61 protein-coding genes and 2 tRNA genes (2 of these 63 running past the window's edge) are annotated in these 55478 nt (G+C 53.4%); 30 read left to right on the top strand and 33 right to left on the bottom strand.

Annotated features, from left to right (window positions below):
• The 3 genes in view from TPEN_RS03395 to TPEN_RS03385 are tightly spaced (at most 12 nt apart) and all read left to right on the top strand, a layout consistent with a single transcriptional unit that may run on beyond the window.
• Nucleotides 1-306 carry the 3' portion of a prefoldin subunit gene (locus tag TPEN_RS03395; protein WP_011752323.1) on the top strand. The gene continues 36 nt to the left of window position 1, outside the view, so only the last 306 of its 342 coding nucleotides appear in the window; its start codon lies off the left edge, out of view; the stop codon is at nt 304-306.
• Between the two features lie 5 nt (nt 307-311).
• Nucleotides 312-605, top strand: a complete 294-nt coding sequence (locus TPEN_RS03390; protein ID WP_011752322.1) for a hypothetical protein — start codon at nt 312-314, stop codon at nt 603-605.
• Between the two features lie 12 nt (nt 606-617).
• A complete protein-coding gene (locus tag TPEN_RS03385) occupies nt 618-1610 on the top strand; it encodes a DHH family phosphoesterase (protein ID WP_011752321.1) in 993 nt (330 codons plus the stop codon).
• On the opposite strand, the gene TPEN_RS03380 is transcribed toward TPEN_RS03385, so the two are convergent.
• The 4 genes from TPEN_RS03380 to TPEN_RS03365 all read right to left on the bottom strand — a co-directional run bounded on the left by TPEN_RS03380 (nt 1607) and on the right by TPEN_RS03365 (nt 5393).
• Nucleotides 1607-2230: a 30S ribosomal protein S3ae gene (locus TPEN_RS03380; RefSeq protein WP_011752320.1), complete on the bottom strand. Its 624-nt coding sequence runs from the start codon at nt 2228-2230 to the stop codon at nt 1607-1609. The two genes, TPEN_RS03385 and TPEN_RS03380, sit on opposite strands and share 4 nt — an antisense overlap.
• 74 nt (nt 2231-2304) lie before the next feature.
• Nucleotides 2305-4197 carry a DEAD/DEAH box helicase gene (locus TPEN_RS03375; protein WP_011752319.1) on the bottom strand — a complete coding sequence of 631 codons (1893 nt, stop codon included), beginning with the start codon at nt 4195-4197 and terminating at the stop codon, nt 2305-2307.
• Nucleotides 4198-4321: 124 nt separating this feature from the next.
• On the bottom strand, nt 4322-5029 hold the full coding sequence (locus TPEN_RS03370) for a nucleotidyltransferase domain-containing protein (protein ID WP_011752318.1): 708 nt from the start codon (nt 5027-5029) through the stop codon (nt 4322-4324).
• A complete protein-coding gene (locus TPEN_RS03365) occupies nt 5007-5393 on the bottom strand; it encodes an Sjogren's syndrome/scleroderma autoantigen 1 family protein (RefSeq protein ID WP_052885094.1) in 387 nt (128 codons plus the stop codon). Before TPEN_RS03365 ends, TPEN_RS03370 begins: the two co-directional genes overlap by 23 nt.
• An 81-nt stretch (nt 5394-5474) precedes the next feature.
• Between TPEN_RS03365 and TPEN_RS03360 the strand changes: the two genes are divergently transcribed.
• A complete protein-coding gene (locus TPEN_RS03360; protein ID WP_011752316.1) occupies nt 5475-6077 on the top strand; it encodes a ZPR1-type zinc finger protein in 603 nt (200 codons plus the stop codon).
• Nucleotides 6078-6090: 13 nt separating this feature from the next.
• On the opposite strand, the gene TPEN_RS03355 is transcribed toward TPEN_RS03360, so the two are convergent.
• The 4 genes from TPEN_RS03355 to TPEN_RS03340 form a co-directional block, all read right to left on the bottom strand.
• Nucleotides 6091-6187 (bottom strand) — tRNA-Arg (locus TPEN_RS03355).
• A gap of 214 nt (nt 6188-6401) precedes the next feature.
• On the bottom strand, nt 6402-6710 hold the full coding sequence (gene rpsJ, locus TPEN_RS03350) for a 30S ribosomal protein S10 (protein ID WP_052885384.1): 309 nt from the start codon (nt 6708-6710) through the stop codon (nt 6402-6404).
• A 71-nt stretch (nt 6711-6781) separates the two neighbouring features.
• Nucleotides 6782-8083 carry a translation elongation factor EF-1 subunit alpha gene (gene tuf, locus TPEN_RS03345; RefSeq protein WP_011752314.1) on the bottom strand — a complete coding sequence of 434 codons (1302 nt, stop codon included), beginning with the start codon at nt 8081-8083 and terminating at the stop codon, nt 6782-6784.
• A gap of 231 nt (nt 8084-8314) precedes the next feature.
• Nucleotides 8315-9766, bottom strand: coding sequence for a hypothetical protein (locus tag TPEN_RS03340; protein ID WP_245534183.1), 1452 nt, complete (start codon nt 9764-9766; stop codon nt 8315-8317).
• Between the two features lie 884 nt (nt 9767-10650).
• Between TPEN_RS03340 and TPEN_RS03335 the strand changes: the two genes are divergently transcribed.
• The 5 genes from TPEN_RS03335 to TPEN_RS09775 all read left to right on the top strand — a co-directional run bounded on the left by TPEN_RS03335 (nt 10651) and on the right by TPEN_RS09775 (nt 12695).
• On the top strand, nt 10651-10881 hold the full coding sequence (locus tag TPEN_RS03335; protein ID WP_011752312.1) for a hypothetical protein: 231 nt from the start codon (nt 10651-10653) through the stop codon (nt 10879-10881).
• A gap of 202 nt (nt 10882-11083) precedes the next feature.
• The gene (locus TPEN_RS03330; protein WP_011752311.1) at nt 11084-11371 is read left to right on the top strand and encodes a 50S ribosomal protein L44e; all 288 of its coding nucleotides are present in this window, start codon (nt 11084-11086) and stop codon (nt 11369-11371) included.
• 2 nt (nt 11372-11373) lie between these two features.
• Nucleotides 11374-11571: a 30S ribosomal protein S27e gene (locus TPEN_RS09780; RefSeq protein ID WP_011752310.1), complete on the top strand. Its 198-nt coding sequence runs from the start codon at nt 11374-11376 to the stop codon at nt 11569-11571.
• Between the two features lie 117 nt (nt 11572-11688).
• A complete protein-coding gene (locus TPEN_RS03325; RefSeq protein ID WP_011752309.1) occupies nt 11689-12486 on the top strand; it encodes a translation initiation factor IF-2 subunit alpha in 798 nt (265 codons plus the stop codon).
• A 14-nt stretch (nt 12487-12500) separates the two neighbouring features.
• Nucleotides 12501-12695, top strand: a complete 195-nt coding sequence (locus tag TPEN_RS09775; protein ID WP_011753500.1) for an RNA-protein complex protein Nop10 — start codon at nt 12501-12503, stop codon at nt 12693-12695.
• Here the strand turns inward: TPEN_RS09775 and TPEN_RS03320 are convergent.
• A complete protein-coding gene (locus TPEN_RS03320; RefSeq protein ID WP_011752308.1) occupies nt 12685-14880 on the bottom strand; it encodes an STT3 domain-containing protein in 2196 nt (731 codons plus the stop codon). The genes TPEN_RS09775 and TPEN_RS03320 overlap by 11 nt on opposite strands.
• A gap of 482 nt (nt 14881-15362) precedes the next feature.
• Between TPEN_RS03320 and TPEN_RS03315 the strand changes: the two genes are divergently transcribed.
• The 3 genes from TPEN_RS03315 to TPEN_RS03305 all read left to right on the top strand — a co-directional run bounded on the left by TPEN_RS03315 (nt 15363) and on the right by TPEN_RS03305 (nt 17027).
• Complete coding sequence (locus tag TPEN_RS03315) at nt 15363-15710, top strand: hypothetical protein (protein ID WP_011752307.1); 348 nt, start codon at nt 15363-15365, stop codon at nt 15708-15710.
• A gap of 133 nt (nt 15711-15843) precedes the next feature.
• Nucleotides 15844-16344, top strand: a complete 501-nt coding sequence (locus TPEN_RS03310; RefSeq protein ID WP_052885091.1) for a hypothetical protein — start codon at nt 15844-15846, stop codon at nt 16342-16344.
• A gap of 56 nt (nt 16345-16400) precedes the next feature.
• Nucleotides 16401-17027, top strand: a complete 627-nt coding sequence (locus tag TPEN_RS03305) for a hypothetical protein (RefSeq protein WP_052885090.1) — start codon at nt 16401-16403, stop codon at nt 17025-17027.
• A gap of 13 nt (nt 17028-17040) precedes the next feature.
• Here the strand turns inward: TPEN_RS03305 and TPEN_RS03300 are convergent, their stop codons facing one another.
• Both TPEN_RS03300 and TPEN_RS03295 read right to left on the bottom strand, forming a co-directional pair.
• Nucleotides 17041-17874 carry a UbiA family prenyltransferase gene (locus tag TPEN_RS03300; protein ID WP_011752304.1) on the bottom strand — a complete coding sequence of 278 codons (834 nt, stop codon included), beginning with the start codon at nt 17872-17874 and terminating at the stop codon, nt 17041-17043.
• 124 nt (nt 17875-17998) lie between these two features.
• Complete coding sequence (locus tag TPEN_RS03295) at nt 17999-18208, bottom strand: hypothetical protein (RefSeq protein WP_011752303.1); 210 nt, start codon at nt 18206-18208, stop codon at nt 17999-18001.
• A gap of 264 nt (nt 18209-18472) precedes the next feature.
• On the opposite strand from TPEN_RS03295, the gene TPEN_RS03290 reads away from it, so the two are divergent.
• Nucleotides 18473-18670, top strand: coding sequence for a preprotein translocase subunit Sec61beta (locus tag TPEN_RS03290; RefSeq protein WP_011752302.1), 198 nt, complete (start codon nt 18473-18475; stop codon nt 18668-18670).
• Between the two features lie 62 nt (nt 18671-18732).
• Here the strand turns inward: TPEN_RS03290 and TPEN_RS03285 are convergent, their stop codons facing one another.
• From TPEN_RS03285 to TPEN_RS10175, 7 genes are all read right to left on the bottom strand, one after another.
• Complete coding sequence (locus TPEN_RS03285; protein ID WP_011752301.1) at nt 18733-19500, bottom strand: phosphoglycerol geranylgeranyltransferase; 768 nt, start codon at nt 19498-19500, stop codon at nt 18733-18735.
• A complete protein-coding gene (locus tag TPEN_RS09770; protein WP_011753501.1) occupies nt 19460-19780 on the bottom strand; it encodes a transcription elongation factor Elf1 in 321 nt (106 codons plus the stop codon). The genes TPEN_RS03285 and TPEN_RS09770 overlap by 41 nt, the downstream gene beginning before the upstream one ends.
• A gap of 80 nt (nt 19781-19860) precedes the next feature.
• Nucleotides 19861-20448: a hypothetical protein gene (locus tag TPEN_RS03280; RefSeq protein WP_011752300.1), complete on the bottom strand. Its 588-nt coding sequence runs from the start codon at nt 20446-20448 to the stop codon at nt 19861-19863.
• A 51-nt stretch (nt 20449-20499) separates the two neighbouring features.
• Nucleotides 20500-21918 (bottom strand): hypothetical protein, encoded by a 1419-nt coding sequence (locus tag TPEN_RS03275; RefSeq protein WP_052885087.1) that lies wholly within the window; start codon nt 21916-21918, stop codon nt 20500-20502.
• 87 nt (nt 21919-22005) lie between these two features.
• Nucleotides 22006-22329, bottom strand: a complete 324-nt coding sequence (locus tag TPEN_RS03270; RefSeq protein WP_011752298.1) for an SWIM zinc finger family protein — start codon at nt 22327-22329, stop codon at nt 22006-22008.
• A gap of 1 nt (nt 22330) precedes the next feature.
• A complete protein-coding gene (gene aspS, locus TPEN_RS03265) occupies nt 22331-23596 on the bottom strand; it encodes an aspartate--tRNA(Asn) ligase (protein WP_011752297.1) in 1266 nt (421 codons plus the stop codon).
• A 62-nt stretch (nt 23597-23658) separates the two neighbouring features.
• Nucleotides 23659-23934 (bottom strand): eL34 family ribosomal protein, encoded by a 276-nt coding sequence (locus TPEN_RS10175; RefSeq protein WP_011752296.1) that lies wholly within the window; start codon nt 23932-23934, stop codon nt 23659-23661.
• A gap of 103 nt (nt 23935-24037) precedes the next feature.
• Here TPEN_RS10175 and cmk point away from each other — a divergent pair, with 103 nt between their 5' ends.
• From cmk to TPEN_RS03240, 5 genes are all read left to right on the top strand, one after another.
• Nucleotides 24038-24601 carry a (d)CMP kinase gene (gene cmk / locus TPEN_RS03260; RefSeq protein ID WP_011752295.1) on the top strand — a complete coding sequence of 188 codons (564 nt, stop codon included), beginning with the start codon at nt 24038-24040 and terminating at the stop codon, nt 24599-24601.
• A gap of 80 nt (nt 24602-24681) precedes the next feature.
• Entirely contained in the window at nt 24682-25011 is a 330-nt protein-coding gene (locus tag TPEN_RS03255) for a transcription factor S (protein ID WP_011752294.1), read from the top strand.
• A 111-nt stretch (nt 25012-25122) separates the two neighbouring features.
• The gene (pcn, locus tag TPEN_RS03250) at nt 25123-25866 is read left to right on the top strand and encodes a proliferating cell nuclear antigen (pcna) (RefSeq protein ID WP_011752293.1); all 744 of its coding nucleotides are present in this window, start codon (nt 25123-25125) and stop codon (nt 25864-25866) included.
• 11 nt (nt 25867-25877) lie between these two features.
• On the top strand, nt 25878-26948 hold the full coding sequence (locus TPEN_RS03245) for a DNA primase large subunit (protein WP_011752292.1): 1071 nt from the start codon (nt 25878-25880) through the stop codon (nt 26946-26948).
• Between the two features lie 55 nt (nt 26949-27003).
• Entirely contained in the window at nt 27004-28089 is a 1086-nt protein-coding gene (locus TPEN_RS03240; RefSeq protein ID WP_052885085.1) for a DNA primase small subunit domain-containing protein, read from the top strand.
• Here the strand turns inward: TPEN_RS03240 and TPEN_RS03235 are convergent.
• Nucleotides 28082-29050, bottom strand: a complete 969-nt coding sequence (locus tag TPEN_RS03235; protein ID WP_052885084.1) for an MBL fold metallo-hydrolase — start codon at nt 29048-29050, stop codon at nt 28082-28084. The two genes, TPEN_RS03240 and TPEN_RS03235, sit on opposite strands and share 8 nt — an antisense overlap.
• Nucleotides 29051-29073: 23 nt before the next feature.
• Nucleotides 29074-29844: a phosphoribosyltransferase gene (locus TPEN_RS03230; protein WP_011752289.1), complete on the bottom strand. Its 771-nt coding sequence runs from the start codon at nt 29842-29844 to the stop codon at nt 29074-29076.
• Between the two features lie 63 nt (nt 29845-29907).
• Here TPEN_RS03230 and endA point away from each other — a divergent pair, with 63 nt between their 5' ends.
• Genes endA through TPEN_RS03210 form a run of 4 tightly spaced genes read left to right on the top strand, consistent with a single transcriptional unit; the run spans nt 29908 to nt 34032 of the window.
• Complete coding sequence (gene endA / locus TPEN_RS03225; protein ID WP_245534181.1) at nt 29908-30537, top strand: tRNA-intron lyase; 630 nt, start codon at nt 29908-29910, stop codon at nt 30535-30537.
• 57 nt (nt 30538-30594) lie between these two features.
• A complete protein-coding gene (locus TPEN_RS03220) occupies nt 30595-31383 on the top strand; it encodes an S-methyl-5'-thioadenosine phosphorylase (RefSeq protein WP_011752287.1) in 789 nt (262 codons plus the stop codon).
• Nucleotides 31384-31435: 52 nt separating this feature from the next.
• Complete coding sequence (gene ahcY, locus TPEN_RS03215) at nt 31436-32734, top strand: adenosylhomocysteinase (RefSeq protein WP_011752286.1); 1299 nt, start codon at nt 31436-31438, stop codon at nt 32732-32734.
• 11 nt (nt 32735-32745) lie between these two features.
• The gene (locus TPEN_RS03210) at nt 32746-34032 is read left to right on the top strand and encodes a tRNA (N(6)-L-threonylcarbamoyladenosine(37)-C(2))-methylthiotransferase (protein ID WP_011752285.1); all 1287 of its coding nucleotides are present in this window, start codon (nt 32746-32748) and stop codon (nt 34030-34032) included.
• A 21-nt stretch (nt 34033-34053) separates the two neighbouring features.
• Here the strand turns inward: TPEN_RS03210 and metG are convergent, their stop codons facing one another.
• From metG to TPEN_RS03195, 3 genes are all read right to left on the bottom strand, one after another.
• Complete coding sequence (gene metG, locus TPEN_RS03205) at nt 34054-35751, bottom strand: methionine--tRNA ligase (RefSeq protein WP_011752284.1); 1698 nt, start codon at nt 35749-35751, stop codon at nt 34054-34056.
• Nucleotides 35752-35833: 82 nt separating this feature from the next.
• Entirely contained in the window at nt 35834-37447 is a 1614-nt protein-coding gene (locus TPEN_RS03200) for a hypothetical protein (protein WP_148677915.1), read from the bottom strand.
• A gap of 250 nt (nt 37448-37697) precedes the next feature.
• Complete coding sequence (locus TPEN_RS03195) at nt 37698-39902, bottom strand: elongation factor EF-2 (protein ID WP_011752282.1); 2205 nt, start codon at nt 39900-39902, stop codon at nt 37698-37700.
• Between the two features lie 241 nt (nt 39903-40143).
• On the opposite strand from TPEN_RS03195, the gene TPEN_RS03190 reads away from it, so the two are divergent.
• The 4 genes from TPEN_RS03190 to TPEN_RS03175 all read left to right on the top strand — a co-directional run bounded on the left by TPEN_RS03190 (nt 40144) and on the right by TPEN_RS03175 (nt 43030).
• The gene (locus TPEN_RS03190) at nt 40144-41091 is read left to right on the top strand and encodes a PfkB family carbohydrate kinase (RefSeq protein WP_011752281.1); all 948 of its coding nucleotides are present in this window, start codon (nt 40144-40146) and stop codon (nt 41089-41091) included.
• 186 nt (nt 41092-41277) lie between these two features.
• Nucleotides 41278-42504 carry a threonine ammonia-lyase gene (gene ilvA / locus TPEN_RS03185; protein ID WP_011752280.1) on the top strand — a complete coding sequence of 409 codons (1227 nt, stop codon included), beginning with the start codon at nt 41278-41280 and terminating at the stop codon, nt 42502-42504.
• 1 nt (nt 42505) lies between these two features.
• The gene (locus tag TPEN_RS03180; RefSeq protein ID WP_011752279.1) at nt 42506-42886 is read left to right on the top strand and encodes a RidA family protein; all 381 of its coding nucleotides are present in this window, start codon (nt 42506-42508) and stop codon (nt 42884-42886) included.
• A gap of 40 nt (nt 42887-42926) precedes the next feature.
• Nucleotides 42927-43030 (top strand) — tRNA-Leu (locus TPEN_RS03175).
• A gap of 159 nt (nt 43031-43189) precedes the next feature.
• On the opposite strand, the gene TPEN_RS10155 is transcribed toward TPEN_RS03175, so the two are convergent.
• Nucleotides 43190-43324 carry a hypothetical protein gene (locus TPEN_RS10155; RefSeq protein ID WP_342610100.1) on the bottom strand — a complete coding sequence of 45 codons (135 nt, stop codon included), beginning with the start codon at nt 43322-43324 and terminating at the stop codon, nt 43190-43192.
• A gap of 196 nt (nt 43325-43520) precedes the next feature.
• Here TPEN_RS10155 and TPEN_RS03170 point away from each other — a divergent pair, with 196 nt between their 5' ends.
• Nucleotides 43521-44096 (top strand): 50S ribosomal protein L6, encoded by a 576-nt coding sequence (locus TPEN_RS03170; RefSeq protein ID WP_011752278.1) that lies wholly within the window; start codon nt 43521-43523, stop codon nt 44094-44096.
• Nucleotides 44097-44105: 9 nt separating this feature from the next.
• On the opposite strand, the gene TPEN_RS03165 is transcribed toward TPEN_RS03170, so the two are convergent.
• Both TPEN_RS03165 and TPEN_RS03160 read right to left on the bottom strand, forming a co-directional pair.
• Complete coding sequence (locus TPEN_RS03165; protein WP_011752277.1) at nt 44106-44885, bottom strand: isopentenyl phosphate kinase; 780 nt, start codon at nt 44883-44885, stop codon at nt 44106-44108.
• A gap of 11 nt (nt 44886-44896) precedes the next feature.
• Nucleotides 44897-45910: a polyprenyl synthetase family protein gene (locus TPEN_RS03160; RefSeq protein ID WP_011752276.1), complete on the bottom strand. Its 1014-nt coding sequence runs from the start codon at nt 45908-45910 to the stop codon at nt 44897-44899.
• A 14-nt stretch (nt 45911-45924) separates the two neighbouring features.
• Here TPEN_RS03160 and TPEN_RS09755 point away from each other — a divergent pair, with 14 nt between their 5' ends.
• Nucleotides 45925-46131, top strand: coding sequence for a hypothetical protein (locus TPEN_RS09755; RefSeq protein ID WP_148677913.1), 207 nt, complete (start codon nt 45925-45927; stop codon nt 46129-46131).
• A gap of 249 nt (nt 46132-46380) precedes the next feature.
• Here the strand turns inward: TPEN_RS09755 and TPEN_RS03155 are convergent, their stop codons facing one another.
• A complete protein-coding gene (locus TPEN_RS03155; RefSeq protein WP_011752274.1) occupies nt 46381-47718 on the bottom strand; it encodes a tRNA(Ile)(2)-agmatinylcytidine synthase in 1338 nt (445 codons plus the stop codon).
• 124 nt (nt 47719-47842) lie between these two features.
• Here TPEN_RS03155 and TPEN_RS03150 point away from each other — a divergent pair, with 124 nt between their 5' ends.
• Nucleotides 47843-48274: a secondary thiamine-phosphate synthase enzyme YjbQ gene (locus TPEN_RS03150; RefSeq protein WP_011752273.1), complete on the top strand. Its 432-nt coding sequence runs from the start codon at nt 47843-47845 to the stop codon at nt 48272-48274.
• A gap of 33 nt (nt 48275-48307) precedes the next feature.
• Here TPEN_RS03150 and TPEN_RS03145 read toward each other — a convergent pair whose 3' ends face one another.
• The 5 genes from TPEN_RS03145 to TPEN_RS03125 form a co-directional block, all read right to left on the bottom strand.
• Entirely contained in the window at nt 48308-50422 is a 2115-nt protein-coding gene (locus TPEN_RS03145) for an acetate--CoA ligase family protein (RefSeq protein ID WP_011752272.1), read from the bottom strand.
• Between the two features lie 128 nt (nt 50423-50550).
• The gene (locus tag TPEN_RS03140; protein ID WP_052885079.1) at nt 50551-51621 is read right to left on the bottom strand and encodes a branched-chain amino acid ABC transporter permease; all 1071 of its coding nucleotides are present in this window, start codon (nt 51619-51621) and stop codon (nt 50551-50553) included.
• Nucleotides 51606-52499 carry a branched-chain amino acid ABC transporter permease gene (locus tag TPEN_RS03135; RefSeq protein WP_187146350.1) on the bottom strand — a complete coding sequence of 298 codons (894 nt, stop codon included), beginning with the start codon at nt 52497-52499 and terminating at the stop codon, nt 51606-51608. The genes TPEN_RS03140 and TPEN_RS03135 overlap by 16 nt, the downstream gene beginning before the upstream one ends.
• 5 nt (nt 52500-52504) lie before the next feature.
• Nucleotides 52505-53221: an ABC transporter ATP-binding protein gene (locus TPEN_RS03130; RefSeq protein ID WP_011752269.1), complete on the bottom strand. Its 717-nt coding sequence runs from the start codon at nt 53219-53221 to the stop codon at nt 52505-52507.
• Between the two features lie 4 nt (nt 53222-53225).
• The gene (locus TPEN_RS03125; protein WP_011752268.1) at nt 53226-53987 is read right to left on the bottom strand and encodes an ABC transporter ATP-binding protein; all 762 of its coding nucleotides are present in this window, start codon (nt 53985-53987) and stop codon (nt 53226-53228) included.
• A gap of 189 nt (nt 53988-54176) precedes the next feature.
• Between TPEN_RS03125 and moaA the strand changes: the two genes are divergently transcribed.
• A complete protein-coding gene (moaA, locus tag TPEN_RS03120) occupies nt 54177-55199 on the top strand; it encodes a GTP 3',8-cyclase MoaA (RefSeq protein WP_052885078.1) in 1023 nt (340 codons plus the stop codon).
• On the opposite strand, the gene TPEN_RS03115 is transcribed toward moaA, so the two are convergent.
• On the bottom strand, nt 55159-55478 hold the end of the coding sequence (locus tag TPEN_RS03115; RefSeq protein WP_011752266.1) for a P-loop NTPase. The gene runs 427 nt beyond the window's last position; 320 of the gene's 747 nt are visible here — the last part of the coding sequence; the start codon falls outside the window, past its right edge; it ends in the stop codon at nt 55159-55161. The two genes, moaA and TPEN_RS03115, sit on opposite strands and share 41 nt — an antisense overlap.

The raw sequence follows: 55478 nt of genomic DNA, 5'->3' as shown, positions 1-55478 counted from the left end.
CAAACCCTGGAAGAGCTAAGAGCCGTTACCCTAAGCATACAGCAGTACAGGGGAAGGCTCCTCGAGATCGAGCGCACGCTGAAAGCTCTTGAACAGTCCCAGGGAGGCTTCGTTTACCGATCCATGGGTAATATACTCATACAGACGCCGAGAGAGGAGGTTATGAAAGAACTGAACTCTGAGAAGGAGCTTCTTCAGCTCAGGCTGGAAGAGTTTACTAAGCGGGAAAAGCTCCTGCGAGAGCGCCTTGCGAGCCTGGAAAAGCAACTGAGGTCCGCTTTGCCAACCAGTAGTGGAGCAGGGTAGATGGCTTGAGAGGGCGCAGTAAGCGAGAAGACCTTGAGGAGTTGGAGAGAGTTTCCATGCTTGTACTAGAGGAGATGTACAGGGAACTTCAGGAAGCTTTAAGCGAGGATCCTGAGCTCCAGTTAACAATCAAGGTAGAGGTAGACGAGGACTGGCCGTACGACTTTAGGCTAGACGTAGAGGTTTCCTCAAAGCTGTACGATAAGAAAACGCTTGAGGATACCTTGAACCGCGTTGTGTCTAAATACCTGAAAAAAGCGGAGGAAGAGTTAAGGAAAGCCGGGCTTCAGGGCCTGTGAGGCTGAGCATCTATGAAGCTTCGCGAGTTTCTCAGCACACTCCGAGGCGCTGTAGTCGTTACTTCTCACGTGAACACGGATCCCGACGGCTTGGCATGCGCCTACCTCATGGCTAGGCTCGTCGAAGAGGTAGGGCTAGAGGCCCATCTGTGTTTTCCCGGGGGTATTAGTAGTGTTTCAAAGACTATTCTGGGCAGGCTGGGGATGAGCTGGCAGAGGGAATGCCCCGAGGATACGCGGACATTCATTCTCTGCGACTTCTCTAATCCCTCCCAGCTACGCGAGCTCGCCGAAAAATTCTCCGATCCTAGCGTGACCCTAGTGGTGGTAGACCACCACTTCCCCGAGGGGAAGCTTGTACCCCTCGCAAAGCTGGCAGTAGTAGAGAGAGAGCCCGCGAGCGCCGTGATAGCCGCGAGGATCCTTATGGACGAAGGTGTAAACGTGTGCGCTACACTGGCAACTCTAGGCATAGCTGGCATTCTCTACGACACGAAGAAACTTCTCTTCGCTTCTAGCAACACGTTCAGGGTTCTTTCATGGCTTTTAGACAGCGGTGGAGACTACAGGCTGGCGCACAGCCTTCTAGTAGAGGAGGAGCCTCGCTCCGAAAAGCTGGCGAAGCTGAAGGGTTTACTCAGGGCCTCCGTATTCGAGGTTTGCGGGTACATAGTAGCGTTTACCGAGGTAAGTGCTAACGAGGCGAACGTAGCACGGCTACTTGTAAGCGCCGGCGCCGATTTAGCCGTTGTCGTGGGAGGAAAAAAGGAGTCCAGGCTAAGTATACGCGTGTCCGATGAGCTGCAGAAAGCCGGTATAGACGCAGGAGAAATAGCGCAATCCGTGGCCTCCGCCCTGGGCGCTGAGGGGGGCGGTCACGCGGGGGCCGCCGGAGTAAAGACAACCGATAGGAAAGCCCATGGACGAATGTCCAGAGCGATAGTCAACGAGGTAATCGAAAGGCTCTTCAGGTACCTCTGTACGCAACGTAGCGGTGCGCGTTAGTGCTTCGCCAATACCTGCTCCGGGAGGGCTAGCGGAATCTCGGTGGTAGGTGTTAGCACCTTTATCTTGTAGACCTCGACTTTCTTGATGGGGTATATCTTCTTCGCCTGCATCTGCATTTCGGTGGCCATCGTGCCTATGACTGCTTGCTGGATGAACGTGTCAAAGTCCAGGCTAGCCGCTTTCTCGCTTATTATGTCGAACATTATCCTCCTTATGGCTTTCTTCTGCGAAGTCTTAATCCTGCTAACGGTCACTGCCAGAGCCATTACACGCATCTTCACTCCGTCCTTTGTCTGCACGTCCAGTATAGCGTCCACGCGGCTCGTACCCCTCCTGACAAGGCTCCTTATATAGTCCCTAGTCATCTCCATCAGTTTAAGCTGTGTCAGTGCTATTCCATCGTCCACCTTGACTATCTGGAACTTTAGCTTGATGTGTAGCTGAGAGACATCCTTAGTTATGTCGTAGAAGCTGACCTCTACAGTGCGTCCAAGAGCTTTCTCCGGCTCATCAGCGGGTATCAGCCCTAGGTTTGCGAAGCCAAAGGCCTTAGGAGCGAGTACCTTTATCCACTTCTTCATCGACCACTTGTCCTTCGTCTTTGCCCTTGCACTCATCTACACACCAAGCCATCCATTCAAAAGCGAGTTTTAAAAATCTTTGTGCACGAGTAACACGTAACATGTATCAACTAATCAAAGTAATCTATGCGAAACTGATAGCTGGGCTTATACCCCTCCTCGTCCCCTTCTTTAACTCTCCTCACAATTTCCTCTAGACCCCTGACCCTGTAAAGCTCTCTAACCCACGACCTGCGCCTATAGGCTGATTTCTCTCTGGGGTTCGTTAAGTCGACTATCTCGTACACCTTGGCCGTCTTCCCGGGGTAATAGCCTAGAACTCTCCCTATCCTCTGTATCATCTGTCTTCCTTCGCCTGTCCCCTCGTAGATCACGGCGACGTCGGCGTCCGGCACAGTTATTCCCTCATCGAGGACGGTAGTCGTGACTATTACGTTAGACCTGCCCTCGACAAAGTTCTTGAAGGCGAGCTCTCTTTTGTGCGCCGGTGTATCCCCTGTTACTATCTCCGCGTTAAAGCCGTTCCTCCTCAGCAAGTCATAGACATCTTCCGCAGTCTGGAGGTACTGCGTGTACACGATTACTTTTCCGTCGGCATGTCGGCGCAGAATCTCCAGGAGCTTCTTCTTCTTTTCCTCTGGTCCCTCCACGAAGACGGCATCCAGGACCTCTATGGGAGCTACGACCTTAAGCCTCACGAGATCTTCGTACGTAAGCCGGTACAGCAAACCTCCGCACAGCGTGAAAAGAAGCCCTTCGTTCCTATCCCTCCGCTCGGGAGTGGCGGAAAGGGCCATTCTGTACAGGGCATCGACACCAAGCGCTACCTGCTTGAACGTAGCCGCCGGTACGTGGTGAGCCTCGTCAAATATCGCTAGCTCAAACCTTGACTTAATGAGATCTATGTACTTAACCGCACTGCTGTAGGTTGCGACCGTGATCTCCCTTATTTTCTGCTCTCCCCCGCCAAGAACACCTACAAATGAGCGCGGTAGCCCAAGGTACTTCTCGAAGTAGCTAATCCAAGTTTCAACGAGTTCCTGAGTAGTGACAAAGACTATGGTAGGCTTTCTCAGCGAGTAGATAGCTTCGAGTGCTATGAACGACTTCCCCCCTCTAGTAAATATCGAAATGGTGCCCCTACGTTTCCTCGTCCATTGTTTATACGCTTCTACCTGGTGCGGTAAGAGCTTAAAGTTGTGTTCAAGGGGAACAGTTATGGGCGGCTTCTCCTCTATCGAGACGAGAACCCTAAAGCCGTGCGCTTCGAGAAAGGTTTTAAGGCTATCTAGTAGAGCCACCGGTGTCGAGACTTCCTTCCTCTGCCAGTCGACGTGTGCAGTCCTCATTCTTCTCTCAACGAGTTCCGTGCCTTCGAACTCACCCTCCTCGTTTAGCACTGCCTTCTCTACGAAGAATTTCAACGTCGAGGCCTCTACAAGCTTCTCAGCTAGCACCTTGTCAAGGTACTGGAAACGCCAGACAAGCACGCCATTCTCCCTACGCACCTCCACGCTGGTCATCTTCTCGTCGAAGCTTAAAGAAACGTTGAACTTCTCCTTCAAAGCGCGTGATGCTTCGTGGAGAAAAAGCACGGAACGCAACCTCGGCGTCTGTCCCTCCACTAGGAAGAGCCCGCCTAGAGTCGTGTCATTCCGCAGTGCCTCCACGACGGTGGGAGGCAAACCCTTCACCCTTAGATCGTAGCCTATCCAGCAAACCCTACCCGCGCTCCTCCCACGGGTATATGCGACCACCCTCTGAAGATCCGCGTCACTCAAGGTTGACAGTTTCTTCAGCTTTTCGAGTACTTCTTCCAGCTCGTTGTCTAGCGAGGAAACCTTCTCCACAGAAATCCTCCACTCCTTGCTTTCTGGGTCGTAGTTCGCCACCTTTCTCGCAAGCTCCAAGAACTCTCTGAACTCCGCCTCCGTCAGGGTTCTTCTCTTACGAAAAGATATACTGAGATAGCTGTCGTTCAGCCCCCCATAGTCGGTCATCATTTTACTCAGAGATCACCTCCTTCATCAACACCATGAGAAAATACAATCGAAGATAAAAAGCTAATTTTTCTATCCTAGCCGTAAAGCGCATTGATTTTTCGCCCCCCACGTTATATACATGAAACTAGAACATTACGCCTTCGAGTTTCTTGCGTAACAGCTGGTTCCGAGTAGCTAGTCGCCTCAACAGATCTTCTGGGGAGAGCCTAGGGTCAAGACACTCGTGTACCAGGAAGCCACTCTTCCCCCTCGCCCACCTCTTCATCCTCATAGCTTCTCTCTCGAGAACAGTGCCCAGCGAAATGCCCAGCCTCCTCGCGACTTCCTCCTCGCGCCCCAGTATAGACCACTCTACGTGGCCATCCTCGGTTGGCTCGATGAACCTCAAGAACTTGTTCACCCCGGCTACCCTTCTCCCAGCGTCCACGTCTTCCGAGGTCACGCTTCCCGCGAATCGGGGGAACTCCTTCTCTGCTGGCGAAAGATCGGTGACAGGTAAAGTCACCTTGACGTTATCCTCTACGTGGATCACTAGCTTCACTGCTGTCTGTGGTGAAGCCCATATGACTTCGTATTTTTCGACCAAGAATCCACATTCCTCGAGCAAGCCGGTAACATACGATGGGGCAACACATCGTTCCAGAAAGAGGTCAACATCACTCTTTCTCGTGACGTCGCCCCGAGCGACGCTGCCAACGACGTACACAGGTATCCGCAACACGTCCAAGCACCGCAATGCCACGCGCGCCTTCTCCCGTAACTCCCTGAAGACCCTCCATGTCTCCTCGCTGTATACGACGTGAACCTCATCACTTGCCTTTCTCCTGTACACCTTTCTCCGAACCTCTAATCTGCCTAGAAAGTTGTAGCACCTGTAGGAGCGTGATTATAGCTCTGCTAACCTCGGTTATCTCGTCGAAGGTCTCCGAGGACGCAAGAGAGGCGCTAAGACTACTTATCTTCTGCACCGTAACCTGTTCAAGACCAAGGAGTACGAGATCTACCTTCACTCTGTGCTCTTCCTCTTCGCTCGCTACGATCACGTAGCGTTGCCCACACTTGGGGCATACCACTTCTCCTGACTTTAAGCGGAAGAGCGGAACCCTGCACGTAGGGCAGAGAGTTTCCAGCATCGTGGCACCAGACTTGAGCAAGTTAGCCATTCTAGAGACTACCTCCTTATCCTCTCGCTCCACGAGAGTCAAAAAGCCTGCAAAGAGAAATAAAGCTTTGCTCGTCTTAATAAGTACGCCGCGCGGGGCACGTGGCGGATCCGGATGTCGTCCCAGAGTTCCGGGGAGGGTGGCGTTGAAGGTGTCGAGCAGGTAGCAGGAGACGGAGAGAACGTGACAGAGTACGGGAGGTTGCTCGGCGAGTTTGAAGACGTTTGCCCTGTGTGCGGCGGACCTCTGAAGGTAAGAGAAGTAGAGTACATGCTGCCCAGCCTGGGAAAGACATTGCTTGTCTCGAAGAAGTGCGCGAAGTGCGGTTATAAGAGAACAGACATAGTGCCTCTGTCCTTCCAGAGACACACCCGCGTGTACTTAAGGGTGGAAAAAAAGGAGGATCTCTACATAAAGGTAGTTAGGTCGCCTACCGCTAGAATATTCATACCCGAGCTAGGCCTAGAGCTACGCCCGGGACTTGACGCAGAAATGTTTGTAACGAACGTGGAAGGAGTGCTACAACTCTTCAAGGACGCCTTGCTACGCTTGAAGACCCTGGACGAAGAAGCCCGGGTAGACGACATGGTCAAACTCCTAGACAGTATAGCAGAGGGGGACTTCACCCCTTTCACGCTGATTCTCGACGACGTGTACGGTGTAAGCGCAGTAATCGCCGGGCCTCACTCCCGCGTAGCTATAGAAAACGCGGACTAGAACCCCGCCCGTGTGGCGGGCCCGCCGGGAATCGAACCCGGGACCTGCGGCTTAGGACTGCGGCGCCCTGCAGGCGTGGCCGCCGCGCTTCCTGACTGCGCTACGGGCCCTAATTCTAATCCAGAAGTCGTCTCTGAATCCATGTTTTTATACTTTTCCTCGAGTGGCTTGTCATTCCTTCATACAGCTACCGGGTTTGCGGCTACCGAGTACAACTGGAGACCGTTTATAGAAACGATACGTCTTCGGAAAATCTTCCATTCCGCGCTTGGAGCTTAGTGGAGAATGCAGAGGAACCTTGAAGAAGACGTACAAGGCTTAGCTTCAGATAACCTCGATTTCGACGCGCACAGTGGGAGGTACACGTGTTCGTAGAAGAAGCCTAGTCGCTCTCTCATCTGCGTCCAAGTCTATTAACCTTTTATGAATCCTCAACTCGAACCTATCGAATGTCTCGTAACCCTGCCCCGATGGAGCTCTCCTAGTGACAACCCTCATTCTCTTAACGGGTAACGGTATGGGCCCCCTCATCTTCACGCCTGTCTTCTGGGCTATTTGCCGAATCTCTTCGCAAACAGCGTTTAGATCCTCGATGTTCGTGCTGCTCAGACGTATGCGTACCTTGCTTGGCACGGCGACCCACCTAGAACGCACAAAAATCCGGGGTGTATATTTATTTTTCCATTGAAAAGCGTTAGCACCCGTTAATAGCCTTCGGCTTTCTTCACGTCGATTACTACTCCGGCAGCAATGGTGCGGCCAGAGTCTCTAATGGCGAACCTGCCTAGTGGTGGGAACTCAGAGTACTTCTCCACGACGACCGGCTTCCTCGGTTTGAACCTTACGATGGCGGAGTCACCCTGCTTAATGTACTGCGGCTTCTCCTCTGCAACGCTACCCGTCCTTGGGTCAAGCTTCTGAAGTAGCTCCTCAAACGTTACCGGGACGGTCGCCGTGTGTATGTGCAGCACCGGTGTGTAGCCTGCCGCGATGGCCGTCGGGTGGTACAGGACGAAGATCCTACCTGTGAATTCTTCCGCAACAGTCGGCGGGTTCGTTGTATGTCCTGCCACGTCGCCACGCCGCAACTGAGATTTTTCAACGCCCTTCACGTTGAAACCTATGTTGTCCCCTGGTATAGCCTCCTGGAGCGGCGTGTGGTGGGTCTCTATGGATTTGACTTCTCCCACTGCTTTCGGCGGGTTGATGATTATCTTGTCTCCAACTTTGAGTACGCCTGTCTCGACTCTCCCAACGGGAACTGTGCCTACTCCTTTAATGCTGTAGACGTCCTGTATGGGTATCCTTAGCGGCTTGTCTATGGGCCTCGGAGGCTCCTTGAAGAAGTCGAACGCCTCGTAGAGGCATGGCCCGTCGTACCACGGAGTCTTCTCGGGGGTCCTCTTGGACACGTTCACGCCTTCCCACGCCGAAGTCGGTATGAACGGTATCTCGTCCACCTTGTAGCCGACCATTCGGAGCAACCTTATCAGCTGGTTCTTAATTTCCTCGTACCTCTCCTTGCTGTAGTTAACCGTGTCCATCTTGTTTATAGCCACGACCAGCTGGTCTACGCCCATCGTCTTCGCCAGGAAGACGTGCTCCCTGGTCTGACCAGCAGGGCTTATGCCAGCCTCGAATTCACCCTCCTTAGCAGATACGACGAGCAATGCGACGTCAGCCTGGCTAGCTCCGGTTATCATGTTCTTAACGAAGTCCCTGTGACCCGGCGCGTCAATCAGCGTGAAGAAGTACTTCTTAGTCTCGAACTTGTAGAAGCCGAGGTCGATTGTGATACCCTTCTCTCTCTCCTCCTTGAGCTTGTCTAGAACCCAAGCGTACTTCCACGTCTCCCTACCCATCTTTTTCGCTTCCTCCTCGTACTGCTGAATCAGCCTGGGGTCTACCGCGCCTATCTCGTAGAGGAGTCTTCCCATTAGGGTGCTTTTTCCGTGGTCGATGTGTCCTATCACTACCAGGTTTAAGTGTGGCTTTTTCTCAGACATACTTTACACCTTCGCTTGCAGAAATCACGATAATAACGGTATAGATAAACCTTACTCACCTATAGTAGCACTAGGCACTGCGAGCCTGCGGAGCCGCGCACCAATACATTACCATAGCGGAATTCACGACAAGGTAAGTTACGGCGAGCCGCGCAACGCGCGCTAGATAAACCTTACTCAGGACAAGCTAAGGGGAGGGGGCCGGGCGCCTTTCCCTGCCGGTCTTACTCTTTAGTCTTCTGTCCCCAGTTTTTCGAGGCGTTCTACGAGGCTCTGCGCCTTGGGGTACTGCTCAGCCTTGTGCTTCGCGAAGGCGAGGAGTGTTGCGCGTAGCTCTGTGTCGCTACGCGCGTGTTCAAAGAGAGAACTGTGAGTCACCTGGTAGTACTCCCTGCCTCCCATGTTAACCACCCGGACGTCCCAGCCTTGAGCGCGCGCCTCCTCCACCCAGCCTTGAGGCACAGCTTCGACCGCGATACGGGCGTAGACGTGGTTCTTCGTAGAGATGTAGACTAGGTGTAGCCTAGCTCCCGCTACCTCGGCATAGAACGTGTTATTTCTCTGTCCGTTTTTCCTGCCCCTCTTCTGCAGCATCCCGTAGCCGACGTATAGGAAGTGTTTGACCTTCGGACACTTAGTTACCAGCGAGACAAAGCGCACGTACTCGCTTGCCCTCTCCACGGCCAAGCGAGCATTGACAATGGCGCTCTCCGCCGGCAAGTAGAGAAGCTCGTGTCCAACCTTGAAGTAGAGCCATCTAAGCCTTAGAAAGTATTCGAGCCCGCCGTCCCCCAAGAAGCCAGTGAAAAGAGCCACTGGGTCGCCGTTGAGCGCTTTGCACTCCTCGACCAACCTGCGGAACTCTGCACGTTTAACTTCGCCGATAAGCCTTGAAGCCCAGGAGAGCGCCTCCTCGTAGCCGTAGACACGCGCGTGCCACTGGATGCTCAGCCTGGTACTGCCGAGTATGCCCGCCGTGACGCCGAGCTTGATATCGTCGCTCGGAAAGCTTGCGAGCGTACTGGGGAGTTGCCACGGTTGCGTCGTGGCGAAACTCACGTCGCTGAAGCGTCCACGAGGGGGTGTCACATCCGTTAAGACCCACCCTTTCTGCAGGCTTCTAAGCACGTCTGGTGGTGTCCTCACGAGAACCTCCGGGAACTCTGATTCAACCCAGTAACCCTTCAGCGGTACGTGCACGGACCAGCCGTTAGTGGGCTTGCTCACGACGACATACCAGTTCTCTCTAGGTATGTATACGTGCCAGACTCTGCCATGCTTCTCAGCTCTAAGACCGTCGGCGCCGGCGTCGACTATTGCTTGCAACCTTCCTTTGAGCTCCGTCACAGCGCTTCCTTCGCGTGGCCTCTCGTCGCTGTTCAGCAAGAGGTACTTCCTCGCGTCGATGTCGATGAACCTGTAAAACCTCGGGTAGACGTCGTCCGGCACGACGGTCAGCGCGTGTGCCGCGAACCTGGTAAAGTCCCAGTCGACCTCGGTCACAGCATCGTGCAGGCCGCGGTAGTGTATCTCGCCCTTCTTCTTCTTACCCCTGGACCTCCTCTTATCCTCTGTCCTGGTGGCATACAAGCTTAGAGCCGCACGCCTCCAAACCTCCTCCCTAACAGTCTTCTCGACCCCCTCCCCCACGGCTCCATTTCCCCTCATCAAGGCCTCACTCATATCACCCACCCTCCACGTGGCGGGTGGGGCGCCCCGCGAGGGCGCGCTATCAGGGGTCAGCGTGGCGGGAGGGAGGCGTGAGCGGTGAGTGCTTCGAAGTGATTGCTTTCTCGGGCGGGCCCGCTGGGGCCAAGGCCTCGCCCGCCTTTGCCCGGCCCCCCGGGAAGGCCGGCGTCGTTTACTAGGGGCGACCGTCACCTTTCGGCTCATCGTGTCGGGCTTCACGAATCGGCCCCTAGGCCGGTCTCTCCCCAACCGGGGAGAGACGCCCCAGCCCGGGGCTGGGGCCCCAGAGCCCCGCCTCCCCCGCCGCCCCCGCGTGTCTAGAGCGCCTGGCCCGGGCCTCCCCGCGGCCAAGCGCTCCCCTCGCGCCCGGGAGGGCCTCCCCACCCCGGGGCGCTCACTGGGCCCCGGAGAGGCGTAACCCCGGGGCTCCCCGCGGGCTACGCCTCCCTCGCCCCGCGCCGGGCCTCCCCGCGCGCGGGGCTCATTGAACCCCTCCCTGTCGGGGAGGGCCCCCAATGATGGGAGGGTTGGGTTAGACACGCGGGAAAAAAATTCAATTTTAGCGGCAGGGGATTGCAGGGTTTCTCCCCCAGGCCTAGTCTTTGCTTGCGCCTCGGCCCCCTCCTCCCCCGTCCTCCCGCGGCCGGGCTGTCTGGGGTCATTGCTCATTTTTGGGCCGCGGGGTTCACCTGTTGAGCGCCTCTCCCGGGGGCTTTGCCTGTGTCGCCTCCCGGGGTGTAGACGCGGCTTCACTTTTCGGCCGCGAGCCCGATTGCTATGTTAATAGTGGATTTTGGGATTTATTGCCTGCGTTTGTAAACGTGGGAGCTTTCTCCCGTTTTTTCCGCGTTGAAAGAGGTAATGAGGGTTGACCGAGCATGAGCGACCCGAGAGTTACCGTGCGAACGATAGGCGCGCTTTCGCGGCTTTTGGCGAGCACTCTTAAGGGCGACGGGCTGTACGAGGCGCGCCTAGTAGAGGCGTTGGACGCAATCGAAGAGTTTTTAACCTCCGTGGGAAGCGCGACCCCGCGAGTCGAGGAAGACGAAGAGCTGGAGCGCGAGCTTGAGGAGGGCGTTGAGGAGCTGAGAGAGCTAGGGCTAGCGTAAAAAACTCCTTTTTCTCCTTTTTCCCTGGTTTGTAAACACGCGCTACCGCGCGCGATCAAGATCCTTATTTTAGGCTTCAAAGAGATATAGCGCCCAGGCTAAACAGGTACAAGGCTGCCAAGGTTCTCTCGAAGCTTGTCTCTCGCATGCGTAAGGTTTATAATGTAATTTCATAGAAGAGGGGTGGGCTCGGTGAAGTGAAATGAAAGTTCCAAGCGTTATCCGCACCTACTGTCCGCGGTGCAAAACTTACACAGAGCATGAAGTAACGCTTTACAAGGCTGGGAAGAGAAGAACCCTTGCCGAGGGGCAAAGACGCTATCTTAGGAAGCAGAAAGGTTACGGTTCGAAGCGTAAGCCCGAACAGAAGAGAACTGCTAAAGTGACCAAGAAGCAGGTTCTAAAGCTTAAGTGCAAGGTCTGCGGCTATACGTATCACAAGGAAGGTATCAGACTGAAGAAGCTTGAAATAGTAGAAAAGGTGAAGTAAGCGTGGGGCACGAGCGCAAGGCCCTTATCCCACAACCACGAAGCAAGTTTCTCAAGATCCGATGCCCAGACTGCGGCAATATCCTTGTAACGTATAGCCACGCGTCAACGAAGGTCAAGTGTCCTAAGTGCGGTAAAATACTAGTAGAGCCTACAGGTGGCAAAGCGCTGATAATAGCCGAGATACTCGAGGTCCTATAGAGAGCTGATTTCTCCGTAACGCTATACTTCCAGCACGCGTTAATTCTCCTCTCGCACGCGAGCCATTGTACTCCAACATCTTTTTATAGTATACTTCCTAGAACTCTAGGATGTCTTATGGTGCGCAGAAGGGAGGATGTGCCGAGCCTAAACGAGCTGGTAGTCGGGACGGTAATCGATATTCAGGATCACGGAGCGTTCGTCTCTCTCGATGAGTTTGGAGGGCTAAAGGCATACATACCTCTAGGAGAGGTCAGCCACTCCTGGTTTAAAAATATACGAGATGTTTTGAAGGTAGGGCGGAAATACGTCTTAAAAGTTATCAGGGTAGACAGGAACAAGAAGCTCGTAGACGTATCTCTTAGAAGAGTTTCCGAGAAGGAAAGGAGGGAGAAGATCATAGAGTGGAAGCGCGCACAGAGGGCGGAGAAGATACTGGAAATGGCTGCTTCAAAGCTTAACAAAACGTTGGACGATGCCTACAGGGAAGCAGGATGGAAGCTTGAGGATCACTATGGAGAGATATTCAGGGGGCTAGAGGAGGCAAGTGCGCGCGGAGAAGAGGCATTGCTTGAGGCAGGAGTCAGTAAACAGTGGGCGAAGGTGCTCGCAGAACTAGCAAGACAGGGTATCAAGCCCAAGAAGGTTAAGCTCTCTGCGCTTATAAACCTCCAGTGCCTCTCGAAGGGAATAGAGGGCGTAAAGTCCACCCTCACGGAGTGGGAAAACGTGGTAAGCATCCCCCGAGATGCCAGCGTAAGGGTGTACACGCTCGGGTCCCCTAGGTACAAGCTCGACATTGAGGCACAGAGCTACAAGGAAGGAGAGAAAATCCTGGCCGAAATAATATCAGTAATGGAGCAGGCAGCAAAAAAGAACGGGTGCAGCTTTAGCTATAAACGCCTAGAGACATGAGACAGGTGCCCCGCATGTCTCGAGGAATACTGAGAAGGTGCGAGAAGTGCGGGCTATACACACTCAGACAAGATAAATGCCCGTACTGCGGTGGCCCCGTGAAAACTCCGCACCCGGCGAAGTTTTCTCCTGATGACAAGTACGGCGAGTATAGGCGAAAAATCAAGCTTCAGCTACTACAAGGTAACGCGAAAGCGTCTACCCCTTGACCCTGAAAACTTTTACCCACCCGTTTGGCTCTGACACGTATACGAGCTCGAAGTTCTTGAGGGGGGCGAACGTGTACGTGGGTCCTTTGTATCCCTGGAGCCCGAAGAGCTGGTAGAGGAAGGGGTCAAAGATGAATACTTGCTGCTTATGGTTTCTCGTGTATACCATCCTGTAGAGCGTCGCGTTGAGCGCTTGCGGGGTGTTGGCTGGAAGTATCAGGTAGAGCGTGTAGCCCCCTTGTTGCAGGTAGGCGAAAGATCCGTTGTTATACCCGTATATGTAGTCGTTAGCGCTGAGCCCGATCCACTTGAGCATTTGCGGAGATTTAGCTATGTCTCCGCCGAGCGCGGGGTGCATCATCGAGAACCATACCGTGAGGCCGTTCGAGAGCTGTAGCTGTTGGAGAGGCTCGAACACTACGACGTAGGAGACGTTCAGCTCCTTGAATATCCTTAGCGCGGTGTCTTCGTCGCTCATAAAGGCCTTAGCTATCTTCTGTATCTGCTTCGTGTCTATAGTAGCGTTGTCACACGTAGTCTTCCTTCCCGTGTTCACGCTTATCCAGTACCCGTAATCCCACCAGGTCGCTATCGTCGCATCCCTAGGCACGTTCTCGGATATCCACTGAAGGGCGGACAGCCAGTCCATGTACTCGTAGTCGTACCGCACTAGGGGCACGGAAGACGTGAGTATGAGTGGTGGTTGGTGGGAGTTCAGCGGTATTTTTGAGGCGAGTATAGACGGGGAGAAGAGGAGCAACAGGATTACCGCTATCAGGATCGCTAGGTGGCGCGTTGTCTGGGTGGAGGCTCCTCTGTGTCTCTTGTCGTAGCTTCTCTCCGCAGGTAGTGCCAGCCTATCCAGTATTTCGACGAGACCGAGAGACCCTGCAATCGCGACGGCGGGGGAGAGGAGTAGAAGAAGCCTAACTATGGAGGCGGAGAAGTACACCGCCGTAGCTATGAAGAGCGAGATAAAGGCGCTGTTGAAGTCATCCTTCGACTTAAGGAAGTAGAGGTAGCCTGCGAAAAACGCGAATATAAGCGAGGTCTGGAAGTCGTCGAAGAGCTGGTTCCACGTGGGAACCTGGTGCTCGGCCACCGTGGTAACGCCAGGCTCGCGTACAAGGGGCATGACTACAGCCATTATTCTGCCGGCAAGCCCCCGGAACACTCCGAGGTAAGTCCCCAAGGCGAAAACTACGAGCAAGACGACGAGAAGTACGAGTAAAGTCCTACGTGTCTTCTTGGCCCCAAGGCTACTCGAGGGAACCCTTATGCCGAAGATTACCAGTATCGAAGCTAGGGTGGCCACTAGCGGCAGGAAGCCCAAGAAAGACATGAACGCTACGGAGGGGCCGAACCTGGGCGTCGTAGCCACGAAGAATGTTACCACAAGGTTTGTTGCTACGTACGACCTGGCTATCGCGGTATCGTCCGGGTGGAAGAATAGCCAGAAGAGGACGACGAGCGCCAGTAGGTTCCACGGGTAAACGTAGGCTCCCCACGCGAGAACTACTACTCCGAGGGAGAGCCCGGCCAGTATCGACAGTAGTAGCGACTTTTTCTTGTAGCCTTTAAGGAACAGGTAAAAACCAAGCAACATGAATGGAATGGCTATCGCCTCGTGCTTCGCGCCTAGATTCGTTCTGTACATGTACGCCCAGCTTAGAGCTATGAGTACGGACGCTAGCACGCCCGCTCTGTAGTCCTTTAGCTCGCTCCCCAGCAAGTAGGCCGTGAACACCGCTAGTGACGCTACAAAGGGTACTAGGAAAGCGTGGACGTAGTACAGCGAAACGTCGAAGCCGAGAGTCCTCAAGAGAGTATAGACACCAGCGCTAAAGAACGCTGGTCCAGGTTGGCTTGTCCCTCTAAGGTCTCTCCCTTCCGGAGCCCAGAAAAGCGTGTCTCTAGGTTTGGGGTTTTCGAACCACCAGTGATACCACCACGCAACCCCTGCGAAGTAGTTGCCGTTGCCGTGTGCGAGTAACTGCTCAGAAAGGTAGTACTCGTAGTAAGGGTCGAACTCGTTGAGATACACGCCCCAATGCATGGGTGTGAGCCTTGCAAGCAACGTTACTGTGAACGACATAAGTAGGAGAACAGCGACGACAACCTTCGGGCTGCCTAGAAACTCCAAGGCAGATACCAGCTTTCCAACAACCTTCTCGCCTCTCGCCACGCCCTACACCCGCATATTCGCTGTAAAAACCGCTATACCACGCCAAATATATCTCTTTCTTTCGCGCGCCGCGCGCGTTTGGCGAGTGAACCTGTTAAAGGGGGTCTCTACTTCTCCCATCCGCCCGTGGTTAGCTTCGAGCGCCTCTTCGGGACGCCGAGCGTTTGACTACGTTGATACTTTTAGGAACCCAGCCAATAGCGTTTCCACATCTGGGGCATTTTCCCCCCACCGATGAGTAGACCTTGAACAAGTTCGGCATTTTCTCCCCTCTGTAGAACGCATACCCACACTTCGAGCACCTAACCATGTACACGCACACAACCCCCATTACATGGTCAAAAGACACAAGCATAAGCTTTGCGTGCACCTGCGCGCGGGGGCGAAACAACTAAAGAGTAAGACCGGCAGGGAGTAGGCGCCCCGGCCCTCTCCTCCCAGCATTGCGCAAACAATTTATACTCTCGTGAATGGAGAAACTCGTGGCTCTAAGAGTATCGAAGCGTGGTATAGATTTCAGGGTTCTCGCCGCGGCACTGCTAGCAGTGATACTCTTGATAGCTTCTGGGGTTTTCTACGTCCTCTCGGAGCGCCCGCCCTTCTCGCTCGGAGTGCAACTGATTTACCCGTCCGGCGGCGGCCAGACAGTCTCCGAGATGATCATAGTCCTCTTCCTATACGCGATGGCGATCGTAGGGTTACTGATCATATACGACTCTACTAAGTATAGCCCTCAGCGCTCCGCGTTTTACTTCACGCTCGTGAGCGGTGTAGCTGTAGTGGCGGTATCGCTGCTCCTGTTGCTATTCATCTACACAAACTTCAAGTAGCATGGGGTCTCCGACGCCACGAGGAGAAAAATACGGAAGGTTGCTACGAATACTATCTAGGTCTGGGCTTCACGTAGTATATGGCGAGCCCGGCTCGCTAAAAACAACTTTTGCCTTACTGCTCGCAAAGTCCATGAAGAAAGAGAGGAAGGTCTACGTTGGGCTAGCGAAGCATGCATTCCTGGATTTCCCTAGTAGCTTCTCAAAGGATTTTCTCGTTCTCAGAGCACTAAGTTTCAAAGAGGAGGTCGCCGCTCTACTGCGCTTAGAGCAGGTCAGCGATGAAAATACAGTTATCGTGTACGACGGCTTCGCCTCGCTCACATCCCCCCTGTTGACCCTAGGAAAGTCTCACCCAGTTCTTAGGGCTAATACCTTTGTGGCCGCGAAGCTCTACGAAGTAGCCGAGAAGAGCCGGTGTACAGTGCTCATCGTGACTATGCCGGGGCTTGATTCAAAGCCCAGGTTTTTCTCCGCACTTAGACCTTACGCCTCCGAGTACACTTTTCTTTCGAGAAACGGAGAAAATCTTGTAGTTGAAGTTAGGGATAAAGACCTCAACACTGTTCTTAGGCTTTCAATGGACCCCGGAGAACTACTTTCACAGGTCTACCATAAATCGTTAGACGTCTGAGGAAAGACACCGAGAGAGAAAAGAAATTTATGTGTGTTATGGAACATCTTGGCTCGGTGGGCGCGAAACTTCAAGGCTATAAGCACATATACCATGCAAAGTCAGTACCTGTGACCGTTGAACCCGACTCTTCGTGCTCGGAGAAAAGGAGCTTGCTCGCCAAGCTCGTGTCTATCTACGGATGGGACTTCTCCTTGATCCCTTTGGGATCTGAGAGTGTGAAGATTCCGTGCGAACTAATAGACGAGAAGGTGGCCGGCCTAGCGATACCGGTTTACGTGTATTCACGCCTGACGGGAGCATCGGAGGAAGTGTTGCTCGGCGTGGATCCTGGTGCCTCACACTCCGGTGTGGTATTTGCCGTTAAGTACACGCCAGTCGTATGGACCACGGTTCCCCAGGAAACTCTGATAGATGTAATCTCGAAGCTCGCGAACTACTTCCAGAGAATTATTGTTTTCGCTGGAAGTTACGGTGCCCGGTACTTCCCAGACTTGGGAAATATTCCCTTAGGAAAGCTCGTCGTGAAGATAATTGACGAAGAAAGGGTAAGGCGGCTTACAAGCGGAGTACTCGGCGATGAAGCCATCAAGAGGCTTGACGATCACATGCGGGACGCCCACCGTATATTCGCGCTGGGAGTTGCCGAGACTCTTCGAGAAAGACTCTCACCCTCTCGCTAGAAATTCGCGTGAACTACGGCAACGTGAACGCTACTATTGCTAGGAGCATTGCCGGCAACGTTATTCTTCTCGCAACCTCCGCGTGGTGCCTGTCCGCCTTAAGAGCCATCACAGCTGCCGAATAAGCGAAGATGACGTCCGTTACCAGTATAAGCGCGAGGTAGAGGTGCTTTAAGCTTACAAACGCTAGACCCGAAAAACTGAGGACAACAGCCAGCGACATGAAGGCAGCGGCGATGACGCCGGCAGGCTTTTCTCCTACTTCACATGGCAACGTGCAGATACCCGCCTTCATGTCCCCCTCGAGGTCCCTGATACCCTTTACGATTTCTCTGCCAACGTTTGCCAGAAAAGCTACTGCAAAGAAGAGAAGTGATTTCTCTGTTGGAGAAGCCGTCACCGCTATTGCGCCGAACGGGAATGTAAACGCCGTCAGCCCCGCGACTATAAGGTTTCCCAGGAAGCCGTGCCTCTTCAACATGGCATCGTAAAGTATTCCGAGCCCGAGGGCTAAGGCTATGACCGCTAGGGGGAACGGGCCAATTGCAGACGCGAATACGACCGACATTATTCCTGTGGCGATGGCAAAGAGAAGAGCCTCTCGGAGCGAAATCTCACCAGCGACTATGGGTCTCGTAGGGTTATTCACCTTGTCCTCCTCCACGTTAAAGACGTCGTTAAAGGCGAAGAGCGACGTTTCGGCGAAGAATGCCGATAGTGCAGCAAGCACTGCCTTGTCGGCTACAAACACTTGTGTGGACAAAGCCCCAGCTATAACGGCCAAGCCTGACATTACTCCGTGCTCTATCCTGGAAAGCCTTAGGAAAGCCTTTACACGCGCATGCATTTCGAACACTTACCAATCGTTATGAGAACCTTTTTTTACCTATCGGCACATGCGCTCGCGCGATGCTGCAACTAGTTATGCTCGTAGCGGAGGAGGGGACCGGGGGTGTCTTTCTCTGTTGGTCTTACCTCTTTTCTAGTGCCCCCAGCAGGCGTATTTTCAGCAATCCCTCGAATAGCTTCTCCGCAACCGGCTTAACCTCCGCCTTAGCGAACGCATAGAGAGCCTCCCAGAGTTCTGGGTCCTCGCTCACATGCTCGAACAGCGAGTCCTGGGAGCTCTTCGCGGTCTTCGTCTCTGCTCTTGCGGCGCACACGCGCGTAGGCAAGGTCACCGTCTACTACCCCGTCCTCGGGGTAGCCCAGGCAACGATCAAAGCCATCGAAAAGCTAGCAAAAGAGTAAACCTAAAACACTCTTTTTCCTTCTCCTTTTCCACGCGCTTTTTCTGTGCGTGTTGAGACAATGCAACTTCACGCGCGACCGGCAATCTATAATGTTATCAAAGTAAGCGCGCGAGTAGCAGTACCCCCTGTAAAAGCGCGCCGCTGTTCTGCGCATCGTTAAGTATTTTTGCCCGCACGATAGTGTACAATGGTATGTCTAGCAAGGAGAAGAAGTCTGGGGAGAAGAAGGAAGGTGGCAAGGAAAGAAAGCCCACAGCGCTACCTGCCGCCGGTCTGCTCACATTCTACGAGGAAGATATAGGTGGAATAAAGGTTAGACCAGAACTTGTGATAGCCGGAACATTCCTGTTAGTAATACTAGTCCTCCTGGCCCATGCAGGTGTGCTCTGAGCAGCTGGATAACGCGCGGCGGAAGAAAGATAGCAAAGTGGAGCAGTCAACTCAGAGTGTCTTCACTCCCTGGATCTCTCCAAGGCGCCCTCTCTGGTGGCACGCACTATCCTGCCTATTGTTTCCCTAATGTTCTCGGATTCCTCCACTATTGTTCCAGTAACGATTATGTCGGCGCCTGCCTTGGCAAGTTCCTTTGCAACTTCAGGAGACCTTATGCCTCCGCCGACAATGAGCGGAAGCGTAGTGACACCCTTGACCATTTTCACGATTTTCGGCGGTACAGGCTCTCCCCCAGAGCCTCCTTCAAGGTACACGAACTGGAAGCCCATGTACTCCGCTGCCAGGGCATAGGCAGCCACGACCTCAGGCTTAGCGAAGGGTAACGGCCTAGTGTAGCTCACTATGGAGACTGCGCCCCCTTCGCCCACTATTATGTAGCCCAGTGGAAGAACCTCTAGGCCGTACCGCTTAACTATGGGGGCTCCCTGCATCTGAGCACCGGTGATAAAATACGGATTCTGGGAGTTCAACACGGACAGGAACCATACGGCGTCCGCGTGCCTGCTGAGAGCCGTGGGAGAGCCGGGAAACAGGATTACCGGGACCTCGGTGGACCGCTTGATCGCTAGCACAACTTCGTCCGTCATTGCCTCGCTTACGCCGATGCTTCCGCCGACCATGATCGCCGAAGTCCCTGCCTCGGCGACCTCGCGGGCTATCCTCGCCGCTACCTCTGGGGTAGTTTTCTCAGGGTCTATGAGAGTCATGTGGATAGCTCCATGCTCTCTAATCTTCTCCAGTATGTAGTTCTTCACTCGCCCCCTCATCAGATCCCCCACTCACGGATCCCTCTAAAGGAATTTTTCCAGCCTCATAGTCGTCCAGGAAACGGCTAAAATAGTCTACCGGCTCTAGGTACTCAACATAATCGTACCTAGCCTTCAACCCGCAATTAGAGCAGGATACAACTACGTAGTTTTCCCGTCCCCCCTTCTTAACTGAGACACCAACGGCAGAGGCTCCACATCTCGGGCATTGGAAGACCGTAGGTAGCTTGCGTTTAACTACGACCACTCTACGAGCACGCTTTTTCCTCCTTCTGCCCATCTAAACTCAGCTTAACAACTTTTTCTGACGTTATAAACCCTGCGGGGGGCGGGGCGCCTTTTTCTTGGCGGTTTTCCGCTTTAGCTGTCTTGGTTTCCCAGCTTTTCGAGGCGTTCTACGAGGCTCTGCGCCTTGGGGTACTGCTCGGCTTTCGCCTTCGCGAAGGCTATCAATGTTTCACGCAGAGCCGCGTCGTAACGGGCGTGCTCCATCAAAGAGGCGTGTGTAACCTGGTAGTACTCCCTGTCACCCATACTAATTGTACGCACAACCCAGCCCTCCTCGATTGCCTTCTCGTACCAGCCTTGAGGCGTGTCGTTGACCACAATACGGGCGTAGACGTGGTTCTTCGTAGAAATGTAAACAAGGTGTAGTTGCGCCCCTGCCACCTCGGCGTAGAACGGGTTGTTCTTCTGCCCGTTTTTCTTACTCCTCTTGCCTGGTGCTCCGAAGCCGACGAAGAGGAAGTGTTTAATCTTTGGACACTTCATCGCCAACGAGATGAACTTAACGTACTCAGAGGCAAGCTCGACCGCTAAGCGGGCATTGAAAACAGGGCTCTCCGTCGGCAAGTAGATGTGCTCCTGTCCAGCCCTGAAGTAGAGCCATCTAAGCCTTAGAAAGTACTTGAGCCCGTCGTCTCCCAGGAAGGCGGTCGTCAGCGCCACCGAGTCGCCATTGAGCGAGGGCGCGCGAAACTAGGAATAAAGCTCCTCTCATCATCCTAGAGAGCGTAGCGAAAACACGAATCCAGTTTTCGGAGAAAACTTGTTTACAAAAATCTTTGTGGCGTACTCGAGCCCGCCGATTCTCTCTACACGGTAAGTCTTTATCTTCTCGATGACAGAGCTTTCCAGTTCGCAGAGGTCGCTTTCCTGGAGCTCATAGACCTCTTCGAGTATCTGCGGCGAGTTCGATACAGCTCTAATCGTAGCCGTGCCATCGTCGAACACGAGGTAGACTGTATAGAGAGGTCTACCATCTATGCATCTAAACCTTAGATCCGCACTGACAAGAGTAAGCGTTGCTTCAAGCAGGCCGCTACACTCCAGGAGCTTCTTGCCTTTAACAACCTGAAGTTGCAACTGTTCTCCGAGAGCTTCCACCTGGGTAAAAGGGGCTTCGCGAAGAGTTCCGTCTGTTCTTCGCAGCCCCCAGATCCTTGCTTTTCTCGCCGAAAGCGCAGCGAGAGAGCTTAATAGGGAATCCCTGAATAGCACCAAGGGTTCAGGCTTACCGTTTACAAGGAGGTACACCCTTCCACCCTCTCTACGGAAAATTTCGAAGCCCAGAACGTATCCTTCTAGGTAGAAGCGTGAAGCATGCGTATCGCTACACCCATCTCGTCGTTGAACCTTGAGCACGTTTGAGTTTTCCCTGCACACCAGGTAGTTGTACTCACCTACAGTGCTCCTCCCGCAGTTGTCGAGCAACAATGTGCTCCCCGGAGTTATTTCCAAGGAAAACCTGTCCAAGACAGGGAGTACGGCTACCGCAGGGTTGCACTCCTCGTCGAACCCGTAGAGGAAAATCCGCCCGGATTCCTTGGCTACGTGGACAACGCTTAACGCGTGAAGCCTTAGGGAGTGCGTTTTCGCGATTCTTAGTAACTCGTCGAAGCTAACGTCTCCCAAGACTTCTACGCTCGAGTTCTTATCTATGATGAGCTCGTTCTTCTCCCTGTACTTCTTCACCGATACTGCTTTCACGAGCACCTTTTTGCCGACTGTTAACATGCCGGAAAGCTCCAAAGCCTTCTCTCCCCACGCCACCGACCATATAATAGCCTCTCTATCCGCCAGCGCAAAGCGTAGGTACTGCTTCCCGCCGGAAGTAACGCTGAGAGGGTACATGGAAACCACTACCCCCTCCACGTCAACGTTTCTAAGGCCTACGGCTAGGTCCCTGACCCTTAAAGCGGTGAGAGATGCAGGCAGGAATTCTCTCAGGAAGTTTATCCCCATCTCCTTTGCTAGTAGGTAAACTGCGGCTTCGCGCTTTATCACGCCCCCGAAATCCTCTATCTTTTCTCTTATCAACCTTTCGAGATCCTCCCGAGTAAGGTTCCTCTTATGTCTGAGTATCTCCTCGATAAGGATTTCCTCCGGGGGAGTTTCGTGCCAGCTATACTCGTCCATCCTTGTTTCTAAAGCTATACCGAAGTAGCCTATTAAGAGCATTACGCGCGCGACGCAAGCTCTTCAGGGAGTTCTTGAGGGGCGCGGCTATTCCAAGAAGGATTTCACTACAAGCTCGGTCAGCCGGTCCTCTTCTATTTCCTCCTCCACGTATTTCTTCTCGCGTATAGCCAACTCAACTGCAACCATGTGGTAGCACTTCTTCCTGCTCCTCTCCAGGTGTACGTGGAATAGGAAATCCGGGCAGGAGCAATACACTCCCGGGATTACTACATACACCTTTTTCCTATCCGTGCTCTCCACGAGGAAAAGCTCGCTAGCGCCGTATGCTCCCTTGATCTTCACGAGTTTTACCCTCTTCTCCGCGATAGCCCTTCGAGCATGCAGTTCGAGAGACTTTTCTGTGACCATACTACGGCACTAGCCTGAAGCGGTCCCTCGGAAATAGCACTGTTTCCCTTATGTTCTGAACTCCGAGAAACGTCATTACGAGCCTGTCTATACCCAGTCCGAAGCCACCGTGAGGAGGCATTCCGTACTTGAAGGCCTCTAGGTAGAAGCTGAAATCTTCAGGGTTGAGCCCCTTCTCCAGGAGGTTTTGGCGGAGAACCTCGTAGCGATGCTCCCTCTGCCCCCCAGATGCTACCTCTATACCGCGGATATCAAGGTCGAACGCGTAGCCCCTTTTCTCGTCTTTCTTCATTATGTAGAAAGGCTTCGACTCCCACGGGTAATCCACTATAAAGTAAGCCTGGACACCTTTCTCCTCTAGATAGTCGCCCAAAGACTTCTCGGCCTTAGGGTCAAAGTCCTCCCCCCACTTTAGGTTGAAGCCCAGAGAGTTAAGTACTTCGAGAGCCTCATCGTACGTTAAAACACGGACGCTTGTCACCGGCTTAATAACGTTGTAGCCTAGGCCCCGCAACGCGTCCCCAAGCCTTTCGTTAAGCTTATGCGACAGGTGAACCACGAGTTGAGAAAGCACCTCCAGTACGTCCTCCATTCCCTTGATGAACCCCATCTCGACGTCGAGCCCCCAGCTCTCGTTCAGGTGGCGTGTCGTGCTGAACTTCTCCGCCCGGAAGAAAGGTCCTATCTCGAAGACCCTGGGAACACCGCACATGAGCATCTGCTTGTAGAGCTGCGGGCTTTGAGCCAGGTAAGCCTTTACTCCGAAGTAATCTACCTCGAAGAGCGTTGCTCCTCCCTCTGCGCCGGCTTTCACTATCTTTGGGGTGTGAACTTCGAGAAAGCCTCTCTCCGAGAAGAAACTCCTAATCTCGTTGACTATCAAGCTCCTGGCGAGAAAAGCGGCGCGCACCCTTGGCAGGCGTAGCGCTAGATAGCGGTAGTTAATGTAATCCTCGAAACTTGCAGGGGTCTTACCGGTTACGTCTATTGGCGGGAGGTCTCTAGGCTCTGCGAGAATTTCAATCTCATCGGCGTGTATCTCTCTACCTTTCTTGCTTACAACCTTCTCCGGGTACACCCCTTTCACTCTGATAGCCGAGCCCAGCTTGACCGCCGAAACCTTGCTCCAGTCAACGCTCCCCGAGTCCTTCCTCACGACTACGGTTATCGGGGAAAGGTTCAGGCCATCTATTACCTCTATGAACGCTATCTTTCCTAAAATTTTCACGTTGGAAACCCAGCCCTCGATTACCCCCTCGCTACTCATCCTCAACGCGCCTCAATAGCAATGATCAAAAAGTATACGCTATATAAAGGGTTGTTTGCCACCTACTCCTGTTTAGATGCAGACATCCAAACAGATAGCTTAATTCCCTTCCTTAAACACTCGTGGCAAAGATAGCCACCGTAAGGCCTCGTGGGCATGCGTACTCCTCTCCGCTCAAGCCTACTGGTAAGCTTTGGTACTCCTTGTATGGGCCGACCGCAGATAGCACACTTTGGGTAATCGTGTTTTTTATCTATCACGTGGAGAGCTAGCCTCCCACCGGGTGTCCTCACAAGCTTCCTCTTCTTGCTTCTCGACCTGAGCGCGGGGCGAGGCATGACCCTCACCACCCTGGCTGATTGAGGGCTAAAAAGTAAGGCTATATATTTTTCGCGCGCGAGCACGCATCAAACTTTTTATCGCGCATATCATCCAATCCCTATGGAGACCCTCCGGCTAGTAGTAGCGGTAAGCGGGACTCCTGGGAGCGGAAAGACCACGTATGCCCGGTTTATCGCCGAAAGATACAATCTGAGATACGTCTCAAGCGGCTCTCTATTCCGAGAAATGGCGAAAAAACTTGGAGTAGACCTTATCCGGCTTCACTCGATGGCCGAGGAAAACGAAGACATAGATAGAGCCGTAGACTCTAGGGCCATCGAGGAGGCTAAAAAGGGGAACGTCGTCATAGAGGGGCACCTAGCCGTCTGGCTCCTAAAAGACATAGCGGACGTGAAAGTGATCTTTGACGCCCCGCTAGAGGTTCGGGCTCGTAGAATAGCGCAGAGGGAGTCCATACCGCTGGAGAAGGCTCTCGAAGAGATAAAGATCAGAGAAAAGAGCAACTATGAGAGAGCGAGAAGGTACTACAACTTGGACATACGCGATTACACAGTAGCTGACCTTGTAGTGAATACTTACCCCCTCGACGTTGAGGCCGTGAAAAGCGTCGTCGCAGCTTTCATCGACGGCTATCTCCGTGCCCGCATGCGTATAGGCGTTTAACACTTGTCCGTCGTCGGGTTCTCGAGGAACAAAAGCTTAAAATAGCTGCATCTCCCGGAGAATCACTCAGGCGGTTTTCCATGGAGTTTTGCCCTAAGTGTGGCGGGCTAATGGTACCGAGCGTGGTGAACGGGAAGAAGGTACTCCGCTGCTCTCGGTGCGGCTACATAGTGGAGAAGAGCAACCCGGGGACGTACAGAGTCTCTCATAGGATTGAGAGAACTCCGAAGGATGTAGTCACGCTCGTAGACGTCGACGTATCAGTGCTACCCGTTGTTAGCTTTAAATGCGAGAACTGCGGAAACGACAAAGCATACGTCTACGAGCTACAGACACGCGCTGGGGACGAGCCTGCAACTAGGTTCTATATATGCACAAAGTGCAGGAAGGTTTACCGGGAGTACGCCTAGACGTAAGAAGACAGCTACCTCATAGCTTTAAAACTTCTATACTGGCTCAAACCAGGCAATTCTTAATGATAGGTTTTAATGTAGCCTGATGCTTGTAAGGTTGGTGGAAAAATGGTGAAATTCGTATTTCCTGATGCCCGTGAATGGAAGTACATAATAGAGAGCCTTGCAACAATAGTCGACGAGGCAAACTTCGTCGCATCGCCCGAGGGACTGAAGCTGAGGGCGCTCGACCCCGGACGTATCGCCATGGTCGACCTCTTCATACCCTCGAACCTCTTCGAAGAGTACTCGGTAGACCAGGAGACGAAGATAAGCGCCGTCCTAGACGATATCGACAAGGTCCTCAAAAGGGCTAAAAGCGACGACAAAATATCCTTCGAGGTATCCCAGGGCAGGCTGATCATAACGCTATCCGGGAGAGCCGAGAGAAGGTTTAAGTTCCCGTTGATAGATATAGCTGGGCAAGAGCTACCATCACCGAAGCTTAACTTCACAGTAGCCGCTAAAATGCTGAGCGATACTTTTAGGGACGCGTTAAAGGACGCGTCGCTCGTCTCGGAGTCCGTTAAGCTCAAAGCAGAAGACGAGTCGCTGTGGCTACTGGCCAGAAGCGATAAAGGAGAGATAGAGAGCCGCTTCTCCATAGAGACGGGAAGCCTCGTCGAGATAGACGTTAAAGAGGCGGCAGAGGCGAGCTACGGGATAGACTTCCTGGATAAGATAGTGTCGAAGGCGTACAGGATCAGCGATATACTCGGCCTGCGCTTTGCCACGAACATGCCTCTCGAAATGACGTTCGACATAGCCGGCGGAGGTACACTGAAGTACCTTTTAGCTCCTAGAATGGAGTAGGAGCCCTAATCATGTGGCCAAGCTCCAGCGCACACACGATCAGAGTTATATTAGATACAAAGGACTACGCTAAATACCCTTTCCTGAGAGAGGCTGTAGAAAGCATCAGGGAGACTGGGTTAACGCTTGAAGATCTAGAGAGGTTCGACGCGGTAGACGACGCGAAAGAGAAAATAAAAAGTGTAATAACGCGCGGCGAATACCCTTCCATCGACGACTACCAAAACGAAGTCCCTGCTTTTCTAACATGCATAGTTATTCTCTCCGAGATCGGCGACAGCGCACTGAGCGAAAGATTCGCCGTAGCATTCTCTAAAAAAGTGAGTGAAAACCTGAAAGAGGAAGAGAAGGAGGAACGCATCGAGATAGCTTTCCACATAGCTAGCTCTGTTCTCGGATGGTCCTTCGACGTAGACGAAAAAGGAACGTTGATCAGGTTGAGATACAAGGACTACCTCTCTGGGGTCCCAGAGTACACCGGGGAATGGAAGCTCGTGAACAGGTTGCTGGATAAAGGTTACGTGGAGGTTCGAAAAGAGAGTTTCCTGAGGCTCATAGAAACCGGGGTGAAAAAGTACGTGTTAAGGCTTATTGAGCAAACTAAGGTCGATGAGGCAAGGATACCTCCTAAGCTTTACAGCGCAGTAGAAGAGATAGCCAGCATTTGGTCTAAGCAACGCGAGGAGCTGTTAACGTATGCGAGGAACGCCTCTAAGGGTAAAAGGGAGGACCTCTTTCCCCCCTGCATTCGCGCGATAATCCAGGACATCTCGGCTGGGAAAAACCTTCCTCACAGCGCCAGGTTTGCGCTTGCATCTTTCCTTCTAAGCGTTGGGTTCTCTGTTGACGAGGTACTGGAGGTGTTCAAGCTTTCGCCGGACTACCGGGAGGATATCGCCCGGTACCAAGTGGAACACATAGCCGGTATGCGCGGCTCCAGGACTAAGTACCTCCCATACAAGTGTGATAACATGAGGTCTTACGGTCTCTGCAGGTGGAGATGCGAAAACATAAGGCACCCGTTACAGTTTTTCTTTAAAGCGGCGAGGGGGCGTGCACCGCGCGTCACAGAGCTCAGCTAAGTCCGACATGGCACTGATTCGGGGGCTTTTCGCCCGGTACTACGCGAGAACCAGTGTGGAGGCTCCATCAGAGCTCTCAAAGAGGGAGTTCGCGTTCTCAATGTTTAATTCAACCTCGATGATTAGGCATCTATCCTTCAGTACCCGAGAAGAGCTCGACGACTACATCCGCGTAAACGTCCCCCAGCACGCATACTACTCCTCCGCGTACTACCAGTACCCCTCAGCCCAGGAAATGGGGGAGAAAGGGTGGCTCGGCGCAGACCTAGTCTTCGATATCGATGTAGACCACATCCCCACCCCTTGCAAGGACCTCCACGATCGCTGGCGTTGCCAGGACTGCGGTGCGGAGGGCTGGGGATTCACGAAGAAATGCCCCTCCTGCGGTAGCGAGCGGCTCGAGTGGAGCAAGTGGGTATGTAGTACTTGCATCAACGTAGCCAGAGAGGAAATGATCAAGCTCGTCGAGATCCTGGAAGACGACTTCGGGTTCGATAGAGCAGAGATGCGAGTAGCTTTCTCCGGACACAGGGGGTTCCACCTACACGTTGAAAGCGAAGCTGTAAAAGACCTAGACCAGGACGCAAGAAGAGAGATCACCGACTACGTGAGAGGCATAGGCATAGACGTGAAACTCTACCTGAAGCCCGCCGGGAAAAGTCTGTACACGTACAAGTACTCTGCCACCTCGCCGGGGTGGGCGGGGAGAATCGCGAAGTACCTATTGCTGAGGCTCCTCCAAGCTGGCGAGAATGGAGAGCTGGAATCCCTCTCCATGGAGTACGAGCAGTGGGAAAAGACGATAAAGGAGGCCGTCTCCGAGCTTTCCGTAAAAGTCGACGAAAAGGTCACGATAGACACAAAAAGACTCATAAGACTACCTGGAAGCCTCCACGGGAAAACAGGGCTAAAGGTCTTCTCGATGAGCGTAAACGAGCTCGAAAACCTCGACTCAGACTCCATTCTAAAGAGAGCGATAGTATTTCCGGATGAAAAGGTGCAGGTTGCCATAGAGAAGCCTCCGAGAAAAGTTCTCTACTACAGTCTTGAAAAGGTGGAAGAGGGAAAACTGGAGGTCCCCCTCTTCCTCGCTGTCTACATGGTTCTCAACGGAAAGGCCAGGCTACTGAACTTCAGGTGATCGTCACCTCTCTTTCCGCGTAAGCCTCGACTCCTAAAAGCCTCTTTAAGGACTCTGCCAACTCGCTTCTATAGCCGCAGAACGGTATGGCAACCTCGGCGCCGCTATCCCTTACGTACCTCACTATCTGCGAGAAGTCTGCATGGGACGACAGTGGGAAACCACCCCCCTTAACGGCCCACCCCGTGCAGAGGCAGTGTGGTAGCCTGGCATCGTGCCTAGAGGCAAGGTGCGTGATCACAGGCCCTGCACGCTCCGGAATACTGCCCACCCACGGAGCGTATTTTCCGAGCCATTCTCCGTACTTCTCATAAACCCTATTCACGGACGCCACGCTCTCCTCCACCAGCGGAACGACATCCATTGACATGTACATCAGTGCCGTCAACTCCTGGGCTACTCCCACCCTCCTACCTTTAAGGAGTACGGGAGTCCCCTCCTCCATCCTGCTCTTCACGAATTCTACTAGTCCACGGTACAGCTCTGTTCTCGGGGGGAAGACGTACTCAGGGGAACCGTAGGTCCCATCGATTATGACCACGTCTGCTCTCACCACGCTGGCCGGTTTTAGGACAAGCCTTTTCTCGAGGTTGAAATCCCCCGTGAACACGATCCGCTTACCTTCGAGCTCGATTAAGAATTGTAGGCTTCCAACTATATGCCCCGAGCTAAACGCATCTATGCGAACACCCTCTACTTCCACCTCCTCTCCGTCCTCGATGTATACGACATTCCGAAGCCTGAGGGAGGGGTCTATGATTTCCCTGGTGGCTCTGCTCATAACTATCGGGGTGTTGGGGAGCGACCTTAGCGCTCTAAGCGAGTAGTGATCACTGTGCGCGTGGGATACTATGACTACGCTCGGCTTTAGGGCGGGCGTTCTCGTGGGGTCAAATACAACGGTGGCTCTGCCGCCCTGTACAACGACACCGTGATCAACGAGCACTGTGACGCCTTGCATAACCGGGCAGAGAGAAAGAAACTTTACCTCGCTATATACCTCTCCCCTTTCTTTTCCAGCAATCCCATCTCCACCAACCTGTTCAGCGCTAACCGGTAGTACTTCTCGCCGACGTCTATCCCGTAGATCTCTCTGAACTCCGAGACCAGTTCCTCGAAAGTCCACTCGGTTTTACCTGTTTTCCGCCCTTCGGATACTATCTTCTCGAGGAAGTTGGTAGTGTCCTCTGCGCGTGTCCACGGGTACTGGTACCAGACCCACTCTTTCACCTCTTCCACGTAAAAGTCGGGCTTTATCTTAGCTACGGGAGAGATCCACTGCATAGCCGCGATTTTAAGCTCTGCAGGCTTCCAGTTGGAGAGTATGTAATCCCTAGCCACGATTACTGAGTCCCCGGTATCCACTATATCGTCTACGAGCAAAACCCTCTTCCCCGAGAGGTTGAGCTGGTAAGGATACTTGACGTGCGCCACCGAGGTTATCTCCGCAGCTCTCCCCCAGTGCAGAACCTGAATGCTTGCTAGGTCGTGCACGTCTAGAAAGTCGCAGAGAAGCCTCGCCGGGACGTACCCACCCCTAGCTATCGCCACCACAATGTCCGGCGTAAACCCCGAGGACTTCACTTTTTCAGCTAAAGACCTGCACCATTCGACGACCTCTTCCCATAGAACTAACTTAGTGTTAACCTTTGTTTTTGTTGTCACATAGAGTTTTACTGTGCATGAAGAAAAAGCTTTCGTCGCGCAATTCTTAGTCACATGAGCGGGCAAGTGGTTCGCACGCGATAAGACCATGGAAGAAGCGGCGCCCGGTCTCCTAGTGTAGCATACTAATGCGCAGAGGCGAAGTAAGTATCTTTGATCGCAAAGTATTTCAGAGACACAGACCCCGACATGCACACGGGACACTGTATGCATGGAAAGCCTCCCTCGGAGTGCACGAAGATAGAGGCAGTCCTCCTCGGAACGAGGGTGGTAGTACTGGATCCTCTTCAAGGAAACCAGTTGTACTTCAAAGGAGGTTTCTACGGACGCTTCTTCACGGTGCCCAAGCCGAAGCTCCCAGACGTACGCAAAGAGCTAGAACTGTCTCTTTTCGACGCAATGTACCTTCTGGAACAGGGCTGCCTAGACCTTAAAAGAGAGGACGGGAGCCCTGTTTCTCCCTCGGAGCTTTTCGAGCTTGCATCCAGAATCTATGAAAACTTCTACGACGCTTATGCTGTTTACAAGGACCTGAGGGGAAGAGGCTACGTAGTGAAGTCGGGAATGAAATTCGGTTCCACGTTTGCCGTGTACCAGTTCGGTCCCGGCATTGACCACTCGATCTTCTTGGTGGATGTCTTGAAGTATAACGACAAGCTTGACCCTATACAGATCATAAGGGCTGGGAGACTTTCGCATTCCGTGAGGAAACACTTCATACTCGCTTATAGAGACCCGGTAGACGGAAAGATTCAATACTTCTCGTTTAGGTGGCTTATGTAGGATCTCGGGGAAGATCCCCGGAAAGATTATTATCCCGGGCGCGCACGTAATAAACGTATGGAGAAAGTAAAGATTGGCATCATAGGAGGAAGCGGCCTCTATTCTCCGGACTTCCTGACTAACCCCAAGGAGGAGAAAATCTACACACCGTATGGCCCGCCCTCCTCTCACGTGGTTATAGGGGAAATCGCTGGGAGAAAGGTTGCATTCATACCCAGGCACGGTAAGAGACACGAGATACCACCACACAAGGTCAACTACCGCGCCAACATATACGCTCTCAAGGAGCTTGGAGTAGAGAGACTTATCTCCGTCTCGGCGGTGGGAAGCCTACGCGAGGATTACAAGCCCGGAGACTTTGTATGCACGGACCAGTTTATCGACATGACTAAGGGTAGGGTGTATACGTTCTACGATGGCCCGGTCGTGGCACATGTATCGATGGCAGACCCCTTCTGCCCCGAGCTTAGGGAGCTCTGTATAAGGAGCGCTAGAAAGCTGGGCATAACTATGCACGAGAAAGGCACCTACATCTGCATTGAGGGGCCGAGGTTCTCCACCAGGGCGGAATCCAGGCTATGGCGCCAGTTCGGCGCCGACATCATAGGCATGACGCTCGTACCCGAGGTTAACCTTGCGAGAGAAGCCAGGATGTGCTTCCTAAACATCGCAATGGTAACTGACTACGACGTCTGGGCCGAGAAACCAGTAACAGCTCACGAAGTAGCAAGGGTTATGGCGGAGAACACAGAAAAGGTGAAGAGGCTCCTAGCAGACCTTATACCGAGCATACCTGAGGAAAGAAAGTGTCAATGCGCACGCGCACTCGACGAAGCACTCATTTAGTCGCGCGTGATATATAAAAAGCCCTATGTTTTTCACTGCGCTGGTGTAGAGCATGGAGTACCGTGTGAAGGACATCTCGCTAGCGCCTAAGGGAAGGCTGATGGTCGAATGGGCTGAAAGGCACATGGCCGTTCTTAGGTCTATAAAGGAGTCGTTCTCGGAGAGGCAGCCGCTCAAGGGGGTCAAGATAGCGGCGTGCATGCATGTAACCAAGGAAACCGCTGTGCTCATGCTTACACTAAAGGCTGCCGGTGCAGAGATAGCACTCGCGGCTTCAAACCCGCTCTCGACGCAGGACCCTGTAGCCGCGTATCTTGCGAGCGAGGGTGTAAGCGTGTTTGCCTGGAAGGGTATGACTGAAAGGGAGTACTTCGAGTCTATTGCTCGGGCTGCATCAATAGAGCCGGATATCACTATGGACGATGGGGGAGACCTAACGGTAATGCTTCACAAACTGAGCATTGGAGAGGCTAAGGGGCTGGACTACGAGGTTGCCAAAGAAATTGTTCCACCGGATGCCTACAAGCGCGTAGTCGGAGGAACGGAGGAAACGACGACGGGGGTTATACGTCTAAGAGCCCTCGAGAGAGAAGGCAAGCTTCTCTACCCAGTCATCGCTGTAAACGACTCGATGACGAAGTACATGTTCGACAACCGCTTCGGTACGGGGCAGTCCACCCTTGACGGGATACTCAGGGCTACAAACATCCTCCTCGCCGGGAAGAACGTGGTAGTCGCGGGTTACGGCTGGGTCGGGCGCGGAATAGCCTGGAGGGCTAGGGGCATGGGCGCCCGTGTCATCGTCGTGGAGGCTGACCCTATAAAGGCTCTCGAGGCCTACTACGAAGGCTTCTACGTTACAGACATGCGCGAGGCGTCCAAGATTGGCGACGTGTTCATAACCGCTACGGGAAACAGAGACGTTGTACGCGAAGAGCACTTCCTGGAAATGCGGGACGGGGCAATACTCGCGAATGCAGGGCACTTCAACGTGGAGATCTCTGTCGAGGACCTCGAGAGAATCTCTACGTCCAAGAGAAGGATTAACGAAAACGTGGAGGAATATACTCTTAGGAACGGTAAAAAGCTCTACCTGCTCTCCGAGGGAAGGCTCGTCAACTTGGCCGCGGCGGAAGGGCATCCCAGCGAGGTCATGGACCTCTCATTTGGTAACCAGGCGCTGGCAGTTCACCTCCTCTGGAAGAAGAAGGGAAAACTCAAGCCAAAGGTTTACAGGCTACCTGCTCAGCTGGACAGAAGAATAGCGTTGATCAAGTTGAAGTCCCTGGGAGTAAGGATAGAGAGGCTGACGCCGAAGCAGGTAGAATACTTAAGGAGCTGGACCGCGTAAAGAACAGGGCCATGGCGCGAGTCTACATCGAGACCTTTGGCTGCTGGCTCAATAAAGGAGAAAGCAACATAATGGCAACACTGCTCAAGAGGAGAGGACACAAGGTAGTAGAAAGTATCGAGAACGCAGACGTAGTCATACTCAATACCTGTGCAGTTAGAGGAGACACCGAGACGAAAATTTTCAGGAGGCTAAGAGAGCTGGAAGAATTAAGGCAAAAGAGGGGGTTTAGGCTCGTAGTCAGCGGGTGCCTCGTCAACGTACGCCCTAAGAGCATACTTGACGTCGCGCCCAGCGCTTCACTAGTGGAGCCCGACGCTATCGAAAAAATACCCGAGGTTGTCGAATCCGAGGACAAGCTTCTCATCGTTCGGCAGTATAAAGCTTCCCGAAACGTGCTTCCAGACTACAGCGGGGGGGCCGTCCACGTCGTGCCAATAGAGAGCGGATGCCTCGGCTCCTGTGCTTTCTGCATCGAATGGGTTACACGGGGTACCGGCGTTAAGAGCTACCCGATCGATGTGATAATTGAGAACGTGAGGGCCGCTGTCTCTAAGGGTGCTAGGGAAATCTTCCTAACAGGCCAGGACGTAGCAGCCTACGGCTACGACTTGGGGACAAACCTCTACGAGCTCGTGAAGAGGATACTTGAGGAGGTGGACGGAGAGTACAGGGTTAGGCTCGGCATGATGGAGCCCATGCTCTTGGGGAGGTTTCTCAAAAATCTCTTGGAGCTTTTCAGAGACGAGAGGCTTTACAGGTACTTCCATATCCCAGCGCAGTCTGGAGACGACAAAGTGCTGAGGCTCATGCGGCGCAAATACACAGTAGAGGAGTATAAGGGGATCGTGAACACGATCAGAGGCTCAGGGTGGAAGTTCAGCATAGTCACGGACATAATAGTGGGGTTCCCGGGAGAGGGTGAGGCGGAGTTTCAAAATACCCTAAAGTTCCTAAGGGAAGTAATGTTCGACAAGGTGCACGTTGCTCGCTACACGTTTAGGCCCTTTACGGAGGGGTACGTGATGTCGGGTGTACCTGAGCCCGTGAAGAAGCAGAGGAGCAGGCTTGCCTCGAGGGTCGCCTTAGAAGTCGCGTACGAGATAAACAGGAGCTACGTGGGAGAAGAGAGGGAAGTTGTAGTGGAGGGCACCTCTATCCGCGGAGACCTTGTTGGAAGAACGATAGAGTATAAGCCTGTCGTTATTAAGGATCAAGAAGCAAGGGTCGGGGAGATAGTTAGAGTGAAGATAGTCGACGCCACGCCGGTCAGCCTAATAGGCAAAGTGCTTGCTTAGCGTTAAGGAGAAAAACCATGCCTAGCTGCTACGGCTTGCGCGTAGCTCCTCGATCTTCTCCACTGCTGCTTTCAGCTCCTCCTCGCTTATCTTCCTGAACAGGGGTCTCGGGCTTGGGAGTTCTTGACCCGGCGGTACAGCTTCGTTTATCTCGTGCCAACGGTGATTCGCTATGTCGTCCTTGTACCCTAGGAGCTTCCACATCTCCTGGCTGCTCCTGGGGATTATTGGATAGAGCATTATTGCTAATGCTTTGACAGCGTGTAGGGCTAGGAACGCAGGGGTTCTCGCAGACTCGGAGTCTAGTTCCCAGGGTTTCCGGAAGTTGAGATAGGAGTTGCCCGAGCTGGAGAGCCATAGTATGTGCGTTAAAGCTTCCTTGAAGCGAAAAGCGTACATGAACTCCGCGACTTCACGGGATCTCGCCAGGATCTCCTCCCTGAACTTCAAGTCCTCATCTGCGAAGTCCAGGGGAGCTGGCGCTATGCCTCCGAATTTTCTCTGCACAAGCACCAGCACTCTGTGCACAAAGTTCCCAATATTGTCGTTAAGGTCGTTGTTCACTATTCTGAGGAACTCCTCCCACGTGAAGCTCATGTCTTTCTGCTCCGGTCTAAGAGAGACGAGTACGAATCTCCAGTAATCCGCCGGGAAGACTTCCAGCGCTTCGTCAATCCAGACACCAATCCTTCGACTCTTCGAGAACTTCAACCCCCTGAAGAGTAAGTACTCCGTGGAGGCCACGGTCCACGGCAGAACGTACTTCTCCCCGCTCGCAATAAGCAACGCTGGAAGGATCAACGTATGGAAAGGTATGTTATCTTTTCCTATGAAGTATACGCTCCTCGTCTCCGGGTCGAGCCAGAACTCCTTCCACTTCTCCGGCTCTCCCTTCGAGGCGAAGTACTCTATTGTAGCCGAGATGTATCCTAGCACTGCCTCCATCCAAACATAGATTGTCTTATCCTCGGCCCCAGGAAAGGGTGCCGGTATGCCCCACTTGTTGTCTCGTGTGAGGGCTCGCGGTTTTAACCCGTCCCTCAGTATCTGGAGGCTCATGTTGCGCGCGTTTGGAGGGAGGTTTTCGTTTTCTTCGATGTACCGCTTCAAGGCATCCGTCAGCTTCGGAAGGTCGAAGAACCAGTGTGTAGTAGTCCTAAGCTCGGGCGTTGACCCACATATTGCACACCTGGGGTTCAGGAGAAGGGTAGGTTCGAGCAAGCGCCCGCAGTTCTCACATTGATCGCCGTATGCACGGTCGTAGCCGCAATACGGGCACGTGCCTACTATGTAGCGGTCGGGGAGAAATATCTTGTCCTTAGGACAGTAGTACAGTTGCACGGTATCCGAGAAAACGTACCCGTTTTCGTAGACCCTCCTGTAGAAATCCTGGACGAACTTTATGTGCGTGGGACTCTCAGTCTTAGAGTAGTTATCGAAGCTTATCTCCCACCTCTCGAAAAGCTCCTTAATTTTTTCGTGGTTCCGCTCCGCCAAATCCTTGGGGCTTTCTCCCCGCTTCAAAGCTTCAACCTCGATAGGCGTACCGTGCATGTCAGAGCCAGAAACGAAGACCACTTCATCCCCCGCTAACCTCAGGAACCTAGCGGCAACGTCTGCCGAGAGCACCGAGCCTATGAGGTTACCGAGGTGTGGTACTCCGTACGCATAGGGCCACGCGGCGAGTACTAGCCACTTGCGCCTAGCCTTATCACCCAAGTAGACCACCGCTATCTCTGCGCGGTGCGCGCTGAAATAAAACCGTTGCTTTGTATTACTCTAAGTTATACCATGAGAAGAGTTAGGCGCTAAGCAGCCTGGTGACTCTTCTTGTAAATTCGCGAGCAAGGCTCAGGATTTCCTCCTCTATTTTCTCGGCGCTTTCAACGTACTCTTTCTTGGCGAGTCTACCCGACCTATACGCCCTTTCTATTTTCTCGAGTTCTCGGATCTTTTCTTCAACCATTCTCGCAAATTCGTCTAGCTCGGAGAAAATCTTCGACCAGTCACCCTCGAGGCCTTTAAGCGCATCCCTGAGCAACTTGTCGTACTCCCTGTTCCTCTGCTCCATAAGTCTTAGAACGGAAGTCACCTTAGTTATACCGGCTTTTCTTCCCCGGAGATCCCTTAGCTGCTCGACGAGCTCCTCCAAGGCTCTCTCACGGCTTACCAGTATCCTTTCCAGCTCTTCGAGTCCCCGCCTCTGGGACAGCGACTTCTCCAAGGCCTCCGCCTTTGCCTCCGAGATGCGCCTTCTCGAGCTGTAGTAAACCGCTCCCATTACTAGTAGAAGCACCAGTACAGCCAGCAGGTAGACTCCGAGTGGTACGCCTGCACTCTTTGAGGCAAAGGTAGCGGATACTTGTACCGGCTGATACGTATCGCTTAGAAAGAGGGGGCCAACGGGCTTCAGGAAATAGCAGTGAACATCCCCCTCCACGCTTTCCGCTAGAACGTTGCCGTCTATACGCGCTAAACCCCTCAAGCAGATGCTCACAGAGTAGTTCTTTACGAGAAAGCCCAAGCCCATGAAAGCCGGCACACTGTTATTGAACTTCATGCTGTAGACCACCGAGAACGTCGTCTCCTGACCCCTAGACTGTAGAGAGGATAGAAGGCTGTACATTACGAGTGTGGAGGCGTTGCCGCTATAGGTGCTAATATACCTACTTGGAACCTTACCGAACCCCCAGTAGACGCCTTCAAGTGCGGCGTTCTTTGGCAGGTTAAAGCCCAAGGCCTCCACCCAAGCGTCCGATAGAGACCTAACGGTTATTGTGTCGTTGAAAACGGCTTTACCGTCCTCTATCAGTATCTGCCTCTGGAGGTACGTCACCTTGTATAACTGCAGGCTCGTAGAAGAGGCATTGCCGGCTACAAGGTCCAAGGTCGCCGGAAGGACAGTTCTATTGTAGCTGACGCCTGTGCCCGCGACGTTTCCATAAGAGGTCTTAATCCCAGTGACCTGGGGTAGAAAGATCCTCCCAGTTACATTGCAAATGAAACCCGCCGGTGACAAAGGAACAGGGAAAAGCACCTTTACGGTGCCATCTTCAACGGAGAGAGAGTCAAACACGAAGGTTACGTTTACCTTAGAGTAGGGGGCTGGGAAAACGAATACCGCGAAGTCCCCATCCACGTTTGCTTTTACGACAGCGTTACCGGCCCGCGCTACCGCCAGGACTAGATAGTCCTTGTACTTAGAGAGGTTAAACCTCAACGAGTTCACCGGTTGCTTTAAATCCAGGTTTACGAATACTAGAGCGTAGCCGTACTCTACCCTGCCCGAGACACTCGCAGTCGCCAACGCCACCGTTGCCTCCCCGGTAGCCATACTTGTAAAGGCAAGAAGCATCACTAGGGTAAGCGCCGTCACTGCTCGCGGAAGTCCAGAGCCCATCGTAGTCCTCTTCAAACACTTCACCTCGCACGCTAGGAATCCTTACCCTACCACACATACGCGCTTATAATACTTACGCGCTCACCTGTAGGAAGAGGTCGGGCGCTTTTTCTCTTTAATCTCCCTATAGACCCACGCCTTGATGAGTTAGATCGAACGTCTGAAAAGTTGCCTATATCCTTCCCTGAAACCTTTAGGCCTTCGCAACGAACAACAAGTACACAGGCATATATGAAAGAGGTGCAAAAGACCCTGCTTTCCAGGTTTAGGGTCCTAAGAACTCCTCAATTGTTGGTAGCTTCTTGGGTAGACCCTTTCTCTCCCTGATTGCTAATGCTATCTGTTCGAGTTGTGAGGATGGTACCGGCGCCCACTTGTAGAACTCGTAGGCAAAGAAGGCTCTACCCTGAGTTGCTTCTCGCATTTCGTCTGCAATGTTGAAGCTTTCTGCCACGGGGAGCTCTGCCAGCACCCGCATGACCATGCCTCTCTCCTCCATCGAGAGTATTCTCCCCCTGTGCCTGTTAAGCACGGTTAGTACGCCGCTTACATGCTGCGTGGGCACTTTCACGTCGACCTTGAGTATCGGCTCTAGAAGCGTGGGCTTCGCGGAGAGTAAGGATGCCATGATACTGTTCTTTGTAGCCGGCATTATCTGCGCCGGTCCTCTGTGCGCTGGATCCTCGTGGAGCACCGCATCTACTAGAACTACCTTCACACCCCTTACCGGTTCCTGTGCCAGGGGTCCTGCCTCCATGGTCCACCTGAAGCCCTGTATAATGGTGTCTTTCACTTCCCTGAGGTATTGGATACCGCTTGTCTTGTTTACTATGACGTTGAAGTTCTCATCGATGTCCCATATATTGCGTGCCTCGTCGGTGTCCCATCCAGCGTATTCCCTGAGCAGAGTAGCCCTTTCGCGCCAGTCCTGGTCCGGGTATACTTTGCCCTCCTGCATGAGCTTTATTGTTTCCTCGTTAAGCGGTTCCACGTAGAAGTATAGTTTGTTGTGCTTGTTCGGAGACTTCCCTTCGAATACCTGTCCTTTCTCGCGGACAGTCTCCCTGTACCTCACGATCGGCGGTGAAGTAACTATTTCTATTCCTGTTCTTTGCTTAAGCTCCCAGAGGGTAATCTCGAGGTGTAAGGTTCCAACCCCGCTCAACAAGTACTCCCCGGTTTCCTGGTTTATGTACACCTTTAGCGTCGGATCCTCTATGGCGAGCTTCCTCAAAACGTCTACGAGCTTCGGAAGGTCGCTACTCTTCTTCGGCTCCACAGCTATCGTGACTACAGGCTCAGCAACGTATGCTAGGTGCTCGAAGGGAGTCATCACGTCCTTGTACTTTATGTCAACGACGGTTTCTCCCGCCCTCGCCTTGTCTAGTCCCAGCATTGCGACAATGTTTCCGGCTGAAATCTGCTCGGTCTTCTCCCTGTAGGGTCCCATGTAAAGCCCTACCTGAAGTACCTTCGCAGAGTCCTTCGCGTTCAGCAGGTAGACTTCCTGTCCCTCCGTTACGGTCCCAGAGAAGACCCTGCCCGTAGCGACGTGCCCAGCGTGTGGATCTACGGTTATCTTGCTTACAGCGACAACGGTAGGCCCGTCCGGGTCGCATTCCAGCATGGCTTTACCTATCTCGCTGTTAAGGTCTCCCTTCCAGAGCTTGGGAACCCTGTATTTCTGCGCCTCCCGCGGGTTAGGTATGTGCTCAACGACCATGTCCAGTAGCGCTACGTAAAGCGGAAACTCTTCTGCCAGTTTATCCTTCTCGTCTCTAAGGTAAGCGTCGATGATATAGTCGAACTTTACTCCTTTTTGAGTCGCTATGGGGACTGTAAGGCCCCACTTGTGTAACGCGCTACCAAAGGCTACCTGTCCTTTAGCAAAGTCCACCTTCCACTTGTCCTTGAACTCTTTATCTGCGTAGAGCTCGATCAACGCGTTGAACTCCTTGACAATCTCCACGAACCTCTGCTGTATCTCCCTGGGTTCAAGCCTAAGCTCCTTTATCAGCCTGTCAACCTTGTTTATGTAGAGCAAGGGGCGCACATACTCGGAGAGAGCTTGCCTAACCACGGTCTCCGTCTGCGTCATTACGCCTTCAACAGCATCTACAACGACTATACCTCCGTCCATCATCCTCAGGCTCCTAGTCACATGCCCCGTGAAGTCAACGTGTCCGGGCGTATCGACCAGGTTAATGACGTAGGGTTTGCCCTCCCACTCGTGGTAGAGCGAGACGTTTGCCGCTTTAACTGTCATTTGTCTGAGCTGCTCTATCTCTACATAGTCCAGTGCTAGTGCCTGTCCAGCTGCCTTCGGGCTAAGTATCCCCGCACCCATTAACAGAGAGTCGGAAGTCGTGGTCTTGCCGTGGTCTACGTGTGCAAGCGTACCTATATTCCGCACTTGCTCTACGTTTCTCATTATTTTTACGATGTCGGATACCTGCTTGTACCGCACCATCCCAACACGCCTCTATACCTTTACAGCAAATCCCGATTACTTCAACGGTTTTTATACTTTCTGCGCGCGGAAGGGTCACATGTGCGCGCAAGGAGGGGGCCGGGGCGCCTTTTTCTCGCGCACTCGCGCGCGTATCGCGCGCTACTGAGTGTATGTACTCTGCCAGCCCACTTTTTAGCCCGTAGGTTACTCCTCACTCTTCTCCCTAATGCGAGAGATTTATTTAAGGAGGCTCACGTGTTTGTGGGGACTCAAAGTGGACGTCTACTTGATCGGTCACCTCACTGTGGATATAGTCGTGGAAGGAGGAAACATGAGGCGAAGCCTAGGGGGAACGGTCACGTTTGGTTCGCTAGCCGCTATCAGGCACAACGCAACGCCACACGTCGTGTCGAAGGTTGGGAGAGACTTTCCCGACGAATACCTGATGTACCTGGGCAGAAACAACGTCGACTTAAGCTACGTGAGGCTTTCAAGGTACCTTCCTACGACAAAGTTTAAGCTCGTGTACAGGGAGGGAGGAGAGCGTGTCCTCTACCTCCTCTCGAGGTGCGAGGATATACTGTCGAGCGACGTGCCTCTCGATAAGCTTAAGGGCAACATAGCGGTGATAGGCGCGCTTATAGGCGAAGTCCCACCTAGCGTCGTACAGGAGATATCCGAGCACGCTTCTCTCGTTGTGAGCGATTTACAAGGCTACGTAAGGAGGCAGTCCGAGGACAGGAGCATAGTGCTTGCATCGACCCCCGAGGCTAAGCTCCTCATCTCCCTCTCCGATGTTGTACACGCAGAAGTAGCGGAGGCGAAGGCGGTCTTCGGGGATCTTCCTCCGGCCGAGCTAGCAAAGAGGATCGTAGAGGGGGGCGCGGCGGTAGCCCTTGTAACGCTTGGCGCCGGTGGAGCTTACGTGGCCACGAAGCAGAGAGTACTGTTCGTACCGAGCTTTCCTACAAGAGTTGTCGATAGAACAGGAGCCGGCGACGTATTCACCACAGTCTTTGCCATCGAGTACCATAGGCTTGGCGACTACAGAGAGGCAGCGGCCTATGCGACAGCCGCTGTCTCCTTCCTGATTGAGAAGCCGGGTCCCGATGGACTCCGAAGCCGATGGGAGGTTAAGAGAAGAGCGGAGAAAATACTGAATGAGATTAGGGAGTACCCTCTAGATGAGGATAGACGTTCAAGGTGATCGATGCAATAATCGGTGCGAGCAAGCTGTACAAGGGAGGAGGAACAAGAGAAAACAAGGCCGATTTTTCTACCTTTTCTAAGGAGGGGCTTCGTGGCCGGTAAGACTTCTCGCTTTTCTTCACAAGGATCAACGCGCGCGTCGCGCGCTGCAAAGGCTTTTATCGGCACAACTTGTAGAGTACACGTGTCTGTAGACGAAAAGCTGTTCGAGGAGCTTAGCATTAGGATAAAAGAGGCGCGCGACGTTCTGAGAAACGTTATACATAGGACTCCTCTGCAGGCTTCGAAGACTCTCTCAGACCTAACGAACTCGGAAGTTTACCTGAAGCTGGAAAATCTTCAAAAGACTGGGGCGTTCAAGGTTCGAGGAGCGTACTATAAACTGCAGAAACTAGCCAGGAGCGGCGTGAAAAGCGTTGTCGCGGCGAGCTCCGGGAACCACGCCCAGGGCGTAGCCTACTCCGCGTCCCTGCTAGGCATTAAATCGACGATCGTTATGCCCAGGTATACCCCTTTCTACAAGGTAAACGCCACTAAGAGCTACGGGGCAGAGGTCGTCCTCCACGGAGAAACCTACGACGACGCTTACCTGAAGGCGCTAGAAATAGCTGAGAAAACAGGCTCGCCGTTCGTGCACCCCTTCAACGATCCCGACATCATCGCCGGACAGGGAACCATAGGAGTCGAGATATTCGAAGATTTAAGCAACGTAGACCTGGTACTAGTACCCGTAGGTGGCGGTGGACTCATATCCGGAATAGCAGTGGCCTTGAAGAAACTAAAGCCCGACGTAAAGGTCGTAGGGGTTCAACCGAGGGGGGCTCCCGCCATGTACCTTTCCTTCCACGAGAAAAGGATAGTTGAAACCCCCCAGGTCAACAGCATAGCCGACGGTGTTATCGTTAAGCGCCCGGGGGACCTCACCCTCAGGATAATGGAGGAATTCGTCGACGACGTAGTGCTAGTCGACGACCGAGAAATAGCGAGGGCCATGTTCCTTCTCCTAGAGCGCGTGAAGACTGTGGCCGAGCCCGCGGGCGCTCTCTCCGTAGCCGCGCTGACCTCCGGGGCTGTGAGTGCAGAGGGCAAAAGGGTCGTCGCAGTAGTGAGCGGTGGCAACGTAGACCCCGCGCTCCTAGTCAGGATCCTAGGACAGGTGCTATACGCGGAGGGGAGACAGGTGAGGATACAGGGAGTGCTCCCAGACAAGCCTGGACAACTGAAGAAAGTCATCGATGTTGTCTCCGAGCTCGGGCTGAACATAGTGGAGATACAGCACGAGAGGCTAAACCCGCTGCTAAGCCCGGGTATGGCTCAGGTTACGCTAGGCCTCGAGGTGCCCTCGCGAGAGTACGCAGACATGCTTATCTTAAAGCTTAAAGCCCAGGGCCTCGACTTTAAAGTGATATAAAATGGTATTGGAAGTAGTATTCACGGAGAAAGCGCCGAAACCGATAGGACCTTACTCTCAAGCCGTTAAGGTTGGCTCTTTGGTGTTCGTCTCGGGCCAGATACCGATAGACCCCTCTTCGGGGGAGATTGTAGGCAAGGACATCAGGGAGCAGACAAGAAGAGTGCTCGAAAACGTGAAGGCCATTCTAGAAGCTACCGGAAGCTCTCTCGACAAAGTAGTATACTCTCTAGTCTTCCTAAGGAACCTCTCCGACTTCAAAGCATTCAACGAAGTCTACGAGGAGTACTTCAAGAACACTAAGCCCGCGCGAGTAACAGTGCAAGCGGCCGACATACCCAGAGGGGCACTCGTTGAAATCTCAGTAATAGCTACTACATAAGGACAAAAGGTTTTTAGGTTCTTTGGCAATTTTTGAATCAGCGGGGGTGCCCGAGCCAGGTTAAAGGGGGCGGACCCCTAGGGGCCTAGACTCAAGATCCGCTGGCGTTGGCCTGCCCGGGTTCGAATCCCGGCCCCCGCACCATTCTCCCCGGACGTGCGAACGCCGGTAAAGAGGCTAGTAGCTGAGATGTCTAGAGCAATACAAGACTAGACACATAGTGCTAGGAGGAGAGGGCCGGGCGCCTTTCCCTAGTGGTTTACCCTTATTCCTGCCCTGTCCCCAGCTTTTCAAGGTGATCCACTAGTTTACGAGCCTTGGGATATCGCGCGGCCTTCGCCTTCGCAAAGGCAGGAGTGTTGCGCGCAGAGTTGCGTCGTAGCGGGCGTGCTCGAAGAGAGAACTATGAGGCACAGCGAAGTACTCCCTGCCTCCCATTCGAACCACCCGGACGCTCCAGCCCTGAGCGCGCGCCGTCTCAACCCAGCCTTGAGGAACATCGTTAACCGCGATCCTCGCGTAGACATTGTTGGCGTTGGTACTGGATACGTAGACTAGGACTAGCCTAGCTCCCGCTATCTCGGCGAAAAGGTTTAAATGGAGATCTATAGGAGAGCTTTGGAGGTGTGGTAGTATGAGAGTGTTGCAGAAGACGGAGAGTGTGCCTATACCGGAGGGCGTGAAGGTACACGTAAACGGGAAAAGGGTCGAAGTGGAGGGACCTTTGGGCAAAGTGGAGAAGGACTTTTCTCACGCTAGGAGGATCTCGATACGCGTAGAGGGGAACTCCGTAGTTGTTGAGACTTTCCACGCGACGAAGAAAGACTATGCGCTCGTAGGCACTATAGCCTCAATAATAAACAACATGATCATTGGCGTCACGAAGGGCTACAGGTACAAGCTGAAGATAGTCTACGCCCACTTCCCGATGAGCCTAAAGGTTGAAAAGGATAAGATCATCATCGAGAACTTCCTAGGGGAGAGAGGCAAAAGGATAGCCGGGATAATGCCTGGAGCCAAGGTGAAGATCGAGAAAGACGACGTAATAGTTGAGGGTATAGACCTTGACGCCGTAGCCCAGACAGCCGCCAACATACACCTAGCAACCCACCTGCGCGGTAAGCGTGCGCTCAGCCCCCACGGCCGAGAAGGAACAGGTCCAGGCATACTGGACGGTATCTACCTGTACGCCATAGAGCACTTGAAGTAGGCGTGTTCTTTAGGCCTTCACGACGGTGTACGGTGCTTCTTCACCTTTAACCATCTTCTCTATGAAGTTGACGCCGCCGATGCACACCCTTACCCCGTTTTTCGCCGCGTAGAAAGCCTCTGCGAGCTTCTCCCTTAACCCGCCGGTAACGTCTACTCCGTGAGTTCCACCCACCGTCAGTACGTCGTTCTCTGCTATCTCCCGCAGGAGGCGCGCATCGGGACTTCCAGGAGGCTTCGAGTAGACGCCCCCCGCTCCCATCACGTAGACTAGGCTTTTTGCTCCAAGCTCGACGGCTATTCTAGCCGCTAGGGTGTCTCCGGAAAGTATCGAGAAACCTCTCGACAAGTCTATCACTGCGTCTCCGTAGAGCACAGGTACCAGTCTTCTCGCGAGCATTTCCCGGAGGACGTCTAGGCTTATCCTTGAAAGTTTTCCGCCGCTATTCACAGCTATAGCCGATGTTTGAAGAGAAACGGCCGGCACGTTCAGCCTTAAAAGGTGCTCCACGACCAGGGTGTTTAGCTTCGTCATCCAGTACCTCGTCTCCGAGAAGCCGCGCACCTTCTCAGGGGATAAGCCTCCCTCGTGTAGCCTGTACTTAGCCGCGGTGGGGTGTCCGAAGGAGCCGCCTCCGTGGACGAGCACGATATCGTAGCCTTCTCCGTAGAGCTTTGCCAGCGCGGCGGACGCTGTCTTCAAGTTGGAGCTTCGGACTGTGTACGGCTTAGATTTATCGGTAATCACAGATCCTCCGAGCTTTATCACCGTAAGCATTGCCGGGTTCAAGGCGCTTACCCTTAGAACTCTCTCTTCTCTATGAACACTGCCAGTTCTTCGAGCATGTCCCTGTACTCGCTTCGCGGAAGCTTCTCTAAAGCCTTCAAGGCGCGGGATACGTAGTCCCTTCGCAAAACCTCGGCCTTTTCGCGCGCATTCGTTTCAGAGATTATACTTATAGCCTCTTTCACTTCCTCCCAGGACACGTCCTCCTTCCTCAGTATGGCGAGGAGCCTCTCCTTGTCCCTCGTCTCCTCGAGCGCTAGGAGCACCACGACATTTCCCAGCTTATGCTCCTTAATGTCTCCTCCAACCCTTTTCCCGGTTTTCTCCTCTTCGCCGAAAATGTCTATTATGTCGTCTCCCACTTGGAAAGCCATTCCCAGGTTGTACCCGTACTCCCGTAGAGCCTCGAGGATCTCTCCTCTTTGCCCCGCCGAGAGGGCTCCGAACACGCAGGATGTCTCTATGAGCTTCGCCGTTTTCCTCTCTATCATGCGTAGGTAGTCATCAAGCCTCACCGCTCTATAGCGTTGCTCCACGACGTACGGCTCGTCGCTCCTCCCCGACTGCTCGAAGAGTATGTCCAGCCTCTCCCCGTCAGTTAGGAGCTTTATTGTCTCCGCCATGATGGCGTGGAAAACGGGCGGCTCTGGCGTATCGTTCAAAGCCTCTGTTATGCTTTCCCTGTAATGTACGGCTATGAGTATCGCGGTGCTTATGCCGTACTTTTTCCACACGGTAGGCTTACCCCTGCGGAGCTCGCTGTGGTCGATTATATCGTCAAGTATGAGGGAATAATTATGCGCAAGCTCTACAGCCGCGGCAGCCGGCAACGCGTTCTCCTCTTTACCGCCCACTGCCAGCGTGCTCGCTATTGTAAGAGCTGGGCGAACCCTTTTCCCTCCCATCCTCACTTGGTAAAGAACAGCGTCCTGGAACTCTGGGCTAGCGCCCCTGAGCAGGTACTTTTCCATAACGGGGTCTACTAGAGCACCTATCTCCCCGAGCCTTTCAAGTACGCGAGCCGACACGCAAGAAGGAAGTCATACAGGCTAAAAGCTTTTTCTATAGCTCGCGCGCGACGCTTAAGGGTGACGAGCTCTACGAGGCTAGGCTCGCCGAAGCCTTGGACGCGGTCGAAGAGTTCCTCGCCTCCGTAGGAAGCGTCCCAGCGAGGGTCGAGGAGGACGAAAGGCTGATAAGAGAGCTGGAGGAGGAAGCCGAGGAGTTCAAAAGGCTCGGCTTAATATAACCATTTTTTCTCCCCCTCTCTTTCTTTACTGCAGGTTACCGCGCGAGATCCTGTTGTTATAGATCGGGAAGGGTCCTCTCTTCACGCAACCATCACCTCACAATAGAAAGAATTTTTAGCTCGACATCGAAAAGACTTCTCGATGATGAAAAGAGAGTCAACAGAAACGATGAAGAAGAACAGCTTCTGAGCACCACTGCACGCGCACTTTTATTCGTTAGGCCCAAGGAACGGCCCTTCGCATTCAAACTACATGAACCACATTCCGCTGAGCAACACTTTGGTTGCATCTACCGGCCGTAGTCCCAGAATCTCGGGAGGTTTCGTTAAGTGTCTGTAGGCAGAGGGAGATTGGAAGTACGTTCCCGGCTCAAGCGTCCTCGGAGCGACTCGGTATATCTTTGCGGCTTCTTTGGCCCTGTAGCCGCACTTAGGGCACTTGTAGCCCTTACCCTTTCCGGCCGAAGTCATTCTCGAGCCACACTTGGGGCAGAGGGGGTTCAGCCGCTTTACGTTTAAAGCGGGCTTGATCAACCTGAGGTACTCGGCGTTCAGCACCAGGCCATCTTTTTTCATGACGCCTCCACCCACCTCTACCAAGTCCCCCCTGGATAGTAGCTTTGCCACTCTGTTCAGCCTCCCGGTCTCCTTGTAGAACGCTATCTGTAGGCAACCCGTTTCGTCGCAAACATTCACAATGACATGCCCCCCGCTAATCACGGTAGGTTTCTCGGCGACAGAGCCCCTCACGACGACGGAGTCATACGGCCTTACGAGGGCTACCGGTTTATACCTCTGCAGATGGGCGCTGGTGCCCTGGTTAGTTTTAAACAAGAGATAGCCCGCGTGGGATATCTTTTCGAGCACATCTACCGCCACGTTTACGAGTATCTCTGGGTCGAGGCTTCTCAGACCGAAGATTACGGGGTCCGGTCCGTGTGGTACGGCTAGGACTCTGCGAGAAGAGTAGTCGTACGTCGCGAATACCAGCGGGCGGTACTTTCTGTCAAGCTCCAGTAGTAGATCCTCCGAGATGTCTCTCGACTCGCTACGCTCCTCCGGGCTCCTGTATACTATTAGCTCGTAGGTGTAATCTTCTAGCGGGTAAGCCCCCAGCGATGCAACAGCTCCCACGAGCCCCCTAGGTCGCTTGCTACGAGAGTACAGCAACTTCACGCTTTCACCTTTGAAGCGTTCCAGGACACTTCTAACGTAGCTGGATGGGATGAACTCCGTCAAAGCCCTAAGGTACACTGATCTAAATGCGCGAGGCACATCCCCCTTCACCAGGATAGCGGCAGGATCTGTTTTGCCATGCCTCTCTGAAAGATCGTCGAGAGCGCGCACTACGGCCTCTTCAACCCTGGGCACCAATTCTTCTTCCACTAGGAAGTGAATGGCTACTGCACCGTTACCCCTGGTCTTCAAGGGTACGTTAGGGTTCAGCCTAACCAGGTACGGCAGGTCAGCGAAGCCGGCACCGATCCTAGAGGCTTCCCTTACTATGGCGAGCGCTACAAACGTTGTACAAAGCCCCAGCGGAGAGTCCGTGTCGTCGAGCCCTACGTGGACGCTCGTAAGTCCCATAAAACCGAGATACCTAGCTACTCTGGTCTTAAAAAGATCACGCAAGGAAAGCCTAAGCAAAAGTGGTTCTCCTTTCTCTCTTTGCTCCACGAAACGTTTTTTCCACCCTGCGGGGAGTAGACCTGTGGGCAACTTCAAAGTAGTAGTCAGAGAAATCTCCCTCAGCACTCGCAGGAAGCTAGAACTGATCGACATAACGGCCCAGGTCGAGCGGGTAGCCGCGGAAAGCGGGATACGGAACGGTGTTTGCCTCGTCTTCGCTCCTCACGCGACAGCCGCCATAATAGCTAACGAGCACGAAGAGGGATTACTGAAAGACATAGAGGGCAAGATTTCCGAGCTTTTCCCCGTAGACCAGCCGTACCTACATAACCGGATAGACGATAACGCCCACGCTCATATAGCTTCCAGCTTTATCGGAGCCTCGCTAGTGCTTCCAGTGGTGAATGGCAGGCTTCTCCGCGGGACATGGCAGAACATCTTCTTGGTAGAGCTGGACGGCCCGAGATCCTCTCGTAAGGTTGTCGTGGAGGTTATGGGAGAAAGCTCGGACTGATATACTGCTTAAGCCTTTTTCTCGTATCGCGTGCTAGCGCTGTACGAGGGTTACTTTGACGTCTACCGCAATCCCTCCTTTCCCTCTCTCGTATACGAAGAACGGGTTGATGTCTATGTCCTCGATCTCCTCTACGTCGCAGGCGAGTTTTGACAGCCTTATCAGAACGTCGACAACCTTTTCGTAGTCGGAGGGGGGTTCTCCTCTGTATCCTTTGAGCACCTTGTAGATCTTCGTCTCTTCGAGCATTTCGTAGGCGTCCTCCAGGCTCAGGGGAGCTACGCGGAAGCTCACATCCCTGTAGAGCTCCACGAGGACTCCTCCGGAGCCTACCATTACCAGCGGTCCGAAAATGGGGTCTCTGTGCACGCCCAGTGCTATCTCCTTGCCTTTCTCCGCCATCTTCCTAACGATGATACCGTTAACCCTGGCGCTGGGAGCTTTCTTGGATACATTGTCGAGTATCTTGCTGTACCCCTCGGCTACCTCGGCGTCGCTTTGAAGCCCTACCAGTATACCGCCGATGTCGCTTTTATGGAGGATGTCGGGGGACTCCACCTCGAGAACCACGGGGTACCCGATCTCTCGCGCTATCCTCACTGCTTCCTCGGGGCTTTTAGCGATCTTCTTCGCTAAGACCGGGATCCCATAGTACCCGACCAGCGCCGCGGCCTCCGAGGGCGTTAGCGTCGTTCTCCCCTCCTTCAAGGCGCTCCTAACCACGTGGCGCGCAGCTTCGACGTCAACGCTTACGGCTACCTCGGTCCTCCTGTCGAGTTTTTCGAGCATGTGTTTGTACCTGTAGATGGCGCCCAGGCTGGACGCCGCCTTCTCGGGCGACTCGTAGCACGGAATACCGTTTTCGGTAAGCTTCCCGCACGCCTCGTTTACCTCTTCGCCGCCTATGAACGACGCAAGAACTGTCTTCTTGCTTTCCGTCTCCCGGACAGCCCTTAGTAGCGCTTCCGCTATCTCCTGTGGGTTCGTTATGGCTGTGTGGCAGTAGAGTACCAGCACGGCGTCCACAGAGTCATGCATCAACAGGTCTTTGAGCGCGCCGTAGTACTGTTCCGCGTCTGCCATGCCCGTGAGGTCTACGGGGTTGAAGACGCTCCCGAAGGGCGGCATGTGCTTCCTCAGCTTCTCGGCTAGGTCCTGGGGTATGTCCATCAGCCTGATTCCATAGTCTTCCAACGCGTCGGTCGCCATTATACCCGCTCCTCCGCCATTCGTAAGCACAACGACGTTCTCCCCTCTCGGAATGTGCGTCTTCGCGAAAGCAGTCGCCCAGTCGAAGAGCTCTACGAAGCTACGCGCAAGCAGGATACCCGACTGCTTGAACGCCGCCTCATAAGCTGCGAAGCTCCCTGCAAGCGAACCCGTGTGCGATTTGATGGCGCCTATGGTTCTTACACCTCTACCCGCCTTGAGTACGATTATTGGCTTCCGCCTCGCTACGCGGCGTGCAGCCTCGAGGAACCTTCTCCCGTCGCTCACCCCTTCCAGGTATGCGGTTATAACCTTGGTGTACTGGTCTTCCCCGAAAAACTCTACAAGGTCTGTCTCATCAACATCGGCTTTGTTGCCTATGCTGACCAGGTCGGAGAGCCCTATGCCCTTCAGCTTCGTCCACCCTACCAGCGCTATTCCCAGTGCTCCGCTCTGCGTAATGAAGGCTATCTCCCCCGGTTTAGGTAGCCCTTGACAGAAGCTTGCATTTACTCTCTTCACGGTGTCGCATATCCCGACTATGTTCGGGCCTAGGAGTCTCATCCCGTAGTTCTTCGCTATGCTCGCTATGCGTTGCTCCAAGTCTACGTTCCCAATTTCCTTGAAGCCGCTCGTTATTACGGCAACTGCCTTAACACCCTTTCGACCAGCGTCCTCTAGAACTCCCGGAACGGCGGGGGCTGGGACCGCGACAACCACCAAGTCGACCTGGTAAGGTATCTCCGAGACGGATTTATAGCACTTCAAGCCCAGTATCTCGTCGGCATTGGGATTTACGGGGAAAATTCTCTCCCGCGGGAACCCTGCCTCCAAGAGGTTCTTAACGACCTGGTAGCCTATCTTCTCGGGATTCCGCGACGCGCCAACAACAGCTACGCTCTCCGGCCTTAAAAGCCTCAAGATACGTTCGTCGATCATCGAACCGCCGGTAGAAAGCCGCTTTACAACTAAATAATTTTTCTATTGTAAGCGCCAGTATTATCGTCCCACAAGCCTTACAAACTCGCACGCGAAAGCGACGTCCTCTTCCCTAGTGGTTTTCTGCTCTAATCGGGCTTTGGCACAGTGTGTCGTGGCGATAGAGCCCGGCGTAGGGCGCTTGGCAACGTGATTGCTGGTTTCTCCGGAGCAATGCCTTCCGGCTTTTTCATTACTATGAGGATTAAGGCTACGCCGAGAATAACATAGGAAGCGTAGTTCGGGTCGAACGGCAACGCTAAGTACTGCTTCACGAACTGTATAGACCTGTCTACCGCTATGTACGTTGCCGGGCCTACAAGTGCCCCGTAAGGGTTTCCTCTCCCACCAATTATCACCATCAATGCTACCAAAAACGTTTTCGAAATCGTGAAGTCGTCCGGGTTTACAGACCCTACGTAGAACGCATAGAGCACACCGGCAACGGCTGCCATCCCGGATCCCAGAGCCATTACGGTCATTCTCATCTTGGCTACGTCTCTCCCGAGCACAGAAGCCGCGAGTTCGTTGTCCCGTATAGCCCTCAAGACTCTCCCGAAAGGCGACCTCGAAAGCCTGTAGTAGGCTAACCAAATCGCAAAGGCGATCGAAGACGATAACGCCAGGAGGACTACCTGCTTCAATGGAGGAGGTATCCAAGCGAGGAAGTCTACGACGCCGGCTCCGTAAGTACCGCCTACGAGGGGTTCGTAGTTCCTGGCGACCACCCTGATTATCTCACTGAACGCTATGAGTAACATTCCCAGGTAGTCTTCCCGGAGCCTTAAGGCAGGGTATGAAGCGAGTACTCCCAGCAGAGCGGCCAGGGGCACGGCTATCATAAGGGGAACAACGAAGAGTATAACGCCGAGCTGAGGAGAGTTGACGAGTGCTTGCGAGACAAGCGTAGCGTAGTACACGCTTTTCAGCTTGAATTCTCCCTCCATGGTGATCCCTAGAAGAAGGGTTCCAAGCCTGACGGAGAGAGCCCCTACGGAAAATGCTCCAACCGCGAAGAAGGCGGACTTGGCGAAGTTAGGTAGCCCTAGCTCCCCGTATTCGAGGTTCAAAGACGATGCTAGGATAACGTACACCGAGTACAGAACTCCTAGGTCAACTAGGAACATTAGGGGGTCCATTTCCTCTACCTCTTGCTCCACAGCCCGGCGAGTCCTCTCGGGGATAGAAGGAGCACGACGGCGATCGACAAAAAGGAGACGAGCGCCCTGTAGGACGTGCTGAGCCCCAGGGAGGAGAGGAAGTACGTGGCAGCTATCTCGGAAAACGAGATAAGGTAGGCTCCTACAAGGCTTCCCGCAAGGCTACCCAAGCCTCCCACCGTGACTGCCGCGAACATCGATAGGAGAAGTGAGAAGCCAGTATCCGGGTTTACCACTATCTTGAAGGGTAGGAAAACGCCCGCCGCTGCCGCAAAGCCCGCCGAGAGCATCCAGCTGTACGCGTAAACCTTCTTAACGTTTATCCCTAAGGTCTGCGCCAGCTGAGGATTCTCTATAGCCGCCCTCATGGCGGTCCCCGTCTTTGTCCTGTAGAGGAAAACGTATAGCAGGACGAGCAAAGAGAGAGTAGTGATCGACGAGTACACAACGACGCCATCAACGTGTAGACCGAGCAACGCTAGCCTAACGTCATTGAACATGAAGCCTCTCCCGAACGTCTTCAACAATCTCTGCATAACGTCAGCGTATATCTGCACGCTGTACCTCAGTATGAACTCAAGCGCCATTGAGACTATCATGAGTGTTACAAACGAGGCTTTGTCTCGCAATGGATCGAAGACGAGAAAGTAAACGGCTAGCCCTACAAGCGCTCCGCCTGCAAAGGCTACCGGGATGAAAGCATAGGGAGTCACGTTTAGAACTTGGCTAAGCGTATAGGCTATATAGATGCCTATAACCGCGAAGTCGCCGTGAGCAAAATTCGAAACCTCCGTCGTCAAGAGCGTCAGCGAGAGTCCAACCGAGAGAAGGGCTAGAAGGTTCCCGTAGACCAGTGCATCGACGAGTAGCGCCAGCATGAGCATCACCCCTGTATTCCCAGGTAGAGCGCCACCAGGTCCTTCCTGGCTAGTAGTTCTCCAGCGTCGCCATAAAACCTGGTGCGCCCGGATACTAGGAGGAGAGCTTTTTCCGCGATCTTCAAAGCCCTCCTAGTGTCCTGTTCTACCAAGATCACGGTGATCCCCAGCCCCTTGTTCAGCATCCTTATCCTCTCGAAGACATGCTCGACTACCTTAGGCGCCAGCGCCGCGCTAGGCTCGTCGAACATTATGAGGCTTGGCTTCCTTACGAGTTGCATGGCTAATGCGAGCATTTGGCGCTCCCCACCGCTCAGCGTTGTGGCCTTCCTGTTTAGAAAGCCGCGGACTTCCGGAAGGAAGTCGAGCACCTCTTCGAGCCTTCTCTCGAAATCCTCCCTTGGAAGGTCGTACCCGGCGAGCACGAGGTTCTCCCTTCCTGTTAACTCTTCGAACACGTTCCCCGTCTGCGGTAGGTAGCCCATGCCCATGAGAGACCTCTTGTGCGGAGCAAGCCTCGTGATGTCGCGTCCATCGAAGAGCACCTTGCCGCCGAGCACGTCGGCAAGCCCAAAGAGCCCCTTCAGTAGCGTACTCTTACCGCTCCCGTTTGGACCCACTACGGCTAGGAATTCTCCTTTGTCTAAAGTGAAGGAGACGTTACTGACTACTTCCATGCCGTTATACCCAACGCTCAAGCTGTCCACAGCTAGAAGCGGCACGATGCTACCCACCCAGCAGAGATTCCACTACCATGGGATCTTCGAATACTTCGTCAGGAGTCCCGCTCGAGATCACCGTTCCCTGGTTCATCGCGTACACAAAATCAACATACTTTGACGCCAAGTCGAGCCTGTGCTCCACAATAAGGAACGAGACCCCTAGCTCGTCTCTCGCTCTGCGCAGAGCCTGCATTATCTCGTGTGCCAGCGCTGGGTTGACTCCTGCTAGTGGCTCGTCGAGAAGCATCAGCTTTGGATCACTCATCAAAGCCCTTGCAAGCTCTAGAAGCTTCATCTGACCCCCGCTGAGCGCGCGCGCCGGGGCGTCCCAGAGGTGGTCCAGCTTGAGAAGTGAGAGTATCTCGAAGGCCTTCTGCGCCTGATCCCAGTCCTTTAAGGCCCAACTGTTCGTGAAAAGTATGCCAAGCGCGTCCTCCTCCAGGTACAGCCGCGAGGATACGAGGACATTCTCCAGGACGCTCAGGGACGTGAAGAGCTGCGGGACTTGGAATGACCGCGCGATGCCGTACCGGTACCTCTCGTGAGGGTAAAGCCGCGTAATATCCCTCCCCTTGAACACAATCCTCCCGCTATCTGGCTCTATAACTCCACTAATGATGTTCAGGAGCGTAGTTTTCCCGCTCCCATTAGGGCCTATTAGCATCGTTAGCGTTCCTTCACCTAGCTCTAGGGAGACGTCCTTCACAGCGGTTACCCCGCCGAAGGACTTTCTCACGTGCTGAACCGAGAGTAGTCCCTTCTCCATCTACGTTCCTCGCGTCTTTCTTTAGTGATTTCTTAAAACTTACGATACAAGCGTTGAACACCTCTAAAGCCATTAGAATCCTCCTACTTTAAGAAAGTTGCTAAGCTTTAAATAATTGAGATACGAGGCCGTTGTTTTCAGACAAAAATAACGCATATAAGTAGCATGCAACATTTTTCTGCGAGGTACGTGCTTGTAGACAGATTTGGCAGGCCGCTTGAGAATCTGAGAATAACGGTGACACCGCAGTGTAACTTTAACTGCGTATTCTGCCACGGTGAAGGAGAACCACCGAATAACGCACTGCTATCTGCTTCGGAGATAGTGGAGGTTGCCAGTGTTGCGCACAGCCTGGGAGTGGGTACCTTCAAGCTTACGGGTGGAGAACCCCTACTCAGGAAAGACTTGGAGAGGATCGTGGCAGGGCTGAAATCCTTTGGAAGAGGCGTCGAAGTCTCCTTAACTACTAACGGTTTCTTCCTGGAGAAAAGGGTTCCCAGCCTCGTCGAAGCAGGGCTAGACAGGGTTAACGTAAGCCTTCACGCCTTTGACCCTGAGGTGTTCGAGGGTGTTACACGAGTAAAGGGGTTCGAGAAAGTTTTGAGGGGGCTGGAAGCTGCCAGCGAGTATGGGTTACCGGTAAAGCTCAACTTTGTGCTAACAAAGCTCAACGCCGGGCAACTCGGCGAAGTACTTGACTACGCGTCTAGAAAGGGGTTCAACGTGAACCTCATAGAGCTTATTCCAACGGGTAAGGGGGGCGCCGTGTTCGATGAGCTTTACGTTCCCGTAGAGAACGTCCTCCCGCAACTAGAAGGCATGGCGCGCAAAGTGTACACGCGCCCACTGCAATCCAGACCTGTCTTCGAGCTGGAGACAGGCATAAAAGTAGAGGTTATCGCCAATTACTGCAACCCGGCGTTCTGCTCTATGTGCACAAAGCTCAGGCTAACGCACGACGGCAAGCTAAAGCCATGTCTCAACAGGAACGATAACCTCGTAGACTTAACGCCGATCCTGCGGGACGAAGGGGGCGACAAGCTGGAGAGGCTGAGAGAGGCGTTTCTCATCGCAAACTCCAGAAGAGAGCCTTTCTTCAGGTTTAATGGGGAGAAGGTGACTTCCTTCAACGGTAGGATTGTCTGCCCAGTCCGCCGCGTAACTCTGCTCTCTAACGCGCGAGGACCTCGGAGAGAAGCCTTACCGCGTTGAAGAAGGTCTCAGCCAGCTTCACGTTGCGCTCCGAAATTGCGGCTTCCATCTTCTCGTCAAACGGTATTCTTGCAAGCGCGATGATCCCGAACTCTTCCTCCAAGCGTTCAACGTAGCTCTCCTCGCCGACCGGGGAAACGTAGTTAACGACTAAGCCACCCACGTTCACCCTTTCTTCTACCAGGAAGCTCAGAAGCCTCCGCACGACGGAGTAGGAGAGGGCGGAGGGCGACGTCACGACCAAGAAAGTGTGTGCTAGGCTCTTCAACACTCTAAGCG

Source organism: Thermofilum pendens Hrk 5 (genome assembly GCF_000015225.1).
In the GTDB taxonomy this organism is placed as follows: Archaea; Thermoproteota; Thermoprotei; order Thermofilales; family Thermofilaceae; genus Thermofilum; species Thermofilum pendens.
The sequence above is the reverse complement of the archived record's forward strand: the minus strand, read 5'-3'. Positions and strand labels throughout refer to the sequence as shown.

What these genes read in the sequence shown, in the direction of transcription:
- TPEN_RS03385 (WP_011752321.1), top strand. Translation starts at nt 618, where the DNA reads ATGAAGCTTCGCGAGTTTCTCAGCACACTCCGAGGCGCTGTAGTCGTT.
- TPEN_RS03380 (WP_011752320.1), bottom strand. Translation starts at nt 2,230, where the DNA reads ATGAGTGCAAGGGCAAAGACGAAGGACAAGTGGTCGATGAAGAAGTGG.
- TPEN_RS03375 (WP_011752319.1), bottom strand. Translation starts at nt 4,197, where the DNA reads ATGATGACCGACTATGGGGGGCTGAACGACAGCTATCTCAGTATATCT.
- TPEN_RS03360 (WP_011752316.1), top strand. Translation starts at nt 5,475, where the DNA reads ATGTCGTCCCAGAGTTCCGGGGAGGGTGGCGTTGAAGGTGTCGAGCAG.
- tuf (WP_011752314.1), bottom strand. Translation starts at nt 8,083, where the DNA reads ATGTCTGAGAAAAAGCCACACTTAAACCTGGTAGTGATAGGACACATC.
- TPEN_RS03340 (WP_245534183.1), bottom strand. Translation starts at nt 9,766, where the DNA reads ATGAGTGAGGCCTTGATGAGGGGAAATGGAGCCGTGGGGGAGGGGGTC.
- TPEN_RS03335 (WP_011752312.1), top strand. Translation starts at nt 10,651, where the DNA reads ATGAGCGACCCGAGAGTTACCGTGCGAACGATAGGCGCGCTTTCGCGG.
- TPEN_RS03330 (WP_011752311.1), top strand. Translation starts at nt 11,084, where the DNA reads ATGAAAGTTCCAAGCGTTATCCGCACCTACTGTCCGCGGTGCAAAACT.
- TPEN_RS03325 (WP_011752309.1), top strand. Translation starts at nt 11,689, where the DNA reads ATGGTGCGCAGAAGGGAGGATGTGCCGAGCCTAAACGAGCTGGTAGTC.
- TPEN_RS09775 (WP_011753500.1), top strand. Translation starts at nt 12,501, where the DNA reads ATGTCTCGAGGAATACTGAGAAGGTGCGAGAAGTGCGGGCTATACACA.
- TPEN_RS03310 (WP_052885091.1), top strand. Translation starts at nt 15,844, where the DNA reads ATGAAGAAAGAGAGGAAGGTCTACGTTGGGCTAGCGAAGCATGCATTC.
- TPEN_RS03300 (WP_011752304.1), bottom strand. Translation starts at nt 17,874, where the DNA reads ATGCATGCGCGTGTAAAGGCTTTCCTAAGGCTTTCCAGGATAGAGCAC.
- TPEN_RS03290 (WP_011752302.1), top strand. Translation starts at nt 18,473, where the DNA reads ATGTCTAGCAAGGAGAAGAAGTCTGGGGAGAAGAAGGAAGGTGGCAAG.
- TPEN_RS03285 (WP_011752301.1), bottom strand. Translation starts at nt 19,500, where the DNA reads ATGAGGGGGCGAGTGAAGAACTACATACTGGAGAAGATTAGAGAGCAT.
- TPEN_RS09770 (WP_011753501.1), bottom strand. Translation starts at nt 19,780, where the DNA reads ATGGGCAGAAGGAGGAAAAAGCGTGCTCGTAGAGTGGTCGTAGTTAAA.
- TPEN_RS03275 (WP_052885087.1), bottom strand. Translation starts at nt 21,918, where the DNA reads ATGGACGAGTATAGCTGGCACGAAACTCCCCCGGAGGAAATCCTTATC.
- TPEN_RS03270 (WP_011752298.1), bottom strand. Translation starts at nt 22,329, where the DNA reads ATGGTCACAGAAAAGTCTCTCGAACTGCATGCTCGAAGGGCTATCGCG.
- aspS (WP_011752297.1), bottom strand. Translation starts at nt 23,596, where the DNA reads ATGAGTAGCGAGGGGGTAATCGAGGGCTGGGTTTCCAACGTGAAAATT.
- TPEN_RS10175 (WP_011752296.1), bottom strand. Translation starts at nt 23,934, where the DNA reads ATGCCTCGCCCCGCGCTCAGGTCGAGAAGCAAGAAGAGGAAGCTTGTG.
- cmk (WP_011752295.1), top strand. Translation starts at nt 24,038, where the DNA reads ATGGAGACCCTCCGGCTAGTAGTAGCGGTAAGCGGGACTCCTGGGAGC.
- TPEN_RS03255 (WP_011752294.1), top strand. Translation starts at nt 24,682, where the DNA reads ATGGAGTTTTGCCCTAAGTGTGGCGGGCTAATGGTACCGAGCGTGGTG.
- pcn (WP_011752293.1), top strand. Translation starts at nt 25,123, where the DNA reads ATGGTGAAATTCGTATTTCCTGATGCCCGTGAATGGAAGTACATAATA.
- TPEN_RS03245 (WP_011752292.1), top strand. Translation starts at nt 25,878, where the DNA reads ATGTGGCCAAGCTCCAGCGCACACACGATCAGAGTTATATTAGATACA.
- TPEN_RS03235 (WP_052885084.1), bottom strand. Translation starts at nt 29,050, where the DNA reads ATGCAAGGCGTCACAGTGCTCGTTGATCACGGTGTCGTTGTACAGGGC.
- TPEN_RS03230 (WP_011752289.1), bottom strand. Translation starts at nt 29,844, where the DNA reads ATGGTCTTATCGCGTGCGAACCACTTGCCCGCTCATGTGACTAAGAAT.
- TPEN_RS03220 (WP_011752287.1), top strand. Translation starts at nt 30,595, where the DNA reads ATGGAGAAAGTAAAGATTGGCATCATAGGAGGAAGCGGCCTCTATTCT.
- ahcY (WP_011752286.1), top strand. Translation starts at nt 31,436, where the DNA reads ATGGAGTACCGTGTGAAGGACATCTCGCTAGCGCCTAAGGGAAGGCTG.
- TPEN_RS03210 (WP_011752285.1), top strand. Translation starts at nt 32,746, where the DNA reads ATGGCGCGAGTCTACATCGAGACCTTTGGCTGCTGGCTCAATAAAGGA.
- TPEN_RS03195 (WP_011752282.1), bottom strand. Translation starts at nt 39,902, where the DNA reads ATGGTGCGGTACAAGCAGGTATCCGACATCGTAAAAATAATGAGAAAC.
- TPEN_RS03180 (WP_011752279.1), top strand. Translation starts at nt 42,506, where the DNA reads ATGGTATTGGAAGTAGTATTCACGGAGAAAGCGCCGAAACCGATAGGA.
- TPEN_RS10155 (WP_342610100.1), bottom strand. Translation starts at nt 43,324, where the DNA reads ATGGGAGGCAGGGAGTACTTCGCTGTGCCTCATAGTTCTCTCTTCGAG.
- TPEN_RS03170 (WP_011752278.1), top strand. Translation starts at nt 43,521, where the DNA reads ATGAGAGTGTTGCAGAAGACGGAGAGTGTGCCTATACCGGAGGGCGTG.
- TPEN_RS03155 (WP_011752274.1), bottom strand. Translation starts at nt 47,718, where the DNA reads ATGGGACTTACGAGCGTCCACGTAGGGCTCGACGACACGGACTCTCCG.
- TPEN_RS03145 (WP_011752272.1), bottom strand. Translation starts at nt 50,422, where the DNA reads ATGATCGACGAACGTATCTTGAGGCTTTTAAGGCCGGAGAGCGTAGCT.
- TPEN_RS03135 (WP_187146350.1), bottom strand. Translation starts at nt 52,499, where the DNA reads ATGCTGGCGCTACTCGTCGATGCACTGGTCTACGGGAACCTTCTAGCC.
- TPEN_RS03125 (WP_011752268.1), bottom strand. Translation starts at nt 53,987, where the DNA reads ATGGAGAAGGGACTACTCTCGGTTCAGCACGTGAGAAAGTCCTTCGGC.